The 57472-nt window shown below is 58.7% G+C and carries 56 protein-coding genes (1 of these 56 cut by a window edge); 24 read left to right on the top strand and 32 right to left on the bottom strand.

The window, feature by feature from the left end; all coding sequences use genetic code 11:
• Both VHB22_RS09825 and VHB22_RS09820 read left to right on the top strand, forming a co-directional pair.
• Nucleotides 1–33, top strand: partial view of an Rrf2 family transcriptional regulator gene (locus tag VHB22_RS09825; protein ID WP_325456796.1) — the 3' end only. 405 nt of this gene lie to the left of the window's left edge; 33 of the gene's 438 nt are visible here — the last part of the coding sequence; the start codon falls outside the window, past its left edge; the stop codon is at nucleotides 31–33.
• Nucleotides 34–50: 17 nt separating this feature from the next.
• Nucleotides 51–1034: a nitronate monooxygenase gene (locus VHB22_RS09820; RefSeq protein WP_325457145.1), complete on the top strand. Its 984-nt coding sequence runs from the start codon at nucleotides 51–53 to the stop codon at nucleotides 1032–1034.
• A 100-nt stretch (nucleotides 1035–1134) separates the two neighbouring features.
• Here the strand turns inward: VHB22_RS09820 and VHB22_RS09815 are convergent, their stop codons facing one another.
• From VHB22_RS09815 to VHB22_RS09795, 5 genes are all read right to left on the bottom strand, one after another.
• Nucleotides 1135–1401, bottom strand: a complete 267-nt coding sequence (locus tag VHB22_RS09815; RefSeq protein ID WP_414652730.1) for a GlsB/YeaQ/YmgE family stress response membrane protein — start codon at nucleotides 1399–1401, stop codon at nucleotides 1135–1137.
• A 128-nt stretch (nucleotides 1402–1529) separates the two neighbouring features.
• On the bottom strand, nucleotides 1530–2033 hold the full coding sequence (locus VHB22_RS09810) for a TlpA disulfide reductase family protein (protein ID WP_325456795.1): 504 nt from the start codon (nucleotides 2031–2033) through the stop codon (nucleotides 1530–1532).
• Nucleotides 2030–3256 (bottom strand): sialidase family protein, encoded by a 1227-nt coding sequence (locus VHB22_RS09805; protein WP_325456794.1) that lies wholly within the window; start codon nucleotides 3254–3256, stop codon nucleotides 2030–2032. Before VHB22_RS09805 ends, VHB22_RS09810 begins: the two co-directional genes overlap by 4 nt.
• A 5-nt stretch (nucleotides 3257–3261) precedes the next feature.
• Nucleotides 3262–5745 carry a TonB-dependent receptor gene (locus VHB22_RS09800; protein ID WP_325456793.1) on the bottom strand — a complete coding sequence of 828 codons (2484 nt, stop codon included), beginning with the start codon at nucleotides 5743–5745 and terminating at the stop codon, nucleotides 3262–3264.
• Nucleotides 5746–5831: 86 nt separating this feature from the next.
• Entirely contained in the window at nucleotides 5832–6206 is a 375-nt protein-coding gene (locus VHB22_RS09795; RefSeq protein WP_325456792.1) for a DUF2946 family protein, read from the bottom strand.
• 298 nt (nucleotides 6207–6504) lie between these two features.
• On the opposite strand from VHB22_RS09795, the gene VHB22_RS09790 reads away from it, so the two are divergent.
• Together VHB22_RS09790 and idi are read left to right on the top strand one after the other, a co-directional pair.
• Nucleotides 6505–7041, top strand: coding sequence for a hypothetical protein (locus tag VHB22_RS09790; protein WP_325456791.1), 537 nt, complete (start codon nucleotides 6505–6507; stop codon nucleotides 7039–7041).
• 105 nt (nucleotides 7042–7146) lie between these two features.
• Entirely contained in the window at nucleotides 7147–7680 is a 534-nt protein-coding gene (gene idi, locus VHB22_RS09785; protein ID WP_325456790.1) for an isopentenyl-diphosphate Delta-isomerase, read from the top strand.
• Nucleotides 7681–7964: 284 nt separating this feature from the next.
• Here idi and VHB22_RS09780 read toward each other — a convergent pair whose 3' ends face one another.
• On the bottom strand, nucleotides 7965–8174 hold the full coding sequence (locus VHB22_RS09780; RefSeq protein ID WP_325456789.1) for a DUF6496 domain-containing protein: 210 nt from the start codon (nucleotides 8172–8174) through the stop codon (nucleotides 7965–7967).
• Nucleotides 8175–8377: 203 nt separating this feature from the next.
• On the opposite strand from VHB22_RS09780, the gene VHB22_RS09775 reads away from it, so the two are divergent.
• Together VHB22_RS09775 and VHB22_RS09770 are read left to right on the top strand one after the other, a co-directional pair.
• Entirely contained in the window at nucleotides 8378–9460 is a 1083-nt protein-coding gene (locus tag VHB22_RS09775; RefSeq protein ID WP_325456788.1) for an ROK family protein, read from the top strand.
• Between the two features lie 137 nt (nucleotides 9461–9597).
• A complete protein-coding gene (locus tag VHB22_RS09770; protein WP_325456787.1) occupies nucleotides 9598–9783 on the top strand; it encodes a hypothetical protein in 186 nt (61 codons plus the stop codon).
• A 395-nt stretch (nucleotides 9784–10178) separates the two neighbouring features.
• Here VHB22_RS09770 and VHB22_RS09765 read toward each other — a convergent pair whose 3' ends face one another.
• The 3 genes from VHB22_RS09765 to VHB22_RS09755 form a co-directional block, all read right to left on the bottom strand.
• Nucleotides 10179–10436: a hypothetical protein gene (locus tag VHB22_RS09765; RefSeq protein ID WP_325456786.1), complete on the bottom strand. Its 258-nt coding sequence runs from the start codon at nucleotides 10434–10436 to the stop codon at nucleotides 10179–10181.
• A gap of 271 nt (nucleotides 10437–10707) precedes the next feature.
• Nucleotides 10708–11001, bottom strand: coding sequence for a hypothetical protein (locus tag VHB22_RS09760; RefSeq protein WP_325456785.1), 294 nt, complete (start codon nucleotides 10999–11001; stop codon nucleotides 10708–10710).
• A 443-nt stretch (nucleotides 11002–11444) separates the two neighbouring features.
• Entirely contained in the window at nucleotides 11445–11924 is a 480-nt protein-coding gene (locus VHB22_RS09755) for a hypothetical protein (RefSeq protein WP_325456784.1), read from the bottom strand.
• Nucleotides 11925–12232: 308 nt separating this feature from the next.
• Here VHB22_RS09755 and VHB22_RS09750 point away from each other — a divergent pair, with 308 nt between their 5' ends.
• Nucleotides 12233–12541: a polyhydroxyalkanoic acid system family protein gene (locus VHB22_RS09750; protein WP_325456783.1), complete on the top strand. Its 309-nt coding sequence runs from the start codon at nucleotides 12233–12235 to the stop codon at nucleotides 12539–12541.
• A gap of 22 nt (nucleotides 12542–12563) precedes the next feature.
• Here the strand turns inward: VHB22_RS09750 and VHB22_RS09745 are convergent, their stop codons facing one another.
• A complete protein-coding gene (locus tag VHB22_RS09745; RefSeq protein ID WP_325456782.1) occupies nucleotides 12564–12947 on the bottom strand; it encodes a Rap1a/Tai family immunity protein in 384 nt (127 codons plus the stop codon).
• Between the two features lie 219 nt (nucleotides 12948–13166).
• Between VHB22_RS09745 and VHB22_RS09740 the strand changes: the two genes are divergently transcribed.
• The 7 genes from VHB22_RS09740 (at nucleotide 13167) to solA (ending at nucleotide 20187) form a co-directional block, all read left to right on the top strand.
• A complete protein-coding gene (locus tag VHB22_RS09740) occupies nucleotides 13167–14069 on the top strand; it encodes a DnaJ C-terminal domain-containing protein (RefSeq protein ID WP_325456781.1) in 903 nt (300 codons plus the stop codon).
• A 1-nt stretch (nucleotide 14070) separates the two neighbouring features.
• The gene (locus VHB22_RS09735) at nucleotides 14071–14415 is read left to right on the top strand and encodes a chaperone modulator CbpM (protein ID WP_325456780.1); all 345 of its coding nucleotides are present in this window, start codon (nucleotides 14071–14073) and stop codon (nucleotides 14413–14415) included.
• Between the two features lie 196 nt (nucleotides 14416–14611).
• Nucleotides 14612–14839, top strand: coding sequence for a hypothetical protein (locus VHB22_RS09730; RefSeq protein WP_325456779.1), 228 nt, complete (start codon nucleotides 14612–14614; stop codon nucleotides 14837–14839).
• A 259-nt stretch (nucleotides 14840–15098) separates the two neighbouring features.
• Complete coding sequence (locus tag VHB22_RS09725) at nucleotides 15099–16340, top strand: PQQ-dependent sugar dehydrogenase (RefSeq protein ID WP_325457143.1); 1242 nt, start codon at nucleotides 15099–15101, stop codon at nucleotides 16338–16340.
• 304 nt (nucleotides 16341–16644) lie between these two features.
• The gene (locus VHB22_RS09720; RefSeq protein WP_325456778.1) at nucleotides 16645–18189 is read left to right on the top strand and encodes an amino acid permease; all 1545 of its coding nucleotides are present in this window, start codon (nucleotides 16645–16647) and stop codon (nucleotides 18187–18189) included.
• Between the two features lie 97 nt (nucleotides 18190–18286).
• Nucleotides 18287–19054 carry an SDR family oxidoreductase gene (locus VHB22_RS09715; RefSeq protein WP_325456777.1) on the top strand — a complete coding sequence of 256 codons (768 nt, stop codon included), beginning with the start codon at nucleotides 18287–18289 and terminating at the stop codon, nucleotides 19052–19054.
• 17 nt (nucleotides 19055–19071) lie between these two features.
• Nucleotides 19072–20187 carry an N-methyl-L-tryptophan oxidase gene (gene solA / locus VHB22_RS09710; RefSeq protein ID WP_325456776.1) on the top strand — a complete coding sequence of 372 codons (1116 nt, stop codon included), beginning with the start codon at nucleotides 19072–19074 and terminating at the stop codon, nucleotides 20185–20187.
• A 21-nt stretch (nucleotides 20188–20208) separates the two neighbouring features.
• Here solA and eutC read toward each other — a convergent pair whose 3' ends face one another.
• From eutC to VHB22_RS09695, 3 genes are all read right to left on the bottom strand, one after another.
• Entirely contained in the window at nucleotides 20209–20985 is a 777-nt protein-coding gene (eutC, locus tag VHB22_RS09705; RefSeq protein WP_325456775.1) for an ethanolamine ammonia-lyase subunit EutC, read from the bottom strand.
• Nucleotides 20982–22367 (bottom strand): ethanolamine ammonia-lyase subunit EutB, encoded by a 1386-nt coding sequence (locus tag VHB22_RS09700; RefSeq protein WP_325456774.1) that lies wholly within the window; start codon nucleotides 22365–22367, stop codon nucleotides 20982–20984. The genes eutC and VHB22_RS09700 overlap by 4 nt, the downstream gene beginning before the upstream one ends.
• Before the next feature lie 107 nt (nucleotides 22368–22474).
• On the bottom strand, nucleotides 22475–23164 hold the full coding sequence (locus tag VHB22_RS09695; protein ID WP_325456773.1) for a TetR/AcrR family transcriptional regulator: 690 nt from the start codon (nucleotides 23162–23164) through the stop codon (nucleotides 22475–22477).
• Between the two features lie 328 nt (nucleotides 23165–23492).
• Between VHB22_RS09695 and VHB22_RS09690 the strand changes: the two genes are divergently transcribed.
• From VHB22_RS09690 to VHB22_RS09665, 6 genes are all read left to right on the top strand, one after another.
• On the top strand, nucleotides 23493–24875 hold the full coding sequence (locus VHB22_RS09690) for an aspartate aminotransferase family protein (protein WP_325456772.1): 1383 nt from the start codon (nucleotides 23493–23495) through the stop codon (nucleotides 24873–24875).
• Nucleotides 24872–25624 carry a gamma-glutamyl-gamma-aminobutyrate hydrolase family protein gene (locus VHB22_RS09685; RefSeq protein ID WP_325456771.1) on the top strand — a complete coding sequence of 251 codons (753 nt, stop codon included), beginning with the start codon at nucleotides 24872–24874 and terminating at the stop codon, nucleotides 25622–25624. Before VHB22_RS09690 ends, VHB22_RS09685 begins: the two co-directional genes overlap by 4 nt.
• Nucleotides 25621–26970, top strand: a complete 1350-nt coding sequence (locus tag VHB22_RS09680; protein ID WP_325456770.1) for a glutamine synthetase family protein — start codon at nucleotides 25621–25623, stop codon at nucleotides 26968–26970. The genes VHB22_RS09685 and VHB22_RS09680 overlap by 4 nt, the downstream gene beginning before the upstream one ends.
• Before the next feature lie 12 nt (nucleotides 26971–26982).
• The gene (locus VHB22_RS09675; protein ID WP_325456769.1) at nucleotides 26983–28470 is read left to right on the top strand and encodes an aldehyde dehydrogenase; all 1488 of its coding nucleotides are present in this window, start codon (nucleotides 26983–26985) and stop codon (nucleotides 28468–28470) included.
• An 18-nt stretch (nucleotides 28471–28488) separates the two neighbouring features.
• Nucleotides 28489–29943, top strand: coding sequence for an NAD-dependent succinate-semialdehyde dehydrogenase (locus VHB22_RS09670; protein ID WP_325456768.1), 1455 nt, complete (start codon nucleotides 28489–28491; stop codon nucleotides 29941–29943).
• A 93-nt stretch (nucleotides 29944–30036) separates the two neighbouring features.
• Nucleotides 30037–31359 carry an aspartate aminotransferase family protein gene (locus tag VHB22_RS09665; RefSeq protein ID WP_325456767.1) on the top strand — a complete coding sequence of 441 codons (1323 nt, stop codon included), beginning with the start codon at nucleotides 30037–30039 and terminating at the stop codon, nucleotides 31357–31359.
• 110 nt (nucleotides 31360–31469) lie between these two features.
• Here the strand turns inward: VHB22_RS09665 and VHB22_RS09660 are convergent, their stop codons facing one another.
• The 3 genes from VHB22_RS09660 to ald form a co-directional block, all read right to left on the bottom strand.
• On the bottom strand, nucleotides 31470–31727 hold the full coding sequence (locus VHB22_RS09660; RefSeq protein ID WP_325456766.1) for a cysteine rich repeat-containing protein: 258 nt from the start codon (nucleotides 31725–31727) through the stop codon (nucleotides 31470–31472).
• 166 nt (nucleotides 31728–31893) lie between these two features.
• Nucleotides 31894–32253 (bottom strand): hypothetical protein, encoded by a 360-nt coding sequence (locus VHB22_RS09655; protein WP_325456765.1) that lies wholly within the window; start codon nucleotides 32251–32253, stop codon nucleotides 31894–31896.
• 343 nt (nucleotides 32254–32596) lie between these two features.
• A complete protein-coding gene (gene ald, locus VHB22_RS09650; protein ID WP_325456764.1) occupies nucleotides 32597–33721 on the bottom strand; it encodes an alanine dehydrogenase in 1125 nt (374 codons plus the stop codon).
• 135 nt (nucleotides 33722–33856) lie between these two features.
• On the opposite strand from ald, the gene VHB22_RS09645 reads away from it, so the two are divergent.
• Complete coding sequence (locus VHB22_RS09645; protein ID WP_325456763.1) at nucleotides 33857–34336, top strand: Lrp/AsnC family transcriptional regulator; 480 nt, start codon at nucleotides 33857–33859, stop codon at nucleotides 34334–34336.
• Between the two features lie 30 nt (nucleotides 34337–34366).
• On the opposite strand, the gene VHB22_RS09640 is transcribed toward VHB22_RS09645, so the two are convergent.
• The 13 genes from VHB22_RS09640 to VHB22_RS09580 form a co-directional block, all read right to left on the bottom strand.
• Entirely contained in the window at nucleotides 34367–35722 is a 1356-nt protein-coding gene (locus VHB22_RS09640; RefSeq protein ID WP_325456762.1) for a L,D-transpeptidase family protein, read from the bottom strand.
• 226 nt (nucleotides 35723–35948) lie between these two features.
• Nucleotides 35949–36980, bottom strand: a complete 1032-nt coding sequence (thiL, locus tag VHB22_RS09635; protein WP_325456761.1) for a thiamine-phosphate kinase — start codon at nucleotides 36978–36980, stop codon at nucleotides 35949–35951.
• Nucleotides 36981–37011: 31 nt separating this feature from the next.
• Nucleotides 37012–37518, bottom strand: a complete 507-nt coding sequence (nusB, locus tag VHB22_RS09630) for a transcription antitermination factor NusB (RefSeq protein WP_325456760.1) — start codon at nucleotides 37516–37518, stop codon at nucleotides 37012–37014.
• The gene (ribH, locus tag VHB22_RS09625; RefSeq protein ID WP_325456759.1) at nucleotides 37515–38018 is read right to left on the bottom strand and encodes a 6,7-dimethyl-8-ribityllumazine synthase; all 504 of its coding nucleotides are present in this window, start codon (nucleotides 38016–38018) and stop codon (nucleotides 37515–37517) included. The genes nusB and ribH overlap by 4 nt, the downstream gene beginning before the upstream one ends.
• A 7-nt stretch (nucleotides 38019–38025) precedes the next feature.
• On the bottom strand, nucleotides 38026–39177 hold the full coding sequence (gene ribB, locus VHB22_RS09620; RefSeq protein WP_325456758.1) for a 3,4-dihydroxy-2-butanone-4-phosphate synthase: 1152 nt from the start codon (nucleotides 39175–39177) through the stop codon (nucleotides 38026–38028).
• The gene (locus tag VHB22_RS09615) at nucleotides 39177–39770 is read right to left on the bottom strand and encodes a riboflavin synthase (protein ID WP_325456757.1); all 594 of its coding nucleotides are present in this window, start codon (nucleotides 39768–39770) and stop codon (nucleotides 39177–39179) included. Before VHB22_RS09615 ends, ribB begins: the two co-directional genes overlap by 1 nt.
• A gap of 2 nt (nucleotides 39771–39772) precedes the next feature.
• A complete protein-coding gene (gene ribD / locus VHB22_RS09610; protein ID WP_325456756.1) occupies nucleotides 39773–40897 on the bottom strand; it encodes a bifunctional diaminohydroxyphosphoribosylaminopyrimidine deaminase/5-amino-6-(5-phosphoribosylamino)uracil reductase RibD in 1125 nt (374 codons plus the stop codon).
• Between the two features lie 5 nt (nucleotides 40898–40902).
• Complete coding sequence (nrdR, locus tag VHB22_RS09605) at nucleotides 40903–41427, bottom strand: transcriptional regulator NrdR (RefSeq protein ID WP_325456755.1); 525 nt, start codon at nucleotides 41425–41427, stop codon at nucleotides 40903–40905.
• Nucleotides 41428–41908: 481 nt separating this feature from the next.
• On the bottom strand, nucleotides 41909–43213 hold the full coding sequence (gene glyA, locus VHB22_RS09600) for a serine hydroxymethyltransferase (protein ID WP_325456754.1): 1305 nt from the start codon (nucleotides 43211–43213) through the stop codon (nucleotides 41909–41911).
• Between the two features lie 191 nt (nucleotides 43214–43404).
• Nucleotides 43405–44634, bottom strand: a complete 1230-nt coding sequence (gene hemA, locus VHB22_RS09595; RefSeq protein ID WP_325456753.1) for a 5-aminolevulinate synthase — start codon at nucleotides 44632–44634, stop codon at nucleotides 43405–43407.
• Between the two features lie 215 nt (nucleotides 44635–44849).
• A complete protein-coding gene (locus VHB22_RS09590) occupies nucleotides 44850–46196 on the bottom strand; it encodes a L,D-transpeptidase family protein (RefSeq protein WP_325456752.1) in 1347 nt (448 codons plus the stop codon).
• Between the two features lie 294 nt (nucleotides 46197–46490).
• A complete protein-coding gene (ldtR, locus tag VHB22_RS09585) occupies nucleotides 46491–47000 on the bottom strand; it encodes a transcriptional regulator LdtR (RefSeq protein WP_325456751.1) in 510 nt (169 codons plus the stop codon).
• Between the two features lie 216 nt (nucleotides 47001–47216).
• A complete protein-coding gene (locus VHB22_RS09580; RefSeq protein WP_325456750.1) occupies nucleotides 47217–48335 on the bottom strand; it encodes an enoyl-CoA hydratase/isomerase family protein in 1119 nt (372 codons plus the stop codon).
• A 46-nt stretch (nucleotides 48336–48381) separates the two neighbouring features.
• Between VHB22_RS09580 and VHB22_RS09575 the strand changes: the two genes are divergently transcribed.
• On the top strand, nucleotides 48382–49647 hold the full coding sequence (locus tag VHB22_RS09575; protein ID WP_325456749.1) for an extensin family protein: 1266 nt from the start codon (nucleotides 48382–48384) through the stop codon (nucleotides 49645–49647).
• 91 nt (nucleotides 49648–49738) lie between these two features.
• Nucleotides 49739–50779, top strand: coding sequence for a porphobilinogen synthase (hemB, locus tag VHB22_RS09570; RefSeq protein WP_325456748.1), 1041 nt, complete (start codon nucleotides 49739–49741; stop codon nucleotides 50777–50779).
• Nucleotides 50780–50783: 4 nt separating this feature from the next.
• Here hemB and VHB22_RS09565 read toward each other — a convergent pair whose 3' ends face one another.
• Both VHB22_RS09565 and VHB22_RS09560 read right to left on the bottom strand, forming a co-directional pair.
• Nucleotides 50784–51248 (bottom strand): DUF2155 domain-containing protein, encoded by a 465-nt coding sequence (locus VHB22_RS09565; protein ID WP_325456747.1) that lies wholly within the window; start codon nucleotides 51246–51248, stop codon nucleotides 50784–50786.
• A 185-nt stretch (nucleotides 51249–51433) separates the two neighbouring features.
• Nucleotides 51434–51838, bottom strand: coding sequence for an NADH:ubiquinone oxidoreductase subunit NDUFA12 (locus tag VHB22_RS09560; protein ID WP_325456746.1), 405 nt, complete (start codon nucleotides 51836–51838; stop codon nucleotides 51434–51436).
• Between the two features lie 642 nt (nucleotides 51839–52480).
• Between VHB22_RS09560 and VHB22_RS09555 the strand changes: the two genes are divergently transcribed.
• Nucleotides 52481–56227 (top strand): vitamin B12-dependent ribonucleotide reductase, encoded by a 3747-nt coding sequence (locus tag VHB22_RS09555; protein WP_325456745.1) that lies wholly within the window; start codon nucleotides 52481–52483, stop codon nucleotides 56225–56227.
• A 650-nt stretch (nucleotides 56228–56877) separates the two neighbouring features.
• On the opposite strand, the gene VHB22_RS09550 is transcribed toward VHB22_RS09555, so the two are convergent.
• A partial coding sequence (locus VHB22_RS09550) for a GIY-YIG nuclease family protein (RefSeq protein WP_325456744.1) occupies nucleotides 56878–57472 on the bottom strand: 595 nt, incomplete at its 5' end.

Below are 57472 nucleotides of genomic sequence, written 5' to 3'. Positions count from 1 at the left end.
TTGCTGACAGAACTCCGGCTCTTCGAGAACTGAGCCGCGCTAAGGGGTGTATCGTGCTCAAGACGCGTCTGACGGAAAGTTTCGGTCTTAATCATCCAATCATTTCCGCACCCATGGCGTTTGCCGCGGGCGGGCGTCTTGCAGCAGCAGTTTCAGCGAGCGGTGCACTCGGCCTTATCGGAGGCGGTTACGGCGACGCTGATTGGCTCGCAAAAGAGTTTCGCACTGCGGACAATCAGTCCATCGGGTGCGGCTTCATTACGTGGTCGCTCAGAAAGCAGCCGGCTCTCCTCGACCTCGCACTCGCAAGCAAGCCGAAAGCTATCCTCTTGTCTTTCGGCGATCCCGTTCCTCTCGCCGACCGCATCAAACAGCGCGGCGTCAAGCTCATCTGTCAAATACAAACGCGGCGCGATGCCGAGCGCGCGCTGGCGTGTGAAGCCGACGTCATCGTCGCTCAAGGAACCGAAGCTGGCGGGCACGGCGAAAAGCGTGCAACTTTCACCCTTGTTCCCGAAGTTGCCGATTTGATTGCCAAGGAGCGACCCGAAACCCTTCTTTGCGCCGCCGGGGGTGTAGGCGACGGCCGCGGCCTCGCTGCAGCGCTGATGCTCGGAGCCGACGGCGTACTTGTCGGATCGAGGCTTTGGGCATCGAAAGAAGCCAACGTCAGTGAGCAAATGCATGCTGCGGCACTGCGGTCAACGGGAGACGATACCATCCGCTCACAAACCATGGACCTGGCGAGAAAGCTCGACTGGCCGCGACGTTATACGGCACGCGTCTTGAAAAACGCATTCATCGAGCGATGGCACGGCCACGAGGACGAGTTGGTCACGGTCGCGGATCAGGAAGCGAGCAAATATCGTGCGGCGTGGGCGGCGGGCGATCCGGACGGAAGCAATACCTTCGTCGGCGAGACCGTAGGAATCATCAAGGATATCGAGCCAGCGTCCGAAATCATCGACCGAATGGTTCGCCAAGCCGAGACTTTACTGAAATCCAAAGCGGCCCAGTTCACCGTTACGGCCTGACAGCAATCGGGCCGGCAATGACCGGGCAAAACTATCTTCGACCGAGATCCGGCTGTTGAAACAGCCGGTCTCGCTCGTGGAAGGACTCGCTCGCGACCGGCTAAACCCCTCGTCGAACCAGTCGTAGAATGAAAAGAAGCACGCATGCTCCGATCGCAGCAGCGATGATGGCGCCTATGATGCTGTTGCCGCCGATCGTAAATCCCAAGCGCGGAAACAAAGCGCCCGCTATGAACGCTCCGACGATTCCAACGATGATGTCGCCGACGAGACCGAAACCGCCGCCTTTCATGATTTGTCCGGCCAGCCAGCCGGCGATCGCGCCAATAATCAGCCAGATGATCAGTGATTGGAGATCAATATCCATGTCGCTTCTCCGTATCAGCAACGCGCACGAATCGGATGCGCACGATCATCTGCGGCAAAACGACAGTTGACAAGCGCGACGCGCATGCTCTCGCGGAGCAATATCTTTTGTTGCCCTGCGGCGGACGTCTATTTCCTTGGTGCCGCTGGATGCGCGTCGATCCACTTTGAAAGATCTGAAAAATTCGCGGTGCCAGAGAACGCCGTTTGCACACCGCCGGGCGTGATCAAGCGCGTGAAAGGAAGCTCACCCAACCAATCGTGATCCACTGCAAAACGAAGCTTCTCTTCAAAGCCGTCCGCAAGTGTGAAGCTTTTGACCCTACCTAATCCCATCTTTTCCAACGTTTGCGCAATATGCGCCGGATCGGCGCCGCGGCGATCCCAATTGACGAACACAATCGGTATGTCCGGATGCTGCTGCGCAAACGCACCCCAGTCCTTCAGTTCCACCATGCAGTTGCCGCAAGTGAATCCCCAGAAATGCACGATGAGCGGCTGCCCTCTGTGAGAAGCGAGCAAATTCCGCCAGCCTGTAGCGTCGAAGCGCTGCGGAATCTCGGCGCTTTTCGCCAGACTTATGGTCGATAGCGACACGAACAATGGAAAGATGAAGCGCAAAACCGTCTTCACGACTGCGGCTCCAATGGAATGAGCCGATAACCTTCCTTCGACGTCAGCCACGAAAGATAGGCCGTCGAATGGTTCGCGACCAACAACGGGTGATCCGACGAGTCCGCGGTCGATGCGATCGAGTGCGGTGTGCTCCAGGATTTCCCAGCATCGCGCGAGGTCATCAACTCGATGCTCGTCCGGCTTCCATCGAACGATTTGTAGACGAGATAAACGACGTCACCGGCCGCCAGAACATACGGCCGCGAAATTTGTTTGTCAGGCTCGCCGAGCCGCATCGGTTTGGAAAACGTTTTGCCGCCGTTCTCCGAACGCGCGTAGTAGACGCCTTTTAGTTTGCGTCCCAACGCGAACCACGTCGCGTGATAGGTGCCGTCAGGACCAACGGCAAGGCTCGGTCCTTGATGCGGACAGGCGTCGATCTTCGCATCGTCGTCACTGACGCGATAGAGCGGACCGGCCTTCCCGTCGTTCGAAAACGTGATAACGGCATGATCGCGAATGCCGCCATCGAATATGTTGCGGAACATGACGACCGGCTTGCCGGGTCCGGCAAATGCTACGGCAATGCGGCAACACTCGCAGCTATTGTCACGCGCGATCGCCGCGGCCTGAAGATTGCCGCCAGGTTTATCGTCCCAGGCAAAAGCAAGAGCGGCTCCGGCGTACGGCTTACCGCTGGCCTTGGCAGCTGCGACGTTGCGTTTATCGATCCAAGCCGCAAAAGCTCGGCCGTCCCTATCGAAGGCGACCGTTTCGAAGCGCTGGCTTGGTGATCCAGTGGTCATCGGTTGCGGGACAGAAAACGTTGCCCCGCCATTGGACGAACGAGCGATATAAGCATGCCCCTGATAGTGATCGTCACGCGTCGTATACGTGAGCGCAACGCGGCCGTTCCGGCCGAAGGCGATTTTCGGCCGTGCATCGGGACCATCATCCAGAGGCAACGCCGTCGCCGGAAGCGTCATCGTATCGGAGAACGATTTACCAAGGTCCGGCGAACTTGCGAGGGAAACGCGACCGCCAGCAACCCACGTTACCCATAGCTTACCGTCGGGCGCGAATGCGCCCGTTGCAACCGTCGCGCAAGCGAGCGTGGTCGTTTTACAAGCTGCATGTCGTTCGTGACGGTGCATAGCCTCGTCGTGCGCGTAGGCTGGTCCGGACGCCGTCGCCATGGCAAACGCGATGACAAACGGCCAAAATGTGGAATGGAGACGCATGGAACTCAGAACCTCACTTTCATGCCGCCGTAGTACGTTCGCGGCGCCCCGGCATAGATAGAGCCCGCAATGCCCGCCAAATCGTCGGCTGTGTATCCTGCGCGATCGGAGATGTTGTTTGCCGCAGAGATGTATGTTTCGTCGAAAAGGTTCCGGATCTCAAAATAGGCCATTAACGAACGGACCGGACCCGTGTCAAAATCCTTGGTGTAATGGACGTTGAGATTTACGAGTTGATAGCCGGGAGCCGTCAGCAGGTTGGCGTTCTCCATGTAGAAGCCGTCGTGCCATTCGTATTCGACGTAAGTTCCAAGACCTCTGAACGGTCCGTCCGGCTGATCGTAGCTGAGGCGTGTCGTGACTTCGCCCGGCGAAACACCGGGTATTTTGTTGCCGGCGCGGCTCACCGCTTCGGAAGCACCGGAAACCAATTCGTCATAGTCGGTATAGACCTGATCGTTGAACAAGTATGACGCGGTCCAACGCCACCCCTCCCCGAAAATCACATTTGCGGCAGCTTCGATGCCGCGATGCTCGGACGCAGGCGCATTGAACGTGAAGTTCATCAAACCTGGCCCCGCCGATTGCGAAACGAGTTCGTTATTGAAGAACTCGTAAAAGCCCGTCAGGCTCAGAGTGACACCCGAAACCGGCCTCCAATCGCCGCCGACGTCAAACCCGACGTTGCGCTGTGACTTCAGCTCCGTGTTATTACCAGGCTCTCCGTCCGGCGTGACGAACAGATTTGAAAATTGCGGGGTGCCATAGCCGGTTCCGACACGGGCGCGTAGTTGCCATTCGCGGCTTGGCGTATAGACGACGCCGAGCTCAGGAGCGAAGTTCGTCAGATCGCGATTAGCCGAGACGTTCCTGGTCGTCGCAACGTTGCCGTCGACGTCGTAGGTGAATCCAGTCTGCGAGCCATCGAGCGATGTTCTCTCGACGGTGGCACCGGCGACGACTGCAAACTCGTTTGTCAGCTTGACCTCTTCGCGCACACGCGCGCCGAAGTTCATCGTCGAACCCCTTTGCACGGATTGCAATTTGCCGAGCCTTGCGTTACCGCCAGGCGCAATGAAATAAGTCTGCCCGTCAACCGGAAGGTAGTTCCAGAACGCCCCAAGATAAGCGAGCGTTGGAAGCCCCGCGAATGTCGAACGGTTCGTCAAACCTCCGCTGAAATTATACGACAGGTAGTCACCGATAGAACCTGTCGTTCCTGTCGGCTGATTGATGTTGCGATCGTCGATAACGAACTGCACCTGACTACTGGTGTCGGCGTTGAACACATGATCCCATCGGAACCCGCCAAGCGTCCGGCGATCATTGCGGTTCGCACCGGCTTGCTCTGCGGTCTGCGCCACCGGCGCGCCATAACCGGGCGAGTAGTTCAGCGTCTCGCACCCTTCGGCTGCCGTTGCAGCCGTTTTACATCCCTTCTGATACGGATTGAGCCTGAAATCCCTGAGCGACGTGCGGAACGGCAGCTGCGTGTAAAGATCGTTGTTGATCGCCTTGAGTGTTATCGTGTCCGAGGCGGTCGGCTTGTACGTCAGCAGCGCGTTGATCGTCTGGGTATTGAAGCTTCCATATTCGAAGTAGCCATCGCCTCGGACATCGCTCGTGAAGATCGAGCCTTCCCAATTGCTCCCCTTGGCGCCGCCGATGACGTAATTATTGAGGTAGTTAAAGCTTCCGACGTCGATGCCGTATTCGACACCATCAACGACCCCTCCAGGCCATGTGCGGAAGTTGATCGCGCCGCCGGTCGCGTAATTGCCAAACAATGCCGACGATGGCCCTCTCCAAACATCGATGCCCGCATAAGCATGTGGGTCAATCAAGTCGCTCCGGGAAAGCCCATCAGGCTGCGTGACCGGAAAGCCATCGTCCAGAACGACGATGTTGCGAATGCCGTAACCGTTGCGGGCATTAGATCCGCGGATCGAAATGCCCATATCGCGCGGGCCGTTTCCCTGCTTCAATGATACTCCCGGCACTTCGTGCAGGACATCGCTCACCGAAAATACGGGCGTGTTGTCGAACCGCGTCATGTCGATGCCGGTCGCAGTCTGCGCGCCTGCCCCGGATGCACCCGGGACGCTTGCTACGGCATGCGACGGCGTACCGGGATTGCCGATCAGCGGCGTCGCAGAGAGCGGCGAACTCGGCAACGGCGATGGAGTGACCATTTCGATCGGCCGAACCGAGGGCTTCGGCGGAGCGGTCGGCGGCGCGGTCCTTTTTTCCGCGACCTTCCTTTTTGCTTTGGTCTTCGATTTCCGAGCGATTTTTGGCGCCGATGTCTTTTGATCTTGTTGCACGGTCACGTCAGGCAGCTTTAGTGCGTTCGGCGATCCAGCCTCCTGCGCATGGGCCATTTGAGCAGAGAGCAGCAGAGCCACTCCATGCGTTACGAAGGCAATCGATTTCCGTGTGGGCAGATATGCCCAGTGCACCGCTTCCGGGCGGTTCGACTGAAAAAGCATTTCGATGATCCAACCTGAACTGAGCTGCGAGAGCACGCTGCCAACGGAGGTCCCTCCCCGGCGAACGCGGCGAAAACGCTAAACTTTCAGATCAGAACTGCAGGCGGTCCGCGCGCGGAGTGCGCACGTGGTTGCGGAGTCGCTCGAAAATGCTCCCGCGCGATGCGGTAGGTCAGCGATGCGTAGCTGACAGCGCGGACAAGAAGATGAGGCGTCGCATGATTGACGGCTACTGCCCCAGCCGACGAATAGGGACAAATGTCCTTTGCGGACGTCGGAGACTTTTGAGGCTGTGGGACGCCATTCGCATCGAGAGTCAGGTTTGCGGGACCATGGCCAGTACAAATAACGATTTGGAGTTCGCCAGCGTGGCCCGGCGTCGCTGCCAGCATGAAGCCCACGGGCAACAAACTGCGTAGCGCGAACGCAAGGCCGATCAGCAAATTGAAACAACGGCGCATGAAACCCCTAAGCCGCCAATGATGAGTCGGAGGCCGAAAAACTTTAGCGTCTGCTCGAAGAGAGGGCAACCAATCCGCCTGAGGCCAAATAGCTTTGTTGCCAAAGCGCCGCGAGAACCGCCGGTCCACGCTTCGCAAGATGCTGAAAATATCGGCATAGGAGCTATCAATGCACCATGCGAAGCGCGCATTTGCGCCGCCGCAAACCGAACTACGGATTTCATCCAGGAACATCAGCCAGGTACGCGTGGCGCCCCCCATGGCACATATCTTGATTTAGGGGCTATGAGGGACTGCGATGAAGAGCACGCCTGCATTGGACCAAAAGCATCCGCACGGTTACACGGTAGCCTACGAGCGGGAAGAGATTCAGTTTCCCGTATATGTGGTGGGATTTGTCAGCGCGTGCTTTGCCGTCGCGGGAATTTCACTCGATAATATTTTCCTGATTGCGCTGGCGCTAATCGCATTCGGGTTCGCCTACTATAATTTCCCGCTATTGGAGACTGGAAGACCGCGGATCGGCGCCAGTCAATACGGTATTTTTGCCGATGGGCTTGGCATCATCTCATGGCGCGCCGTCAAACGGCTCGACCTTATCCCGATCGAAATTCGAGGAACAGCATCGAACGAGTTGCGGATCATGCTCCAGGAACCCTTAGACCGGGCGCTTCTTGCCGACTGGCGCAAAAGGCCGTTTTATCGCTTTCTCATGCGTCTCCCCTGGACGAAGCTCGGCGATGACGTCATACGGATACCTCTCGACGTCTTCGATCGGCCCGCAGAGCAAATCCATCAGAACTTCGAGCGCATGATGGCCTTCTACAGGCGCTGAACTTCAGAAGCCGAAACTCCGGCCGCTGACCTTCACGACCTCATTCGGGGCCTATTGGCGTGCTAAGCTTATTCACCGGGGTCTCTCGGGGGGAGACAATTATCTATGCTTCAAGAAGAGATTGTACTTGTCGATCTGGAAGATCGCGAAATTGGCACCGCCGAAAAACTCGAAGCGCACCAGCGAGGAGACTTGCATAGGGCGTTCTCAGTGATGATCTGGGACAGCCACGGTCGCCTGCTTCTGCAACGTCGTCATATAGGCAAGTACCATTCGGGCGGACTTTGGACCAATTCATGCTGCGGACACCCGCGCCCCGGCGAGCCGTCGGGTGATGCCGCTCTGCGCCGGCTAAAAGAAGAAATGGGATTTTCCTGCCAGCTCGCACCCATCGGCACCTTCACCTATCGGGCAGAACTCGGCGGCGGTCTCATTGAACACGAACTCGTCCACATTTTCCGTGGGCACTATGAGGACGCTATCGTTCCGAATCCCAAGGAGTGCGACGGATTTAGCTGGTCGAGCCCGGCGGTCATCCGGCGGCAGATTGCAACGGCCCCGCAATGCTTCAGCGCGTGGTTCCGGAAGTATGTCGACGCCGGCTGGCCGATTTCACCGCCGGTCGAAATCGCACAATAGAATGTACCAAACTGAAAAATCTTTTGCGCCCAACGTCCCGCATGAGGAGGCTCTATTCATACGTCCTAGACGCTTTCCATTTCCGCGCGATATAGAGTAGAGTATTGGTATTGCTCGGGAAAGAGGCGAAAGGAGAGGGCTATGCGTGGAGACCAGGTTACGATCATTGTTCTTGCCATCGTGGTCGCAGCTTTGTGCGTCACCATTTACCACATGGCCGGCGCGACCGTCTAAAGCGACCGCGGTCGTCACAAGCCGGACGATGCAGATTTAAAGTTACCTGCTTAGGATTTCCGGCGCGTTTTCTTCGCAGCTGTCTTTTTGGCCGGCACCTTCTTGCCGGCCTTTCGCGCTTTGGAAAGACCGATCGCGATAGCCTGCTTGCGGCTCGTGACTTTCTTGCCGCTCCGCCCGCTCTTCAAGGTGCCCTTCTTGCGCTCCTTCATCGCCGTGCCGACTTTCTTCGACGCGGCCTTGGAATATCGTGCAGCCATGGGATCCATCTCACAATCATCGGTTAGCGTATTAACCGTCTGACCTCCTGGAAGTTCCTGAATTCGCGTTGTTTGAATGAGCACCAGGCGGGGTCAGAAGCTCCATTGAGCCCTGCGCTGGCGAATAAATTTCGCGCAGCGCTACGAATGGCCGATCTCGTGCGTTTCCATTCCTCGCATGAGGAAATTCGGATCGGACTTGAATGGCAAAGCACGAACAGACGCAGCAGGCTGACCTTCCCGCACACGGGGCAAATGTTCTCCCGAGTGTGATCGTCGACAGCTATAATGTCGAGATTGAAGATGAGGATGGCTTTATCGGCGACAAGGCGAGCAAGGGCGCTTTCTGGGAGTTCGTCGAGAAGTGGCGAAAGCCGCTCAAAGAGATTGGCGAAGATCCATTCGGAGATAAGCCCGGCGAAAAGCTTGGCAAAAAGAAACTCGCAGAGCTCTTGGCGAGCGGCGATCCCGAAGCTGCGAGCCTCGTGCAAAGCGCAATCGAGGATTTCGCACAGCAGCTCGCACTCGTCATCCGCCGCTTTATGCGCCTGAAGGCATGGCGCGACACGGAAACGATCTTCGTCGGCGGCGGCTTTCGCGCAAGCCGCGTCGGTGAACTGGCGGTCGCGCGCACCGAGCTTTTGCTTCGCGCCGAGGAGATCGATATGGATCTCGAACTGATCCACAATGACCCTGATGAAGCCGGGCTCCTTGGCGCCGCGCATCTTCTTCCCGCTTGGATGCTCAAGGGACACGACGGCATTCTCGCAATCGACATTGGCGGCACGAATTTTCGGGCGGGCGTGATAGAGCTCAATCTCAAGAAATCTTCGGAGCTGGCGAAAGCGAAAATCGTCAAGTCGGACCTTTGGCGCCATGGCGATGACGATCCCGATCGCGAGACCGCCACCAAGCGCCTCATCGAAATGCTTGAAGACCTGATCGAATGGGGCCGGAAGAATGAAATGGAACTGGCGCCCGTCGTCGGCATCGGCTGTCCCGGGGTTATCAATAACGACGGATCAATCGAGCGAGGCAGCCAGAACCTGCCTGGAAATTGGGAGAGCAGCCGATTCAATCTCCCGCAGCTCATCCGGGAACGGATCACGCGGATCGGTGACGGAGAAACAATGGTCGTCATGCACAACGATGCCGTCGTCCAGGGCTTGAGCGAGTTGCCGTATATCGAGGATCGCAAACACTGGGGGATCCTCACGATCGGAACCGGACTCGGAAATGCCCGCTTCACGCATCGCTCCACCCCGAAGGCCGCATCCAAATCGTGAGGACCGAATGCAGCGAACGAAAACCAGGCCCACGAGCCGTTGCGCGTTTTCCACAGATGATCTGCGTTCCGGCCGGCGAGAGCGGAACCGCGCAAGCCCCACGCCGTTCTTCGAGCATAACTCGGAGGGCCAACACGATGGACTGGGATATCATGCCCCTTGCGATCATTCTGGCGCTTCAGAGCCTCGCCGTTATCGGCGTCTCTCTCCTTCTGATCGCGGAAAGCTATAAGGAAAAAAACGAGATCCGCGGGCGCAGCGCTTCTCGCCATCCCGGACGAGCCAGCAATTTCGAACGCCCGAAGCGTCGCCCAAGCCTATAAAATAGGCGCCCAACTCTCGATCTGGGGTTGGAACGAACGCAGGACGCGACATGCGAAAAATTTGCCGCCGGAGACGCAACCTTCTACGAGCCGAACAGTTCTCCGGTTGCTTCCTGGTCCGCCTTCCGGAAACGATAAAATGCTGCACCATCACCCGCGACCAAACCGAGTTCCGCGGTTTGCAGTCCGAGACCCCTCCGCCCTAGTTCTCTGGTGCTTGGTCGGCCTGGCCCTGGTCAGCCTCGTCTTCACCACCCGAGAGACAGCCGACCCCATTCAAACGCGAGCCGCCTTGAGCACGACAAGCTCGTCGTCAGCCAATTTGTAGACAGTTCGATTTCCGTCTGAAACGTCCAACAGAGCCAAATGCCCCGAGCACTGAACTCGCAGGCCGCTTAATGCCGCGCTTCGCTTCGTACGGAGCCAGCTTGCCGCCGAGGACGATATTCTAGCCGGACCGTATCGGCCGGTGCGTAGCACAGTTCCCATTCCGCGCAGGCCGACGCGACCAGCCGTTGTATATCGGCAGCGGAATAGCCCGGCCGCTGGGGGTCAATCTGGCGCGAAGTTTCGATGACGAGAACCGTCCGTCCGGTCAGCCGGCCGGATTTGATCTCCCCCTCGATATACAGCAGTTCGATTCCCGCGTGCACGGCTCCCTCCCGCAGCGATCGCGGTCACTCTCCGGCTTCAAACTCAACAAGTGAAGAGGCACACAAAGTTATGCACTGATTGATTTTGCCTTGAGCCCGCGACTACGAACTCCCCATCCGACGGAGTTTGCGCCCTTGAGCGAAAAGTCTGCTTGCCCGTCCCCGGCGAAATGAACCACTGACCAAGCGGCCGCCGGCTCGTCTTCGAAAGGCGCGCGCAAAGAGCGGGACGTCCCGGAAAACGTCCCGCTCTAACCATTGTGCGCGTTTACTACGGCGTATTGGGAGCGGCCGGAGTACTATTGGACGGAGCCGACGGCGTGGTCGCCGTTGGCGACGGTGGTGTTGGATTGACCGGATACGGGGCCGGAGCCGGTTGCGTAACGGCCGAAGAGTTCGTGTTATCAATTGTCGGGCTTGCGCGGCCGTAGAAATACCACGCGGCCAGGGCGACCGCGATGACCAGCACGGCAATCACGCCCCAAGAAGAGCCGTAAGTGGTTGGGCGGACCATGTCATCGACTTCGCGGGTCTCGCCGGTTCGGGGATCGGTATAAATAGCCATTGGCGTCTCCTGAGTTGGTTTCTCAGAAAACGGTCGTCTTCCGACACGGGTTCCACACGAACGTCCGAGGTTAACGGCCGACACCGCCAAAACACCGTTCACAGAATGCATCGGCCCGAAACGAAAAGAGAGCGGCACTTCAGGCCGCTCTCTTTCGAGCTTATCGCTCAGACAGAACCGCTATTGGGGACGGCGTGTGTTCTGCCTCCGCCGATGTAGACTTCGGGGGAGAAGTCATCCCGTAAATCCGGGAGCAACAACTACGCGGCACGACTGCTGCCGTCGGCTCACTGAAACAATCTGATTTGGGTCGGATGCGGCAAGCCGGGCGAACGCCGAATATCTATTTTTCTCCCTCATGTGACGTGACGGCATCAACTTGGAAGTGGATGCTCAGCCCGACTGCAAGTTGCGAGCAACACAGCCGAATTTTCAGTCCAAGATCAAATTTCGGCCTTGAGGCTGCGCTCGATGATTCGCGCGGTGCTTTCCGCAACGTGCTCATCGGGCCGATTCGGCCGAGCCCGTTTTATCCAGCCTGCAACGCGAGGCCTGGGAGTATGGACTTGCGGAACCGGAGGCTGATCATCAACAGGCCGCGTCCGCGCGATGGGAGCGACCGGCGCAGGCAAGGATGCACGTTCGGCGGCATCCATGAGAGCCGCAAGCTGGGGCGCGGACATATCCGGCGAAGAAAGCGCCCGCGCTTCAACTCGATAACGAGCGGGCTGCCAGGCTGCGGCGCGAGCCTGGACTTCGAGTCCGCGCTCTACCCGCGAAATCGGAGCGTCCTCTGCTTCCGCGAAGGTCAACACTGATGCTGCGTGCCGCGCCATCGTTCTGCCGAGATCGGCTATTGCCGCGACAGTTCCGCTGACCATCACGGCATACGACAAACAGATGATGAATGTGCGAAATCTCACTGCGGCCGCCTATGTATCGGACCATGTAACGAACAACGGTGTTTCCTGTTCCCGCCGGTCCTAACCCGAATTCAGCGTGACCTCCGTGCGAAGCGACAACAAAGTAAACGGCTGTTTGTTAATGCCTGTCTCGGGGCGTCCGCACCGCCATTCTTCAATTTTTCTATCCTGCGGCGAATTTTGACGACCGGACGCTCGCACTTTGGCCTAACGTCTCAAGGCTTGCGGCTGGCCATAAAAACCGAACTTCAAAGCGTGGTCCGAAGTTCTCCTTCGTACTAATACCGGCATTCAGGGAGATAGAACTAATGTCACGCCCGGTGATCGTCGATATTCCGCACACGCTCGGCAAGGACGAAGCGATCCAGCGATTGAAAACCGGATTTGCGCGCATCGCCGCCGGCGCTCCGCTGCTCGCGATCGAAGAAGAAGTTTGGAATAGTAATCAACTGACATTCAAGCTCGCGGCATTGGGGCAATCGGCGGCAGGCAAGGCAACCGTCGATGACTCAAATGTCCGGGTCGAGATTATGCTTCCGTGGTTCCTGCAAAAACTCGCGGAAGGCCTTCAGACCGCGATCCGGTCGCGCGGACAAATCCTGCTGGAGAAAAAATAGCAACTGCTGAAGACCAATCGGCTCACTTCGCCAAATCCTCGATGCAGGGATAGGCCGTGATTAATGCCTTGGTCGCAAGGTTGATGAAGGGAAGCGAAAGCTGGTCGGGATGTGCTTTCAAATCGCGAATGATCGTTAGTCGCAAATCGTCCAGACGCAAAACATGGGGCGCGCACCATTTCACGTCGACACCGTTTTCCCTGTCGAGATTGTTTATGTCGAGCAGAGCCTGAAGATAACCGATGCACGCCATGTCCGCTTTTTGGCAGTGGGACAGCCAAAACTTGCCGGCGTGGATATCCTGCTCAGCCCTGAGCGGTAGGGCGTGGAGCATCGATGCACAAAACGCGACGATAAATAAAACTTTGGACAGCGAATTACCCTTCCATAGCAGCCGCAGCTGCATGTCGAGTTAGAAAGCAAAGCCAGCCGGTGAATGCAAGCACGCCGGTATGTCTTGCACTAAAGTATCTTGCGGTTAAGAGACGTTTTCCGAGGTTCGCGCCGCCTCGCATAGGAAAGCCCCAAAAGCGTACGGAGACGACGTATTCTCACGGTTGAGTTTACCTTGCAGCCTTTGCGTAATACCGCCTACCATTGTTGCGGATGAACTGGAGCATGCCCATTGAGCGACGATCCGTACAAAGTTCTCGGCGTCAGCAAAGACGCCTCTCAGGATGACATTCAAAAAGCCTACCGCAAGCTTGCCAAAAAGCTGCACCCTGACCTCAACCCTGGAAATAAAGCCGCCGAAGACGAGTTCAAGAAGGTCTCGGGCGCGTATGACGTGTTGGGCGATGCCGATAAGCGTGCGCGTTACGATCGCGGCGAAATCGATGCATCGGGCGCCGAACGCCCACAACGCGAATACTATCGCAATTATGCCGGCACTCAGGCAGACCCGTACGCGACCAATGAAGGCTTCTCCGATTTCTCCGGCGACGACGATATTTTCTCTAGCATCTTCCGGCGCGGCGCACGCAGCAACGTCCGCATGCGTGGGCAGGACATGCACTACCGGCTGGAGCTCGATTTTCTCGACGCGGTCAACGGTGGGATGAAGCAGCTGACGCTCCCTGACGGATCGGTTCTGGAGGTATCGATCCCGGCCGGCACACGGGATGGACAAACGCTCCGGCTGCGCGGCAAAGGCGGTCCCGGCTTAAATGGCGGCTCACCGGGCGACGCCCTGATCGAAATCGGCATTCGACCGCACCCGGTATTTACGCGGAAAGGTGACGACATTCACGTCGATTTGCAGTTGCCGCTCGCCGATGCCGTGCTCGGAGGCAAGATCAACGTGCCGACGATCGGAGGCTCGGTGACGATGACCGTGCCGAAATGGTCCAATACCGGCCGCGTGCTCCGCCTCAAAGGAAAAGGCATCCGCCGGGCTGACGGCGCCAACGGCGACGAATATGTCACCCTGAAAATCGTATTGCCCGAGAAACCCGATCCCGACCTCGAAAAGCTTATCAGGGATTGGCAGCTCGGCACAGGTACGCCGCATCAGAGCACGGAGGCTTGAGATGCTTTATCATGAGTTCCTCATTCGCGCGCGCGTCGAAGACAACGCCGTGAAAGAGTGGGTCGCCGCCGGCTGGCTGATCCCGGCCAATCAGAACGGCGAAACGGAATTCTCCGACATCGACGTCGCACGGGCGCATTTGATCAATGACCTGAAAGGCGGCATAGGCGTCAACGATGAAGGTATCGGCGTGATCTTGCACCTGCTCGATCAGCTTCACGGAGTGCGGCGGACGCTTAACGAGCTTCTGTCGGCAGTACAGTCAGGTCCGGACGACCTCCGTACCCGGCTCGTCGCGCATCTTGAGGGCACGCTTTCAGACCTGCGCACAGGTTCGCGCGAATAGCGTCGAGAGCCGCAGAATGCCAATTCGAGACGTTTGAGCGGCACTCGGCGGCATTCGAACGATTGCTTTCACAAGATGTTAAGTACACCGCTAAGCCCCTCGCCTCATTAACGGAATCGACGGGCATCTCGCATACAGTCCTCCACAGCCAGGCGTACAGTTCACCCTGGCGATCCGGCAGAGAAAGTATTGCGTTATGTCGCTCAAGTTGATGACCCGTCCGCGTCCCGCACCTTCCCAAGAAATCGACAGCCCGGAGGACATCGCCGAGATGATGGCCGAAGCTGCCCGCGTGGACGCGATGTTTCAGAGCGGCGCAATCTCAACCTTGTTTCCGTACGCTGTTGCATTCGCGGCCGCGGAGCCTGAGCCGTGCCAACACGCCTCGGACTCCGACGTGCATCGTCAGTTGACCCTTTTCTGATCCGGGAGCCAGCGCGGGAAGCGAGTCCAACTTGCGAACCCTTCGTCTCCAGCAACCGGCGACCCTTCCCCTTTTTTCGACCGCGGTAATAACACCCTCCGCCTGTTGCGCCGCGAAGCGCGGCTTATTGCGAGTGTCCTAAGCCGAAAGCCGTCAGAATATTCATTTGGCGGGCTTGCTGGCGCCTTCTTTTCGCATAGTGTCACGCGGCTGAAATTATTCAGTCATCGAACTGTGCTGGAGGCGCAATTTGAACCAAGTGGCATCGGGTTTGCTGGGTCGCTCTGGAATACGGAATGGACTAGCGACGGCACTTTTATCAGGTCTTTCCCTCTTGCTTCCCGCAGACGCGGGAGCCGAGGTATCTGTCGGCGAGCCGCAAACCTCGACAACGGCTGCGCCCCCCGAATATGTCCCCGACAGCGAATTTCCGTTCGAGCTGAAAAAGATCGTTGACGGCAAGCTAAAACTGCCATGGGCCATGGCTTTTCTTCCGGACGGCCGGATGCTGGTCACGGAACGGCCGGGCGGCCTGCGCATCATCGAAGGCGACACGATGTTGTCCGACTCGATCAGCGGTGTGCCTGAGGTCAGCGTTGGGGGCCATTCCGGCCTTCTGGACGTACTCGTCGATCGTAACTTTCCGAATACCCACCGGCTGTTTTTATCCTACATGCACGGCGGCCCCAACGGTTCCACCATCCGAATTCTCCGTGCCCGCCTCGATGGCATGGCGCTGATCGACAAGCAGGTCATTTTCGAAAGCCGGCCGGCGATCAAGAACGCTACCGACCAGATCGGCGGCCGCCTCGCCTTCGGACCGGACGGAATGCTTTATTTGACCATCGGGGACCGTTTCCAGATGGAGCGGGCTCAGAACCTGATGGACGACGGTGGCAAGATCATCCGCATTCGCGACGACGGCAGCATCCCTGACGATAACCCTTTCGTCGGACGGCCGGACGCCCTTCCCGAAATCTATAGCTACGGTCACCGCAATCCGCAGGGCCTCATCGGCAATGCGGGCGATGGCCGGCTGTGGTCGGTCGAGCAAGGGCCGAAGGGCGGTGACGAGCTGAACCTCATCACCTCAGGCGGCAACTACGGGTGGCCGCTCGTGACGTTCGGTACCAACTATGACGACACGATCATTTCCAATCTGACGTCGGCGCCGGGGCTGATCGATTCGGTGCATCACTGGGTGCCCTCGGTCGCAACCGCGAGCCTAGTTTCGTATTCGGGTTCGGTCATGCCCGAAGACTGGCTGGGCAACTTCCTGGTTGGCACGCTTGTCGGACAATGCCTCGTTCGGCTTGAGGTGACGAACGGTGTCGTCACCCGGGAACGTCGTTATCTCCACAACACGATTGGGCGCATTCGCGATGTCGCCGTCTCGGCTGACGGCTATATTTACCTCCTGACCGACGGCACCGCAGCATCGCTCTACCGGTTGGAGCCGACAGAGGATTTGCTGGCCAAGGCCAACAAGCCGCTTCAATAACCCGGCCCGGAAGACCGATTTAAACTCAGGGAGCAGGGCGTATGACGTCTTGCTCCTTTTTCATTAGGAATGGCGCCCAAGCCACGCACCACACCGAGGCTTCCACGCGCCTGTCAGTGCTGGCTCGATCGATCGCCCAATTGTCGTGGCATCTGCCTGATCTTTAATCGTGCATAGAGATTGACACTTTCCCCGGCTTACGCCCAAACTCATTTCGGAAATTGGGACGCCGTCACGCTGAGGTGACGAATAGCGTCACGTCGCCCAGAATTTCCCTATGGGAACTACTTGCTGGGGGACTTCAATGAGTGCACCAGAATCAAAAGTTATCGACGAGGACATCAAAGTCCTCCACTCGATGGGCTATGCGCAGGAACTTGCCCGGCGCATGCATACGTTCTCGAACTTCGCAATTTCATTCTCGATTATCTGTATCCTGTCAGGCGGCATCAATTCGTTGGCGCAGGCAACGTCCGGCTCCGGTGGCATCGGCATAGGAATCGGCTGGCCGCTAGGCTGTTTCATATCCGGCGTCTTCGCTCTCGCGATGGCGCAGATTAGCTCGGCTTATCCAACGGCGGGCGGCCTCTACCATTGGGGCTCGATTCTGGGCAACCGCTTTACCGGCTGGCTAACGGCATGGTTCAACCTACTCGGCCTTGTCACCGTTCTCGGCGCTATCAATGCCGGAACCTGGACCTTCTTCGAGGGCGCCTTTCCGGGGCTTGGCATTGAAAATAATCTGACAAATCAAACCATCTTCCTGGCGATCATCACCGGCACGATGGCTCTGATCAATCACTATGGAATTACGCTTACGGCCAAGCTCACGGACTTCTCAGGTTACCTCATCTTTGCGACCTCGGTCATCCTTGCGATTGTCTGTCTGATTTTTGCACCGAGCTGGGATTTTAGCCGCCTCTTCACCTTCCATAATTACTCCGGTGAAGCCGGCGGCGGCGTGTGGCCCGCGGTATCGGATACCTGGGTGTTCCTGCTCGGCCTCCTGCTGCCGATCTACACCATTACCGGATACGACGCTTCGGCCCACACATCGGAAGAAACGGTCGATGCCGCTCGTTCGGTGCCGAAAGGCATGGTGATGTCGGTCGTCTGGTCGCTGCTCTTCGGCTGGCTCATGCTGTCAGCGTTCGTGCTGATGATTCCGAATATGGATGAAGCTGCCAAACAGGGCTGGAACGTCTTCTTCTGGGCAATGGATCAGCGTGTTCCCGGAGGCATCAAGGAAGCGCTCTACATTGCGATCTTCATCTCGCAATTGCTTTGTGGCCTGGCGACAGTCACGTCGGCATCGCGGATGATCTTTGCGTTCGCCCGTGACGGCGGCTTGCCAGCCTCGAAGGCGCTCTCCAGGGTGTCGCCAAAGTATCGGACGCCGGTGACCGCGATCTGGACCGGCGCCATCGCCGCTTGGCTGTTCGTCTGGGGGGCGTCCGTCGTCTCGATCGCCGGCACGTCCGCCTATACGATCGTCGTCTCGTGTACCGTCATCTTCCTGTTCTTCTCCTTTGCAATCCCGATCACGCTCGGACTTTTTGCTTTCGGGACGGCGAAATGGCCGAAGATGGGACCTTGGAATATGGGATGGCCGCTCTATGCGCTGTTCAGCGTACTTTCGATCATTTCCATCATCCTGATCTTCATCATCGGCATCCAGCCGCCGAACGACTGGGCGTTGAACATTACGATCGGGTTCTTGATATTGACCGGCATCATCTGGCTTGCGTTCGAACGCAACCGCTTCAAAGGCCCGCCCATCGGCGACATGATCGCCAAGCGGCAGGCTGAAATCAAAGCGGCGGAGGCTGCCGTCGGCGAAGGGCACTAAGCCCGTTCAATGTCAACATTTAGGGCGGGCCGGATCAATCGATCCGGCCCGTATCTATGAAATAGTGTGCGTGATTTCTGATTAGGGAGGATGGACGATGGCTAACCGGCTCAAAGGAAAGATCGCGATTATATCTGGCGGAGCAACCGGCATGGGCGGAGCTTCGTCCCGGCTTTTTGCAGCCGAGGGCGCGGCAGTCGGCGTCATCGATCGAAACAAGGACGCTGGAGAAGCCGTCGTCGAGGAAATCAACAAAGCAGGCGGCAAAGCCGTCTTCGCTGCCGCAGACGTCGCGGACGAAGCGCAAGTTAATGCTGCCGTTGAAAGCGCGACTTCCGCGCTCGGTCCGGCAAATGTACTGTTCAATCATGCCGGGACCATCATCATTAAACCGTTCCTAGACATGACGCTTGATGAATGGGAATGGCTGATGGGCATCAACGTCCGAAGCATGTTCCTCATGACGAAGGCCGTGCTGCCGGGCATGCTCGCTCAGGGAAGCGGTTCGATCGTTTGTACGTCGTCGATCTCAGCCGTCGCCGCGACACCGATGGAAACGGCGTACAATACGTCAAAGGGCGCATGCCACATGTTTGCCCGTTCCATCGCCGTCGAATATCGCGATAGGGGAATCCGTTGCAATGCGGTATGTCCCGGCTTCGTCAAAACGCCCCATGGTCTTCGCGAAGTCGCCGAGCTGACGAAGCTCGGGGTCGATGCCTCCGAAGAGGCCCTTGCCGTTCAGCAGGGCCGGCTCTGCGAGCCCGAGGAGGTTGCCCGCGCGGCGCTGTTCCTCGCCAGCGACGAAGCAAGCTTCGTCAACGGTGCGCATCTCTTCGTCGACAATTGCTTTACCGCTGTATGAGCCAAAACTTTTTTGACATGATCGTTGCCGGCGTCGGCGCCATGGGCGCCCAGACCTGCTGGCATCTCGCGCAGCGGGGACAGCGTGTTCTGGGTCTCGATCGCTATGATATCCCGAACAGCATGGGCTCGTCGCATGGCGTGCACCGGATCGTTCGGCTCGCCTATTTCGAGCACCCGCTTTATGTGCCGGTCCTGCGGCGGGCGTATGAGCTTTGGCGACAGACGGAACAGCTTTTCGGGGAGCAACTTCTCTTCATCACCGGCTCGCTGGATATCGGCCCATCGGGCTCCGAGATCCTCAACGGTTCGCTCGAAAGCTGCAATCTGCATCGTCTTTCTCACGAACTGCTCGATGCAACCGCGGTGAACGCGCGCTATCCAGGATATAAAATTCCGGAAGGTTACGCTGCGGTGTATCAGGCCGATGGCGGCTTCGTTGCATCGGAGCGAGCCGTCATCGCAGCTGCGACGTTAGCAATGAACGCTGGCGCGACGCTACGGGCGCGCGAAGCAATCCTGGATTTCGACCGGCTCTCCGGTGGCGGCGTCAAGGTCACAACGACAAGAGGCACGTACGAAACCGGACGTTTAGTGATCTCCACAGGAGCCTGGATCGGCGAGCATATTCCCGCGTTGAAGTCGACGACGGTTCCAGAGCGCCAGGTGCTCGGCTGGTTCCGTCCGAAAAAGCCCGAGCGCTTCCGGCTTGGATGCTTTCCCGTTTCGAACCTCAAGTCCGAAGACGGCCATTTCTATCAGTTCCCCGTGTGGGGCGTGCCCGGATTCAAGATTGGCCGCTACCATCATCTCAAGGAACAAGGGCTGGCCGACGAACTCTCGCGCGAACCGAATGCGGCCGACGAAGCCGCGCTGCGATCAGGTCTGAAACGTTTTTTCCCCGATGCCGACGGCGATCTTCTCGCCATGCGCACATGCATGTTCACGAATACGCCCGACGAGCACTTCGTAATCGATACGATGCCGGGCTTTGAAGAGGTTATCGTTGCATCGCCATGTTCAGGCCATGGCTTCAAGTTTTCGAGTGCGATCGGCGAAATTCTCGCAGACCTCGCGATGAACAGGCCGCCAAAGTTCGATCTCTCGCCGTTTAAGATCACAAGGTTCCGCTAGCTATTTAAAAACCAAGCGCGTCTATTTAAGCAACTCAGGGCCGTTGCGGCCTTCGATCAGGAATTGCGATTCATCTTTCAGATTGACGCCGGAAAGCCCGCGGCGAAGCGCTTCGCGCAATAGCCATGCGGCCTTAAACGCCGCTTCATCGTAAGAGAGCCCGCGCGGCCGGATGTTCGAAATGCAATTGCGGTCGGCATCCTTCAGGCCAACGCGCGGCGCAAACGTGAGATAGGCGCCGAGGCTGTCGGGCGATGACAACCCAGGCCGCTCACCGATCAAAACCAACACGGCTTTCGCGCCCAAAATCTCACCAGCCTCGTCGCCCAGCGCGACGCGAGCGTCATCCGCCAAAAGTACCGGCCCCAGTTGCCATCCGGCGCGGCGCGCATGATCGAGAAAGGCGGACATTGTCGACACGACATTAGCCGCAACACCCATCGACGAAAGGCCGTCTCCGACAAGAACGACGAGATCGAGTTTCGTCAATGCCGTTTCGGAAAGTTGCTGCAACGCCTCGCGCGATTCCGACGATAGTCTGCGACCAAGGTCAGGGCGCCGCAAATATTCCGAGCGGTCATGCGATGCGCTCTTGATGCGAACGGTTTCGAGCCCGAGCGCGTGAAGCCCCTGCTCGATCGGCGCCCAATCGAGGGGCGTCGTCACCGCATCACGCGCCATGGCGTGCGATAGCGCGAAATTCAAAACTTCGCGCGTCGGCATCGCCGCGCCCGAACGTCCGAGACCGATGCGAGCATCCGTAAACTGGCGAAGGTTGGCCCAGGGATCCGTCGTCATGCCGCCATCCCCTGCGCGTGAGTGAGAAGCGGATTACCGGGCCGATGCGGCGCAAGATGGCCTGTCGGATCGGTCACACCAATGCGCGACAGCCATTCCTCGAATTCCGGTGCGCGCTTCAGACCCAACGCCTCACGGACATAAAGTGCGTCGTGAAACGACGTCGATTGATAGTTCAGCATGATGTCATCGGCGCCTGGAATGCCCATGATGAACGTAACGCCTGCCGCGCCGAGCATCATCAGGAGAATGTCCATGTCGTCCTGATCGGCCTCGGCGTGGTTTGTGTAGCAAACATCGCAGCCCATCGGCAGCCCGAGCAGCTTGCCGCAGAAATGATCCTCCAGCCCCGCACGGATGATCTCCTTGCCGTTGTAGAGATATTCCGGCCCGATGAAACCGACGACGGTGTTGACGAGCAGAGGCTTGAATTGACGAGCCACCGCATACGCGCGGGCTTCGAGAGTCTGCTGGTCGGCGCCGTGATGCGCCTCCGCCGAAAGCGCTGAACCCTGCCCCGTCTCGAAATACATGCAGTTGTCGCCGACGGTGCCGCGTTTAATCGAGAGCGCCGCTTCTCGGCCTTCTTTGAGATGCGCGAGAGTTACGCCAAACGAAGCATTGGCCGCCTCGGTGCCCGCAATCGACTGGAATACCAGATCGACGGGCGCCCCTTTCGCGATCGCGTCTATCGTCGTCGTGACGTGGGTCAGCACGCAGCTTTGAGTCGGGATTTCAAAGCGGCGGATGATGTCATCCATCATCTGTAAGAGATCGGTGATCGCCGTAACATTGTCGCTCGCCGGATTGATGCCGATGACGGCATCGCCGCAACCGTACATCAGGCCGTCGACGATGGACGCCGCAATCCCTTTCTTGTCGTCGGTGGGATGATTGGGTTGCAGTCGCACCGACATGTGACCGGGCAATCCGATGGTGTTGCGGAACTTGGTGACGACGTGCGCTTTTTTTGCGCCGAGGACGAGATCCTGATTGCGCATGATCTTCGACACCGCTGCAACCATCTCCGGCGTCAGCCCCGGCGCAAGTGCGGAAACAGTTTCGGCCGTCGCTTTTTCGGAAAGGAGCCAATCGCGGAATTCACCGACCGTCATGTGTGCGACGGGCGAAAAGGCAGCCGCATCGTGCGTGTCGATGATGAGCCGGGTCACGTCGTCGTCCTCATAGGGAACGACCGCTTCCGCTAGAAACGTTTTCAGAGGAACATCGGAGAGCGCCATTTTGGCAGCAACGTTTTCGGCCGCCGATGTTGCGGCAATGCCCGCCAGCACGTCTCCGGAGCGCGGCGGCGTCGCCTTCGCGAGCAATTCCTTCAGTGTCGCAAATGCGTAGGTCGTCCCGCCGGCCTGCACCTTGTACATAAGCGTTCTCCTGGTCCTGAACCGCCAGCCGTCCTCAATAATGTCTCCGAACGGACGGCGCGCAAGCGGGAATTACCGGGCAAATGTTTGTCACGGCTGCATGATCCTTATGCAGTAATTGCCCCCTTCGATTTCGCCGAGGCCTGCGACGCGCCTAATCTGGCTTGCTCCGCCACACCGGCTATGAAGGCATCGATCGATGCGCGAAACGCCGCTCCCGGGTCGAGTGCCTTCAGCGCAGATACCAGAGAGCGCGTGGCTTTGTAGGCCACAGGATCGAGCGCGTTCAGTTCTGCTTCGTCAGCGTCCCCGATAGGCCGCAACAAACCTTCTGCTTCGGCCAGCGCAAACCCCAAAATGAAAGCGTAGAATGCAAGACCCAGTCCCGCCGCTTCTGCATCGGCCAAGCCCGCGCGGCGCATGGCGCAGTAAACGATCTCGCTCGATACGTGGTCGGCAGGCCCGGTCGCATGATAGCGAAAATGAAGGTGAAATATGCGCGGGTAGCGATGCGCGAGCGAGCGATAGGAGTCGGCAACTGCCCTCAGATCACTCCGCCAGCACTTCGTCGCCACCGGCACCTCGACGCCTTGCAAAGCGTGGTCTGCGATCGCCCTCAACAACTCTTCCTTAGAGCGGAAATGATGCAGCACCGTCATCGGATCGACGCCGAGAATGCCCGCGAGCTTGCGGATGGAAAAGCCGCTTTCGCCTTCATTGGCAAAAAGCTCAAACGCGGCTTCCAGAATGGCCTGCTTATCGACCTTGCGACGCGCCCGGGTGTTTAAGGCAACCATTCTTTCCAACCCTCTTGACACTTCTACGGTGTAGACTTTAGTTTTATCAGAAAGCAAGTAAAGCCCGCCCGGTCAATAAAATTAAGTCCTTTTTTCCGGGCTTCGGCATTGGAACTCCGTCGATGGGATCGATGCATCTCTGGCTCATCGCTTTGCGCCTACATTGCGCCGGGCTTCGCCTATTGCCAATGCTGGCCAGAGACGAGCTTCCCCATCCAAAGCGCGAGCTTCTGAAGCTTTGTGCACGCATCGGCTATACGCCGCAATGACGTCTCTCAGCCGTTCTTTCGCCGGTCATCCGAGTGTGCCATTCGCTGGAGACAGTGCCGTGTCCAATCGCATCAAGACTAAGCAATTCCAAGATCTCGACTCGCAGCATCATCTTCACCCCTTCACGACGCATCAATCGCTGCGGACCGAAGGGCCGCGCGTCATCGTCAAGGGCGAAGGTGCTTATCTTTACGATAGCGAAGGCGCGCGCATCCTCGACGGAATGGCCGGGCTTTGGACAACGAACATCGGCTACGGCAACAAGGAGCTAGCCCAGGCAGCCTACGATCAGATCCTAGAGCTGCCATTCTACAATACGTTTTTTAAGACGACGCACCCTCCCGTCGTCGCCCTCGCGCGAAAGCTCGCGGAATTAGCGCCCGCCAACCTCAATCAGGTTTTTTTTGGGTCTTCGGGTTCGGAATCGAATGACACCGCGATCCGCCTTATCCGCCATTACTGGGCGCTAAAGGGAGAGCCGAAACGCCGGATCATCATCAGCCGCAAGAATGCATACCACGGCTCGACCATCGCATCCGGCTCGATGGGCGGCATGAGCCACGTGCATCACCACAGCTATCCCGTGTACGAAGGCTTTCGCCACGTAATGGACCCCTGCTGGTATGACGAATCCTTCGACGGCGAAACACCGGAAGCTTTCGGACTTCGCGCGGCCCGCGCGATCGAAGACGAAATTCTGCGCTTCGGGCCGGAGAATGTCGCCGCCTTCGCTGGAGAACCGGTGCAAGGCGCGGGCGGTGTGAAGATCGCACCTGACAGCTATTGGCCGGAAGTGCAGCGCATCGTCGATAAGTACGGCATCCTGCTGTTAGCTGACGAAGTGATCACCGGCTTCGGCCGTCTCGGATCGTGGTTCGCGTCCGAATACTACGGCATTCGTCCGAACCTGATTACCTTCGCAAAAGCGGCAACCTCCGGCTACATTCCCCTTTCCGGTGTGCTCGTTGACGACAAGATCGTCGATGCGCTGATGGCCGAGAACGATGACTTCAATCACGGCTACACGTTCTCAGGCCACCCCGTCGCCTGCGCCGTCGCTTTGAAGAATTTAGAGATCATGGAGCGCGAACGTCTCGTACCGCGCGTGAAGGATGAGACTGGCCCGGCGCTCGCGAGACTGTTGTCGCGCTTCAAGGACCATCCGATCGTCGGAGAGGTTCGCTCCGTCGGCATGATGGGCGCCATCGAACTCGTCGCTGACAAGAAGACACGCCGCCGCTTTGCCGATCCCGGTCGCGTTGGACTGATCTGCCGCGATCATTTCTTCCGCGGCGGCTTCATCATGCGCGCGGTTTTCGACACCATGGTATGCGCCCCTCCCTTGATCTGGACGGAAGCGCAATTCGATGAAGCGGGCACGGCCATCCAAAAAGCGCTCGATCAAACGCTCGCCGATGTCAAAGGAGAAGTGACGGCATGAGCCGCCCCATCGTTGTGATTCCAAGCTGCACGAAGGACATTGGAGGTCTGACGTTCGATGTAGTCGGACGAAAGTACTCGGCTGCCGTCGCCGAAGTCTCCGAATGCCAACCGCTGCTGATACCGCTTGGCAAGAGCATGGCAGACATCGGCTCCGTGCTGGAGGTTGCCGATGGTATTTTGCTCTCGGGAAGTCTCTCGAACGTCGAGCCGCTGCATTACGGCGACGAGCAGCCGTTAGATCCCAAAAGCGTCGATCGCGACCGGGATGCGTTGACGCTGCCTTTGATCCGAACTGCCGTTGAACGCAAGATCCCGCTATTCGCGATCTGTCGCGGATTTCAGGAATTCAACGTCGCGCTCGGCGGCACTTTGCACCAGGCGGTGCACACCGTCGATGGACATCACGATCATCGCGAACCGGCGGATGAGGATTACGAGATCAAGTTCGGGCCGAAGCATCAGGTTCGTCTTGCGGGCGAGCTAAAAAATTGGCTCGGCAAAGAACAGCTGACAGTGAATTCGCTGCATTGGCAGGGCATCAAAAAACTGGCGGCGCCTCTGGTCGCCGAAGCTTTCGCGGAAGACGGCCTTATCGAAGCTATTCGAGCACCTGATGGAAATGCGTTTTCTCTCGGCGTGCAGTGGCATCCGGAGTGGCACCCCGACACCAATCCCGCGTCGGTTGTCCTCTTCCGCCGCTTCGGCGACGCAGCCCGCAGCAGAATTGCGAAGGGCCGCGCAGCATGAGCGACACGTTCATTACCATCGACGAAACCGAGGCGTTTCTTAACGCCAACCCCGACGTAAGGTGGATCGATCTCATCCTGTTCGACATGAACGGCATTCCGCGGGGAAAGCGATTCCGGCGCGACGATCTCCTTGGCGTCGCGAAGAACGGCTTGCTCATTCCATCGACGGTATTTGTCATGGATGCGCGCGGCAATTGCATCGAGGAAACAGGCAGGCTTTGGGAGACGGGCGACCCTGACGTTCAGTTCCGCATGCTGGAAGGCACCCTACGGCCCATCCCCGTTGGCGAAGGTAGACACGCGCAGGCCGTCATCTCCGTCTCCGAGCCGGACGATCTTTGTCCGCGCGGCGTCCTAGCAAAACAAGTCTCGGAGTTCGACGCTTTGGGACAAACGCCGGTCGTTGCGGTCGAGCTCGAATTCTATGTGACCAAGCCGCAAACGAACGGGGCTTTCAAGCTGGAAACGCCGGACGGCCTGTCGGACGACCCCGAGCGTCCGATGACATTTCAGTTCGACGAGATCGACGTCCTGTCGCCTTTCATCGATACAATTTACAAGATTGCTGACTCACAAGGTCTCCCGGTCGACGCAATCATGCAGGAATCGGGGCCGGGACAGTTCGAAATCAATCTCAAACATAAAGCCGATGCGGTCGGCGCCGCGACCGATGGGTTATTGTTGAAGCGTTGCGTCAAGGCTGCCGCAAAGGCCCACGGGCTTGAGGCGACATTCATGGCGAAACCGCACCATGAGTGGCCGGGCTCCGGAATGCACCTGCACGCGAGCTTATTCGATCGCGACGGTCACAACGTCTTTTCAGGTGATCCGATGTCGCCGCTGTTCCGCCACGCCATTGGGGGACTGCAGGCGACAATGTGCGATTTCATGGCGGTTTGGGCGCAATCGGCAAATTCCTATCGCCGGTATGTTCCAAAGAATTATGTCTCGATGGCCGCGCATTGGGGATTCAACAATCGCAACGTCGCGCTCCGTATTCCGCGCGCCTCCGGTCCGGCCACGCGTGTCGAGCATCGCGTTGCCGGAGCCGATGCCAATCCCTTTCTCGTTCTCGCCGCCATACTCACCGGAATTCGGCACGGCATGGCAAACAAGATCGAGCCTGGGCCCGTAGCCGAAGGCGATCCAGATGGTTGCGACGCTCCGCAGCTGCCGACAATCTGGTTTAACGCTCTTGAAGGCTTCCATAAATCGAGAGTCGTTAGAGACGCATTCGGACCGGCGTTCCAGGACGTCTATTATCGCTTGAAACAGACGGAACGAGCGAATTTCGAACGCATCGTCACGTCGCTCGATCACGCGTGGTACGCCCAAGTTGCATAAGGCATTTACGTCATGACATCGCTCGCGCATTTCGAAGCGCTCGCCGGTTCATTGAAGCTCCCAGGCGAAGCCGTCATCGACGGCAAGCATGTGCCCAGCGCATCCGGAAAGACCTTCGCGAATGTTGGCCCCCGGAACGGACGCATTCTCAATCACATCGCGCAATGCGACGAAACCGAGATCGATGCTGCCGTAAAAAGTGCGCGCCGCGCGTTCGAGGACGGGCGATGGCGAAAGCTTCACTATCGCGACAAGAAGCGCATTCTTTTCAAGCTCGCGGAATTGATGGAGCGCGAAGCGGAAAATCTTGCCGTTCTTGAAAGCCTCGATGTCGGAAAGCCGATCACGAACGCGCTGCAAGGCGACATTCCAAATGCAATCCGATCATTGCGCTATTACGCCGAAGCACTCGACAAGGTTTACGGTGAGGTTGGCCCCGAAGCGCCTGATCGGTTCTCGTTCGCCGTCCACGAACCGCTTGGCGTCGTCGGTGCCATCGTCCCGTGGAATTTTCCATTGCATATGGCGATGTGGAAAGTCGCGCCCGCACTCGCGATGGGAAACTCAGTCATCCTGAAGCCTGCAGAGCAATCGCCGCTGACCGCACTGAAACTCGGCGAACTAGCGCTTGAAGCAGGCGTCCCCGCTGGCGTTTTAAACATTGTGCCAGGTCTCGGCGCGGAGGCCGGCAAGGCGCTGGCCTTGCATAACGACGTCGACATGATCGCCTTCACAGGCTCCGGTGCGGTCGGTAAACTACTGATGCAATATTCCGGACAAAGCAATCTGAAGCGCGTTAGCCTCGAACTCGGCGGCAAATCTCCGCATATCATATTTGCGGATTGTCCCGATCTCGACCGCGCCGCAGCCGAAGCCGCGTGGGGCATCTTTTACAATGCCGGGCAGGTTTGCACCGCGGGCTCGCGCCTTCTCGTGTCAGAAGCAATCGCGGATGATTTTCTCGACCGGCTGCTCGGCGTCGCGCGCAAGATCGTTTCTGGCGATCCGCTTGAGCCCGCGACGACATCCGGCGCGATGGTAAGCGAAGAGCAGATGAAAACAGCCTTGCGCTACATCGAAACGGCTAAGAACGAGGGAGCCCGACTTGCGCTCGGTGGCAAACGCACACGCGTGGACAGCGGCGGTTTCTACATCGAGCCAACTGTCTTCGACGACGTAAACCCCGAAGCCACGCTGGCGCGGCAGGAAGTCTTCGGTCCGGTTCTTGCGGTGACAAAATTCAAGTCGCCGGACGACGCCATCCGCATTGCAAACGACACCACTTATGGACTCGCTGCCGGTCTCTGGACCAAGGACATTTCACTCGCACACCGTGCTGCCCGCGAAATCCGCGCCGGCCTCGTCTGGATTAACGGCTGGGACAGCTGCGACATCACGATGCCGTTCGGAGGCTTTAAACAGTCCGGTTTCGGTCGCGATCGCTCGCTGCACGCCTTACATAAGTATGCGGACCTGAAATCCGTTTCGATTACGCTCTGAGCCCCCGGAGTTGCGCCCATGAACGCCAAAACGACCTCAACATTTCCGACGGCCGCCCTGATCGGCGGCGATTGGGTGACTTCATCCAAGACATTTCCCGTCTACGATCCAGCGACCGGCGACAAGCTTGCCGACGTCCCCGATATGGGCGCCGAGGACGCATGTCGCGCTATCGACGCAGCATCCAAAGCATTTCCCGAGTGGGCGGCAAAACCTTCGAAGGAACGCGCGCAAATTCTTCGCCGGTGGCATGAGCTCCTTCTGTCCGAGAACGAAGCTCTGGCGCAATTGATGACAGCCGAGCAAGGCAAGCCGCTGACGGAAGCGCGCAACGAGGTCGCGTATGGCGCTTCTTTCGTCGAGTGGTTCGCCGAGGAAGGCAAACGCGCCTACGGCCATACCATTCCGACGACGGCGTCGGCGCGGCGCTTTATCACGATCAAGCAGCCTATCGGCGTCTGCGCAGCGATCACACCGTGGAATTTTCCGCTTGCGATGATCACCCGCAAAGTTAGCAGCGCACTGGCCGCTGGATGCACGATCATCGTCAAGCCGTCGGAGGAAACGCCGCTATGTGCGCTTGCCGTCGCCAAGCTCGCAGTAGACGCCGGTGTGCCTCCGGGCGTGTTTAACGTCATTACCACCCTCGACGCCGCCGGAGTCGGAAAGGCACTGACTGCGGATGCCCGCGTGCGCAAGCTCACATTTACCGGATCGACGGAAGTCGGCAGAATTCTTTATCGCCAGTCGGCCGATACGATCAAAAAACTGACGCTTGAACTCGGAGGCAATGCGCCACTGATTGTCTTCGACGACGCGGATCTGGATCGCGCCATCTCAGGCACAATGGCGTCGAAGTTCCGCAATGCAGGACAAACGTGCGTCTGCGCCAACCGCATTCTCGTGCAGGCCGGGATTTACGACCGCTTTGTCACCGCTTTGAAAAAGGAGGTTGCAAAGCTGACGGTCGCGCCGGGACGCGATCCGAAATCGACGGTTGGACCACTGATCAACGCCGATGCCGTCGCAAAGGTAAAATCGCGGCTTGCCGATGCGACCGCACGCGGCGCGAAAATCGAGGTCGGAGGCACGCCGGACTCTCATGGCGCGCTCTTCTTCACACCAACGATTTTGACCGGCGTCAAACCGGAGATGCAGATCGCGAGCGAAGAAATCTTCGGCCCTGTCGCTTCGATTATTCGTTTCGAGACCGAAGCCGACGCCATCCGTATCGCAAACGACACGCCATATGGGCTGGCCGCTTATTTGTTCAGTCGGGACATCGGGCGCGCCTGGCGTGTCGCCGAGGCGCTTGAATCTGGAATGGTCGGTATTAACGAGGGCCTGTTCTCGAATGAGGTCGCACCGTTCGGAGGCGTCAAGCAGTCCGGCCTCGGCCGCGAAGGCGCTCAGGAAGGCCTTGAGGAATATCTTGAGACAAAATTCCTCTGCCTTGGCGGCATCACCGATTAGCGGTCAAGTTGCGCAACGCGGAATGCTTTAACGTCCGCGTCGCGCCCCCATGAAAGCCCTTTACCACTGGCACGTTTCTAAAGGACCGCCGCAATGAACGTACAAAGCAAGCCCAACGATCTTGCGGCTTTCTGGATGCCGTTTTCGGCAAATCGCCAATTCAAGAAGGCACCTCGCCTGTTCGTCGGCGCGGAAGGCACCCACTACATCACCAACGATGGCCGCCGCGTTCTCGACGGCACGTCGGGGCTGTGGTGCGTCAACGCTGGCCACTGCCGTCCCAAAATCGTCGAAGCCATCAAGCGACAAGCCGAGACGCTCGATTTCGCTGGGACGTTCCAGATGGGACATACCCGCGCTTTCGAGGCCGCGAACCGGCTGATCTCGATAGCGCCAAAAGGTTTCGAGCACGTCTTTTTCACGAACTCTGGTTCCGAGTCGGTCGAAACCGCACTGAAAATGGCAATCGCTTACCATCGTGCCAAAGGCAACGGCACGAAAGTTCGATTGATCGGCCGCGAGCGCGGCTATCACGGCGTCAATTTCGGTGGCATGTCCGTCGGCGGAATCGGCGGCAACCGGAAGATGTTCGGTTCACTTCTCGCAGGTGTCGATCATCTCCGGCATACACACGATCTGTCGCGCAACGCCTTCGTGCGCGGAGAGCCGGAGCATGGCGCAGAACTTGCCGACGATCTCGAACGTCTCGTTGCTCTGCACGATGCTTCGACCATTGCCGCCGTGATCGTCGAGCCCGTCGCCTGCTCAACGGGCGTTCTCATTCCTCCAAAGGGCTACTTAACGCGCCTCGAAGCGATCTGTAAAAAGCACGATATTCTTCTGATTGCCGACGAAGTCATCACGGCATTTGGCCGGCTCGGTACGCCATTCGGTTCAGACTACTTCGGCATATCGCCCGACATCATTACGACCGCAAAAGCGATCAGCAACGGCACGATTCCGATGGGCGCCGTATTTGTCAAATCGCATATCCATGACGCGTTCATGAACGGTCCGGAATGGATGATCGACTTCTTCCACGGATACACCTACTCGGGCCATCCGATGGCGTGCGCGGCGGCTCTCGGCACACTCGACACGTTCGAAGACGAAGGATTGCTGACACGCGCGAGCGAGCTTGCGCCCTATTGGGAAGAGCGCGTGCACGCGCTCAAGGGCTTGCCGCACGTCATCGATCTTCGCAACATCGGCTTAATTGGCGCGGTCGAGTTTGAACCCGATCCGGCACAACCCGCCAAACGCGCCTACGAACTTTTCGTTAAATGCTTTGAGAACGGACTTCTTGTTCGTCAAACCGGCGACATCATCGCGCTATCGCCGCCGCTTATCATTTCAAAGGATGAGATCGATCAGCTGTTCGACACATTTGCGAAGGTTTTAAAAAGCGCAACGTAACGCGGCCACTCTGCGATCTCACTGCGCTTGAAAATCAAATACGCCAAATCGAGAACGCTGCCGAAGGCCGCTCCCGATCATCCAAACCGGCGGCGGCCGTAACGAGAGCGTTACTTTGCTTTTTTTACGTGCCGCTCGATCCGAGTTTTGCACTCGGGAGCGAGACCACTCAGATGTTGTGACAGGCAATCGCGAATCTTGTGCTTGCCGTGCTCCACATCGGCGCAAAACTTTTGGATGTCGGCCGAGCACACGCCGTGCCTGGTGCCGACCACATGAGCGGGCGCGCCATTGGCTCTATCGTCCGCAGCGTACGCGTTAAGCGCGCCGGCAGCCATGAACGCAGCCGCCACGAGATAAAATTTCATCGTCCCCCCCCTTACGTACAAAGTCCCGGCCGCCGACTCGTAAATACTCCTTTACCTCGCGAGGCCTTCTCTTTGCCGATGTTTCCGCTCTGCTTCCCAATGAAAATGCGCCGCCACTTACGCAGCGGCGCAATCCAGTGCGCCTTCTTTTTTCAAGAGTACGGCGTCAACGCAAGTATGGGCAAACTCGCTCGTTGCCACGACGATCGATATACGTGCCCGTACGGTAGCTGAAGTCCGGGAAATCCCGCGCGCAGCGATCCATGTCTCGCGGAGCCGCACGATGCTCGGAAATCGCCGAAGCGATCAATGCGCCGCCGATGATGCCTCCGAACAGAGCGCCCGGTCCCCAACCCCAGCCGCCATGTCGGCGCCAGTAGACTTTGTTAACTGTCGCATCCGGCTTTGCGTGAGCGATAGCGCCAGAGACGAATGGCGCAGCCGAAGCTTGCCCGGTCACGGCAACGTTTGCAACGATGCTCGCCGCAGCAACAGCTGCGGCAATCGATTTGCGAAATTTGGTCATGTGTAGAAACCCTCATCCAAATGGGATGCCTGTGCATAAAACGCGATTCGCATCGCATTCCGTCGCCGCCCCGAAAATTCCTTATTCGGTTTTGAGCCTATCGCGACCGATTTGCGACTGACGCCGAGTTGGCTGTCAAATACGTCGAAATTACGCTGGCGGAGGGAATTTACACGAGTTCAGCAACCGTCGTCGCTGTTCCGACAACGCCAGCCTGAGTTGCTGCCACAAACCAATTGCACTCGAAACATCGAAAAGAAAACCGGCCGCTCCTTGGGGGGAAAGGAGCGGCCGGCGCGTCGTCCGCCGTTGAGGGATACGGCGGCACGGGGGTTTCTGATTTCTACTCCGCAGCGACCTGAAAAGATCGGGCACCATCGAGAGTGTCGAAGCCGAGCGACCGAGCGACAGCCTGATGCGCGATGCGCCCATCTTTGACGTTCAATCCGGCAGCCAAGTGCGGGTTGTGATCCAAGGCTGCGAGCCCCTTGTCCGCAAGTTGGATCACGAAAGGCAGCGTTGCGTTGTTCAACGCCTGGGCCGACGTCACGGGCACGGCTCCGGGCATGTTCGCCACGCAATAGTGCACAACACCATCGATCTCGAACGTCGGATGCGCATGCGTCGTCGGTTTCGATGTTTCGAAGCAGCCGCCCTGATCGATCGCGACATCGACGAGAACCGCCCCTTTCTTCATGTGTTTGAGCATCGCCCGCGTTACGAGCTTCGGCGCACTTGCACCTGGAACCAGCGCCGCTCCGATAACGACGCCTGACGCAAGCACCTCGTGTTCGATAATATCCATTGTCGACGCAAGCGTCGTCACCCGGCCTTGGAACAATTCGTCGAGATGACGGAGGCGCGGAAGCGACTTGTCGATGATCGTCACGTCTGCGCCGAGCCCGACCGCCATTCGCGCCGCATGCGCCCCGACGACCCCGCCGCCGAGCACAACAACTTTTGCTGGTTTTACGCCAGGCACACCGCCGAGCAGAACGCCCCGTCCGCCGGCCGGACGCCGTAGAGCCATTGCCGCTGCTTCGATCGAAAGGCGACCTGCGACTTCGCTCATCGGTGCGAGCAATGGCAGGCCGCCGTTCGTGTCCGTTACTGTCTCATAGGCGATGGCGGCGACACCCGATTGCATCAAGCCGATGGCCTGCGCTGGATCGGGAGCCAAATGCAGATAGGTGAAAAGGATTTGATTGGGTCGGAACCGCTCGCATTCGATGGGCTGCGGCTCCTTTACTTTCACGATCATATCGGCGTAGCGAAAGACGTCCTCGGCGCTGGCGGCGATCCGCGCACCGGCCTCCTGGTACGCCGCGTTGTCGGCGAAGATGCCATTGCCCGCGCCGGATTGGATGACAACCTCATGCCCGCGTGACGTCAGCTCGCGCACCGAGCTTGGTACCAGCCCTACACGAAACTCATCGCTCTTGATCTCTGTCGGAATGCCAATCCGCATGGCACGCTCCACGCGAAGAATCGATTTCTACGGCGTAGAATGACGCACTTTGTGTGCAGATACAGCGCAATTTACCTTGTAGGCGGCCCTTCCTGCGCAGATAATCTGCGGAATAATGACAATTCGCGCTGGAAAATGACGACACCTCCACTCGACGCGCTTGATAAAGCCATCCTGGCTGCTCTCGTTTCGGACGGGCGACAATCCCAAGTCGAACTGGCTGACCGCGTGCCATTGTCACCCACGGCGATCGCTCGGCGTATCCGGGCTCTCGAAGAAAACGGCGTCATCGACGGCTACCATGCGCAAATCAGCCGGAAGGCGCTCGATCTGACGATGATGGCCATCGTGCAGATCAGTCTGAAAAGCCAAAATGAGGAATTGCTCGCAGCGTTCGAAAAGGCCGCCGACGCGGCGCCTTCGATCGTCTCTTGCTACATGATGTCGGGAGAGGACGATTACATCATCACCGTCCTCGCGCACGACCTCGCCGACTTCGAGCGTATTCACAAGGAACAGCTTTCGCGGCTGCCCGGAGTCTCGCGGTTGCGATCGAGTTTCGTGCTGCGCGAAGTCGTAAGCCGGCCGCTACCGCTGACATGCCTCTCGCAATAGCCGATTTGCGCGGCGATCCGCCGTTCGGCCTCAGGGCGCCAACGCAGCCGCCGCCGTCGGCGGAGGCGCGTCGTCGTTATCGCGTTGATAAGCCGTGCGCACGGCGGCACTGTCACGGCCGTAGATATCCGGGCGGAATTCGACGAGACCGCTCGACGGCTCGGCCCACGCAGTGATGTAAGCGAAATAAACCGGTATCGGATGCGTGAGTTTCAATTCCATCGGCTGTCCGCCCGCCAGCGTCGCGCGTACGCGGCCCGGTTGCTCCCAGCCCGGCTCGTAATGCGCGATCCAATCTCCGAGATCGAAGACATTCTGCACGCGGACGCAACCGGCGCTAAACGGACGGCTCTGCTGGTCAAAGAGATTCTTCATCGGCGTGTCGTGCATATAGACGCCATACTGGTTCGACATATCGATACGAAGCAACCCGAGTGCATTCTTTTCGCCGGGATCCTGCTTGAATTTATAGCTCGCGACTTGAGGTGAATTCCAATCGATCGTCTTCGGATCGAGCTCGGGTCCATTGTAGCCGTTATAAACGCGTATCCCTTCTTGTTCGAGATAACCCGGCTCATGCTTCAGGCGCGGAATGAGGTCGAGCGTCGCCACACTCTCGGGCACCCGCCAATAAGGGAAAAAGTTGAGTGCCTTGATCATGGCGCGCACTTCGGGTGTCTGACGCTCGGGGCGGCCGACGATCACGCGATGGCGCAATTGCACTTCGTACTTGTTGACAGCTTCGAGCTGAAACGCGGGGATATTGACGAGCACGTACCGGTCTTCGACACCGTGCATCAGATTCTGCAGCCGCTGTAGGTTGAGCTTCAATTGAGCCAACCGTTCTTGTGCGCTTACGTTCAAAACAGGATAAACCGACTGCTCGACACGCCCCGTGACGCGAATACCGTTCCGCCGCTGGAAGTTCTTCATACCCTCTTCCAACGCATCGTCGAACGTTTCGGAACTGAAATAGGATCCGCCACCACCGCGAAGGTCGCCCGTGATCCGCAGGCGCTTTCTAAGAATCGGGACGCGCGGATCATCGTCGCCGACACGCATCATGCGCCCCGGAGGTACTGTCGGCCATCCGCCATTATCGACGATCTTTTGGTACCGATCGATGGCCGCAAAGAGCGCGTTGAGCATGACGTCGCTGCGCCAGGGCGTTGAATCGGGACGGAGGTCGTCGAGGGGCGCAGGCTTGACGACGCGAGGCGATGCGGAGTCGCCGTAAGATCCTTGAAGCTGATCCCAGATGCTAAGTTGAGCATGCCCCACGGACGCAAACTGCGGGCAGACTTGAAAGGAAAGAGCCGTCGCCAATACGGCGACCCCCTTCAGGAAAGAACCCGAAAGTCGCGCTGTCGAACGTGAAAGCTTCATTCCGCCGGCCCCGCCTCTATTGGCTCGTGTCGATGTCTTTGGTGAACGTTTCGGAGGCCCAATTCCAGTGCCTCGCGCTGATCGGCGAATACACCGCGTGCCATTTCAGCCACTTGTAGGTGGCACGAGCCATATGGCCAAAGCGTGACATCTTACCAAGCTCTGCACATCGCCGCGCCTTCAAGAAAGCAAACCTGTGTTGCAATCCCGCCGCCCGTCATGCCCCTCACGACGAAAAGTGATCGTAGCCGAATTCCCGAGGCCCGATTTTTGTTCCGTCGGCATCAAGAACGTGAATATCCGCTCCGTCCACCATGCCGATGTTGTGGATATCGATCCCGGCTTCTCGCGCACCTTCGGCAAAGGCGGAACTCCGATCCGGGGAAACGGCAGCCAGAAGCTCATAGTCCCCACCGCCCCCAAGAATTGCGTCGCACACCCGTTGATCGGCGGCCAAGACTTTGCGAGCGGCGCGGGAGAGCGGTATCGCCGGAAACCGCAGCACCAGTCCCGCGTTTCCCGCAAGCCGCGTCAGATCTTTCAACAGTCCGTCCGAGATATCGAGCGCCGCTGTCGCGTAAGTTCTGAGTACAGGGGCGAGCGCATACCGCGGTCGCGGCCGTAGATAGCGGTCGATCAGAAACCTTCTGTCGTCAGCCGACAGCGCATCAGAAAAAAGCGCAGGATTGCGCCGGAGCGCAAGACCCAGCGCGGCATCTCCGATTGTGCCCGTGACAAAGACATGATCGCCAGATCGAGCCCCGTGCCGCTTCACAAATGTGCCGGACGGTAATGTGCCAATCATCGTAACGCCGATCGATAACGGTCCGGTCATACGATCGGTGTCGCCGCCGATGAGGCGGCACCCGAACTCGGTCTGTGCTTCGGCGAGCCCATGCGCAAACTCCGCCATCCAGGATCGGAGCGGCGCTTCGGGAAATGCGAGCGTCATAAGATAAGCGGTCGGCCGCGCGCCCTTGGCCGCGATGTCGGAGACGTTCACGGCAAGCGCCTTCCAGGCAATGTCGCGCGGATGGTCGTCGGGAAAGAAATGGACGCCTGCGATAATCGGATCGGTGCTGAAAACCAAATCCGTTCCTGGATCCGAGGAAACAAGTGCGGCGTCGTCTGCAAGACCGAAAGCCCCTGGCATGCCATCCGCCAACGGGGCAAGATAGGTCTGCACCAGGTCGGTTTCACTCGTGACGCGGCTCAGATCTTCGCGTTTTGCGCCTTCCTGGATCGGCTTCGTCGGCATCTTTGTTTGTCCTGCCGTACGCCGAATGCTGTCACGATGACGATGGCGTAGCGGGCTTCCGTTCGAATTCGCTTGTCCGTAGGCGGCGCGCAAGCTTATCGAGCACGCCGTTGACGACGCGGGGCTCATCATCATCGAAGAAGACCCGCGCGACGTTGACGTATTCGCTGATCGCAACACGCGCCGGGACGTCGAAGCGATCGAGAAGCTCGGCAACCCCGCCCCTTAGGATCGCACGAAGGATTGAGTCCACGCGAACCAATCTCCAGCCGATCGCGAGTTGTTCGTCGATGATGGGATCGATCTCGCGCTGGCGGCGCACAACGGCGCGAAGAATGTCGGCAAAGAACACGCGGTCGGCTCCCGCGAGCCTTTCATCGCGATTGTCACCCGACAGGCGCTCGTTCAGAAACTCCGCGATGACGTCGTTGAGGTCGGTTCCCGCAAGGTCCATCTGATAGAGTGCTTGAACCGCCGCAATGCGCGCCGCGGTGCGCGCCGTGATGTCGTTCGGCTTTGGCTTTTCCTCGGCCGTCATGCCGACGCTCCCCAGAAGGCGCGTTTCGTTTCGATAAGCCGCGCACAGGCGCGGACCGCATCGCCGCCCTTGCCTTTGACACCGCCCTGCGCGCGAGACACGGCTTGTGCATGCGTATCGACAGTCAAAATAGCGTTGCCGACCGGCACTTCGTTGTGGATCGCGATCTCCATCAGCCAGTGGTTAGCGTTGTCGCAGACGACGTCATAGTGAGCCGTTTCGCCCCTGATGACGCATCCGAGGGCGACCGCTCCGTCGAAGGTCGTGCGGCCTGCCGCCCGTGCAGCCGCCGCGGCGGCGAGGGCCTGTGGGATTTCGAGCGCACCCGGTACGACGATGCGCTCGTAAGTCATGCCGCGCTGCCCGCATTCCGCGATCGCGCCTTCGACCAGAAGATCGGAAATATCCTCGTAATATCGCGCTTCGATCATCAGGATGTGCGCACGAAGATGATGCGCGCTCTTCTCTTGCTGAGGCGCGCTCTGCGGTTTCTGAACCATGTTGGTGCTACTCGATCTTTCGTGTGCCTGTGACGCGTAATCCGAACGCCTCCAGACCGACATACACGTGCTGTGGCGAGGTCGTCAGAAGCTCCATGTCCTTCACGCCGAGATCGGAAAGGATTTGCGAGCCAATGCCGATTTCGACCTGACGGCGCTCTTTGCTGAGCTCTCTCTTTGCATTAGGCAGCTCCCGATGCGCAACCCATTCCGATACGGATTTTGGCCGCAGGTCGCGAATGAGAACGAGGACGCCGCGACCCTCCGCATCGATGGCGCGCATCGCCTGATCGATCGCCGATCCGGAATCGCCGTGCCCGCCGACACCGAGGACATCGTGGAGAACATTGATTGCGTGTACGCGCACGAGGACGGGCCCGCCCTTCGCAATGTTACCTTTTACAAGGGCCAGGTGCTCGGCCGGCTCTGAGGTCGTCTCGTAGACATAGAGGTCGAAGCTGCCGGCAGATGCCGTCTCGACCTCGGTCCGGGCGACGCGTTTGACGATACGATCGTTCTTCAGCCGGTATGCAATCAAGTCTTCGATCGCGCCGATCTTCAGACCGTGAACCTTGGCGAAGCGCGCAAGGTCCGCCATGCGCGCCATCGTGCCGTCGTCGTTCATAACCTCGCAAATGACGGCCGCGGGGTTGAGACCGGCGAGCTTCGCAAGGTCGATCGATGCTTCGGTGTGACCCGCGCGAACAAGCACACCGCCCTCACGGGCGATAAGCGGAAAGACGTGACCAGGCGAAACGATGTCGTTCGCACCCTTTGTCGGATCGATGGCGGTCGCGATCGTTCGCGCCCGGTCGAAGGCCGAAATCCCGGTGGAGATGCCTTCACGCGCCTCGATCGATTGAGTGAATGCGGTACGATTGCGCGAACCGTTCGTACGGACCATGAAATCGAGGTTCAACTCATGGGCGCGTGCTTGCGTCAACGACAGGCAGATGAGCCCTCTGCCAAATTTGGCCATGAAGTTGACGGCGTCCGGCGTTGCCATCTGCGCAGGGATGATCAGGTCGCCTTCGTTCTCGCGATCCTCCGCGTCGACGAGAATGACCATCCGGCCATTCTGCATCTCTTCGACAATCTCCTCGATCGGCGAAAGGACGGTGCCGCTCGGCACGGCTTCCAGGTGGGTCGAGCCCGACATCAGATACGAAACTCCATAAGGCGAGCGACGTAGCGGGCAAAAACGTCCACTTCGAGGTTCACCTGATCGCCGGCGTTTTTCGCGCCCCAGGTCGTGACCGTCAAGCTGTGCGGAATGAGGTTGACGCCGAAGCGCGTTTCCGAAACCTCATTTACGGTCAGCGACGTGCCGTCGAGCGCCACCGATCCCTTGGGCGCAATATATCGTGAAAGATGCTCCGGCGCCTCGAAAAGAAAGCGCTTGCTGGCGCCATCGGGGGTAATGCTGACGATTGTGGCGATGCCATCGACATGCCCTGAGACGATATGGCCGCCAAGCTCGTCCCCGACCTTGAGCGATCGCTCCAGATTGACACGGCTGCCCGGCTTCCAGTGTGCAAGCGTCGTCTTTCCGGCCGTCTCATTGGAGACATCGACGGAAAATTCCGCACCCTGGGCGAGCGGCTTGATTGAGGTGGCCGTCAGGCATACCCCATTGCAGCAGATCGACAGGCCCGCGTCTTCGGGGCGAAGCGCATAAGCCGTCCGAAGCCTAAACGTCCCGTCGGATTTACCGATGACCTCGCCGACGTCGGTGATCAATCCGGTGAACATCTCTAATGTCCTTCCTTTGGCGTGACGCGATGCAGCCGCCACATCGTATCAGTTCCCATGACCTGCCGGTCGACAAGCGAAAGCGCCACAGGACCGTGCTGCCGCGCCACCGCTGCCAAAGCTTCATCATCCGGGGCGGCACCGGCCATATAAAGGATCACTTCATCGACGAGTGCAGCATCCGCAAAGGCGCGCCATATCCTCGGTCCGCCCTCGACCAGAAGCCGCGTGATCCCGCGCGAGACAAGCGTTTCCATGATCGAAGGTAACCAAAGTGTGCCGCCCACCGCGGCGACGTCGTGAATTTCAACGCCGTGGGATGTCAGCTGCGTTCGTTTTTGCGGATCGCTTTCCGAAACCGTCATAATCCACGTCGGGACGTTCGCAGCGTTTCGGACGAGTTTCGCACCCGTCGGAATGTCGAGCGAACGCGACAGCACAATACGAACGGGCGAGCGATCCAGGAGGCCCGGCAGGCGGCACGTCAGCTCCGGATCGTCATCGCAAACCGTTGCGCCTCCGACGAGGATCGCATCGTGACGCGCGCGCAGCAGCATGCCGTGCGCACGAGACATCTCTCCTGTGACCCAGACGGGAGACACGCCGTTGCCGCGTGCGATTTCCCCAGACGGATCGAGCGCAAGCTTCAGCGTCGTGAACGGACGACGCTCGGTAATACGGACGATGTGCCCGCGCGTGATCCGGCGTGCCTCGGAGGCTCCGACGCCGCGCACGACCTCGATACCCGCATCGCGCAAACGGTCGAGGCCGCGCCCCGAAACGCGCGGGTCCGGATCTTCGATTGCGACGACTGCGCGTTTCAGCCCCGCCGCAATGATCGCCTCCGCGCACGGTCCCGTCTTTCCGTAGTGGGAGCACGGTTCGAGCGTTACGTATATCGTGGCGCCGCGCACGCGTTCACCTGCAGCGGCAATCGCGACCGTCTCAGCATGCGGACGGCCACCTCTCGCCGTGACACCGCGAGACAAAACCTCTCCCGTCGCCTCATCGGCGATGACCGCGCCGACGGACGGATTGGGCATCGTCGCGCCAAGACCACGGTCCGCCATGCGCAGCGCGATCGCCATCATTTCGGCGTCGAAGGCGCTGCTTTTAGTCTCCGGCATCGGCTTTAATGCTTCTTCTGGATCGCTGCCTCGTCGCGATCAGAACTAAACCGCTCGACGATGTCGAGAGGGTCGCGCGTGTCGGCGGCCAACTCGCGGAGCACAGCGTGGAAATCGGCGGCATCGCGGAAATCGCGATAAACGGACGCAAAGCGGACGTAGGCCACGGGGTCAAGCTCTCGAAGAGCCGCCATGACAAGTTCGCCGATTTCGGCCGAGGTGATTTCGGTTTCGCCAGAGCTTTCGAGTTGACGCACGAGACCGGAAACAAGCCTGTCAATCCGCTCGGGCTCGATCGGGCGTTTGCGCAAGGCGACAGAAATGGATTTCGAAAGCTTGTCGCGGTCGAACAAAACCTTGCGGCCGGACCGTTTGACGACGGTCAGCTCTCGAAGCTGAACGCGTTCGAATGTCGTGAACCGCCCGCCACAATCGGCACAGACGCGGCGTCTCCTGATGGCCGCATTCTCGTCCGACGGCCGACTGTCTTTGACTTGGCTATCCTCGCTTCCGCAAAACGGACAGCGCATCCTTCAACTCCTCGCAATCGCCGGCTTCATGCCGGGACGGTCCATCCCTGTTTCCGGCGGGACAGCTTTTTTCTTAACCACAAGCCAGATTCCGGCCGCAACGCACATCGCCGACATGACCTATCGGACGGTTTTCAACAATAGGAAAGTTTCAGGATGAAAACGTTTTCCTTTTTTTGTCACGCGCGCGATCGTGAGCTTTTTCGCTGCCGCGTCGGATGTCCAAGGCTTCAAGCATTGGATCGCGCAGCAGACGTCGACTTTGGCGGCGATGGCCAGCGGAAACGGGTAGTTTTGCCGCCCAAGGGCCGTCATGCCGACGGGAGGTCGGCACCTAGACAAGCGTCATCATCTCGTCTGCCGAGGGTTGACTGGATTCCGGCCTGCGCCGGGATGACGTTAGGATTTGTGAGAGGGCCAAAAGCAAAAGAGCGCCGAACTATGTCCGGCGCTCCTGGATCCATCAAACTCGGCGTTCGGTTCAAGCGTAAATCGGGAAGCGGTTGCAGAGCGCTGTCGCCTTGGCTTTGACCGCGGCCTCGACCTCGGCGTTGCCTTCCTCGCCGTTCTTCGCCAAACCGTCGAGAACTTCCGAGATGAGACGACCGATCTCCTGGAACTCGGCAACACCGAAGCCGCGCGTCGTTCCGGCCGGAGAACCCAGGCGAATACCCGACGTTACCATCGGCTTTTCTGGGTCGAACGGAATGCCGTTCTTGTTGCAGGTGATGTGCGCCCGGCCCAAAGACTTCTCGGCCTTATTGCCCGTAATCTTCTTCGGACGGAGGTCGACCAGGATCAGGTGCGTATCGGTGCCGCCGGAAACGAGCGCGAAGCCGTTCTGCACCATGACTTCGCCAAGCGCCCTGGCGTTGTCCATGACGTTCTTGATGTAGACCTTGTAGTCGGGACGCAGCGCTTCACCGAAGGCGACAGCCTTCGCAGCGATGACATGCATCAGCGGGCCGCCCTGAATACCCGGGAAGATCGCGGAGTTGACCTTCTTCGCGATGTCTTCATCGTTGGTCAGAATCATGCCGCCGCGCGGACCGCGCAGCGTCTTATGCGTCGTCGTCGTAACAACGTGAGCGTGCGGGAACGGGCTCGGAATGAGACCTGCAGCAACCAGGCCCGCGAAATGCGCCATGTCGACGAGGAAGACCGCGCCGACTTCGTCAGCAATCGCGCGGAATGCAGCGAAGTCGATCTTGCGCGGATAGGCCGAACCGCCGGCAATGATGATGCGCGGCTTGTGCTCGTGCGCGAGTTTCTTCACCTCGTCCATATCGATGAGGTGCGTATCAGGCTTCACCATGTAGTGAACGGCATTGAACCATTTTCCCGACTGGTTGACGGGCGCGCCGTGCGTCAGGTGCCCGCCTGCCGCGAGCGACAAGCCTAGGATCGTATCGCCGGGCTTAGCAAGCGCGTTGAAAACACCCTGGTTGGCCTGCGATCCGGAATTAGGCTGAACGTTAGCGAAGCCGCAATTGAACAGCTTCTTGGCACGGTCGATGGCGATCTCTTCGGCGATATCGACATACTGGCAGCCGCCGTAATAGCGCTTCCCAGGATAGCCTTCCGCATACTTATTTGTCAGCACCGATCCAGCGGCATCGAGCACCGCCTGGGAAACGATATTTTCCGACGCGATCAGCTCGATTTCATGCTGTTGGCGGCCAAACTCTTTCTGGATGGCGCTGAAAATCTCGGGATCGGTCTCTGAAACGTGCGCCTTGAAAAAGCGCGACGTCTGCGAAGTTCCAGCGGCCGGTGCGGTCGACATAGGCTTTCCTCTGAAAAGGGATGATTTTTAGAACCGGGGCATACGGCTTCAGCGCCGGCTGCCACTTTCAACCATAGTACGAGCCGAGACGCCAGGACTCAACTCCCCCTCAATCGCGTCAAACCCGCGTAATATAGGCGCGGCATGCCCTTGCTTGGCGATCGGGCTCGGGTAGGTAATCCCACGCCCCACTACTCGGCGGCGGCGAGGCTTTCCATCAACGCCATCGGGCACTGCGACCAGAGCTCTTTGAGAGCCCCGACGAGATGCTCCATATCGGCGTCCGTATGCTGCGGTGAGGGCGTCAGCCGCAGCCGCTCCGTCCCGCGCGGCACCGTCGGATAGTTGATCGGCTGCACATAGATCCCATAGCGGTCGAGCAGCACGTCGGTCAGCGCCTTGCAGCGGATAGGATCGGCCACAAGAACCGGCACGATGTGGCTCGGACCGGACATCACCGGAATATCGGCGACAGTCAGGCGGGTTTTCAGGGCACGGGCACGTTCCTGGTGACGCTCGCGCAGAAGCGCATTGGTCTTAAGATGCCGGATCGACGCGAGGGCGCCAGCGGCGATAGCCGGGGCCAGCGACGTCGTGAAGATGAAACCCGGAGCATAGGACCGGATGGCATCGCAGATCGTACGCGAGGCGGCGATATAACCGCCCATAACGCCGAAGCCTTTGGCCAGCGTGCCGTTGATAATGTCGATGCGGTGCATGACACCGTCGCGCTCGGCGACGCCGCCGCCGCGCGGACCATAAAGACCGACAGCGTGGACTTCGTCGAGATAGGTCAGGGCATTGTATTTTTCAGCAAGATCGCAAATACCGCCAATCGGAGCGATGTGGCCGTCCATCGAATAGACGCTCTCGAATGCGATGATCTTCGGCGTCTCGCGCGGAATCTTTTTAAGCTTGGTCTCCAGGTCGGCGAGATCGTTGTGCTGGAAGATGTGCTTCGGGCCGCGGCCGTTGCGGATACCCGCGATCATCGACGCGTGATTCTTTTCGTCCGAGATGATTTCGCAGCCCGGAAGAAGCTGAGCGAGAGTTGAGAGCGCCGCCTCATTGGCGACGAAGGCGGACGTAAAGACGAGTGCGCCTTCCTTCTGGTGAAGATCGGCAAGCTCGTGCTCTAGCTCGACGTGATAGTGGGTTGTGCCAGAGATATTGCGAGTACCACCCGAGCCCGCGCCTACGCTGTCTATGGCTTCGTGCATCGCCGCGAGAACGTCGGGATGCTGGCCCATGCCGAGATAATCGTTTGAGCACCAGACCGTAATCGGTTTGACAGCGACACCCTTTACGACGTCGGCTTTGGGAAATGCGCCCCGGCGACGCTTTACGTCCGCGAAAGTGCGGTAACGGCCCTCACGTTTTACGGCATCGAGGGCATCTGCGAGCTTCTGCTCATAAGTCATCAGACGGTTCCGCTCCCACTGCACGACGTTCGTTATTTTAGAACCCTTATGGCTTGGCTCGGAGCAAAGAGCCAGTGCTCATTCGTCGCGCATCTACGTGAAATTTTCGTCAGATAGAAAGCTCGGCGGCTGCTTTCTCTAAAATTACCTGATTTTAGGTTCGATTTTCGCCGGAAGCCCCCCGGATTACGATCAAACTTTCCCGATGCGCTGCATCAATAGTTCGACGCGACCTCTCCTACGCCGTCTTTCTCGTAAATGTCGCGGCGAAACTGTACGACGCCATCCGCAGTCGCCCAGGCGCTAATATAAACGAAGAGAAGCTGCACCGACCTTTTCAAGCGCAGGTCGAGGCGCTCTCCCGTCGTTTTCATCGATGCGATTCGTTCGGCGTCCCAGCCTCTCTGCCCCTCGAGAAGCCACGCTGCCAGATTTTCGATGTTGTGGACACGAATGCAGCCGGAGCTTTCCGAGCGGAAGTTGCGGCCGAAAATCCGATCCGACGGCGTATCGTGCATATAGACCGAATGCGCGCTATTGAAGTTGATTTTTAGAAATCCGAGCGGGTTTTCCTTGCCCGGCTGTTGACTGTACGAATAGGTGCCCGGCTTCACCTTTTCCCAGTTGATCTTCGTCGGATCGACCTTCTTGCCGTTGGCATAGGCATCGATCCCGAACTTTAATAGAACATTCTGCCCCTTTGCCTGCATCTCGCGACCACGCGGAATAAGGTCTTGCGAGATCACCGTCGGAGGTAAACGCCAGACTGGATTAAAGCTCAGATCCGTTATTGGCGTGCGCAGCAGCGGTGTCGGACGATCCGGCTTGCCCACGACCCCGGCATAGCGCGCCACGATGCGCCCGTTCTGCACGGCCTCGATTTGCGCCGCCGGAATGTTGACGACCACGTATTTTTTGGACGTCTTAGGGACTTCCTGTTCCAGGCGCGTGAGATTGACCTTCAACTGTTTCAGGCGGACGTCGGCTGGCACGTTCAACGCCATGATAGTCCGTTTATCGGCAAGCCCGGTCGGGCTCAGCCCGTTCGACGTTTGGAACCGCTGCAAAGCCTTCTCGACGCTATAATCGAAGTAGGTCGACGAGGTATTGCCGTCAGTCAGATCGCCGGATACTGCGAGCCGTTTCCGGAGCAGCGCGACAGAAGCATCCGTAATTCCGTACTGCAGGAGACTGCTCCGCGGCGTCCTGTTCGGCGGAACAGGAAGCTGCGGCCAACCGCCCTGGGCGACAATCTCGGTGTAACGCTTCACCGCCGACTTGGTCGCGGCGATGTTCGCCTTCGAAAGCGTGGCGAAGCCCTTTGGCGGGTTTGCCTCCCAATCGCGAACGAAACTGTTGTCGTAGCCACCCGTCGCGGTGCCCGGCCCTGGTCCAACGGGTCCGAATTGGATCGACGCGGTATCTTGCGCTGCAGCGCGTCCGAAGCCGAGACATCCGGCACCCGATGCAATGATGAAGCCCAACGCAAGCATGGTCGCCAGGAGTGCGCGTGCGGCACGCTGCGCAAAGTCGATTGCCGGGGTCGATCCACGTGCCGTCATTTCCCTACCCTATGCCCGCATCTGCTCTGTCGGTCCGGCTGCGCCGGTGCGATGGCCGGCGCATGGTTAATGAATTGCCCGGACCACTCGCGCCTACTCTAGGATTGCGCAACACGCGGCACGAGCCTTTTCACACCGATTTTGGCCTGTTTTTGAGATTCGCGCGCCCCGCCTGCAACATTTTCCGGTCGAAATCGGCTGAGCGCATGAAAAAGGCCACTCCCACGCATTAGTGGAGCGGCCCTTTAATTCACGAATCACATCGTCCTGGCCGGGGGCCAGTTCGGCAACCGATCAGAGACGGTAGCGAATCTGATCCGACCAGAAGCGCTCAAGGCGAACGAGCGCTTTATTCAGGCCTTTGACATCATCGCTCGAAACTTCACCGACCGTCTGCACCGAACCGAGCTGGCGCAAATACAGCTTGCTGACGATATCCCGGGCCTCATGGCCTTTCTCCGTCAGACTGACACGCACCGAGCGGCGATCCGTATCGGAACGCTTATAGTGGATATAGCCCATATCGACGAGCTTCTTGAGATTGTAGGAGACGTTCGAGCCGAGATAATAGCCGCGCGTCTTCAACTCACCGGCCGTCAATTCGCTTTCGCCGATATTGTAAAGCAACAACGCTTGAACGCTATTGAGCTCGGCACCGCCCTGACGATCGAACTCGTCCTTGATGACGTCGAGAAGGAGACGGTGGAGTCGTTCGATCAGACGCAACGCCTGCAAATAGTCGCCGCGAAAGCCTTCTTCCTGCACCGGCGCGCGCTGACGCGCCACTTCATACGCTAGGTTCATAACGCTGCCTCACACTGTTTGACGCCACCCGGTTTGCCCCGGGTTTTGACAAATAGATAACGCGAAGCCCTGAATTTCGCCTAAATAGATATAGTAAAAGAATAGTACCGGGGTGACTTTGGAACGATATATTAACTAGAGCCCAGCCTTGATTGCCAACATGGTCAAGATTGCGATAACGCGCACAATAAAATTGTCGATAAGCAATATTCGAAATCAGACGCGCGCGGCCTGCATTTCCACCCGGCTCGCGAGCGTCAATTCGCTTTTACCGAGAGGCGCGAAATAGCTCTCGACGGTTTCAGTCGTGACAGCTTCGAATTGCACAGGCGACCATTTCGGCGCGCCATCTTTATCGCGCAGAGCAGAGCGCACGCCCTCGAAGAAATCCGGATTCTCAAGACATCGAACAGCCAATCGATAATCCTCGATCAGCGTCTCACGGATATCGAGAGTTCGTGCATTTCGGATATGTCGGTCCGTAATGGCGAGAGAAACAGGCGAACTTTTGCGAAGGCCCGTCAGCGTATCGCGCGCCCACTCTGAACCGGCCGCCTCGGCTTTTATGAGAGAACGAAAGATCTCGGATAATGTTTCATGCGAGAAATGATCGCGAATAAGCCCGACGTCCTTTTGCAACGGGCCTTCGCCTTGAATTTCATTCAAGCCATCGAGCAAAGGATCTACAGGCTCTGCATCTGCGAGTTTCGCGAGGATTCCCGGAAAATGCGATGATGCGATGCAGTGGGTTATAAGACCTAGCCATTGCGCATCGTCACGCCTGATCGTTCTGCCCGTCAGGCCGAGGTAAAGCCCGATCGGCCAGGGCAAGCGAGCCAGAACGTTTGCGATTCCGACATCCGGGAACAGGCCGATTTTCACTTCGGGCATCGCCCACTTGTAGTTCTCTCCGGCAACGCGATGCGTGTTGTAAGCTGTCAGCCCGGCTCCCGATCCCATGCAGATGCCGTCGATAAATGACACGGTTGGCTTGGAAAAACATTCGAGCAGCCAATCGAGCTCGTACTCGGCACGCATGATGGCCTTCGCGCTTTCGATGTCGCGCTCGGCCTCAGCTGTCAGCGCGAGAACGTCGCCGCCGGCACAGAACGCCTTCGGACTGCTCGACAGCAGTGTCACGATGTAAATATCGGGATTGCGCGCGATGCGCGGAATCTCATCGGCCACGATCTTGCACATCTCGCGATCAAGCGCATTCAATGTTCGTGGACGATTGAGCGTGATCGTACGAACCGCGCGCGAACGATCGAGAACGATCTTCGGCTGCGGATCATCCGACACCGGCGTCGTAGTTTGAGCGTTATGTTCGTTCACTGCGTTCCCAATCGCTTTTCGTCTGACACAGAGCGGCCTGGTCCATGTGGCTTTGGATTGTATCACCACGCATTATGGCGATCCGGCGCTCGAATGTCCGATGATGCCGATACCGCCATCTCGATTGTTGTGCCGCTTGTCCCTTCGTCGCGGATTCGTCAAGTATGTGCGCAATGCTCCGGTCTATCGATGCTGGGAGGACAAGCCTGTGCGCGACTTTGGCCGGAGAGCGGCAATCCTCATAGCCCTGGCGATGGCTCCTCTTGTCGCAAGCAACGCCGCCGAGGCAAAAAGGAAGAAACATAAGCCTGCGCCATCTGCATCGGCTCACGCAACATCGAAACATCGCAAAATTCTAGCCGCCCCCGGCAAGGACGGTCCATCGGATCCGAAGATGCCGCCCTCGAAACCTGCGGACAAGACCAAAGCAGACGCTCCTAAACCGCATCCGAACACCTGGACGGATGCAGAAATCGCCGAAGCCAAGACGCATTGCGACGAGATTTTGAAACGCATCCATGCCGTCGCCATCGCGCATGCACCGATCAAACATGGCGCATGTGGAGCACCTGCTCCTGTCGAGCTCTTGAGCATCGGAGAAAATCCGCCTGTGTCGCTCTCGCCCGCACCCATCGTCCGCTGTGATCTCGCCGAAGCGCTGGTGACCTGGCTTGAACTGGATGTGCAGCCCTCGGCGCGCAAACATCTTGGCGGGCCGATCGTCAAGATCGAAACGATGAGCGATTATTCGTGCCGCAACGCCTATCGACGAAAATCGACACGGCTCAGCGAACATGGCCTGGCCAATGCGGTCGACATCGGCACCTTCATTACCGCGTCGGCGAAAACGGCTTCAGTCCTAGACGATTGGGGAAAATCTCAACGCGAGATCGTCGCCGAAGCGGCGGCGGAGAAAAAGGCGGCGGAAATGGCCGCTGCCGAGAAGGCCGCTCAAGCTAAACGAGCGCATGGTCCGGCGCCGAAAACTCCGCCTCCCGTAGCAACAGCCTCGAAGCTTGGTGCGCCCGCGACTGGGCTCGCCCACGCGGAGAGCGAAAACCACACCTCGAAGATTACCGTCACGCTGCCCGGCGCAGAATCTGCGGACTTAACCGCCCCTGAAACGCATCCCGCCGCACCGAAACAAACCAAACCTCCGCCCGACCCCGAGGTCGAAGCCTTCTTGCATGAGGCGCATGAAGCCGCATGCCATATCTTCGGAACGACACTCGGGCCCGAAGCAAATGCCGACCATCGCAATCATTTTCATGTCGATATGGCCGTCCGGAAGTACAAGAAAATCTGCGATTAACTGTGCGCATCACTGCGATGCGTCGCATGGCTTGCGCTCTGCCAGCGAGCGTGCGCAATGTCGCAAAACTCTTTGAGGCTCAGAGTCTTCGATGTCGATCCGTTCACGTCCACCCATTTCCGAAAATCAAGTGGCCGCTCCGGCTGCCGGCCGGTTTCCAGCGATCCGCATGCGCCGAAACCGCAAATCGCCGTGGTCGCGCGAACTTGTCGCCGAGCACCGATTGTCCACGAGCGACCTGATCTGGCCAATGTTCGTCGTCGAAGGCAAAGGCAAGCGCGTGCCGGTCGCATCGATGCCGGGTGTCGAACGGCTGAGCGTCGATCTCATCGTCGAAGCGGCCAAGGAAGCGGTTGCTCTCGGCATTCCGGCGATCGCGCTCTTTCCGTTCACCGATCCGGCGAAACGCTCGGAAGATGCCCGCGAAGCTTTCAATGCCGACAACTTGGTCTGCCGCGCAACCCGCGCGATCAAGACGGCGAACCTCGATCTCGGCGTGATCCTCGACGTCGCGCTCGATCCTTACACGAGCCACGGGCACGACGGGCTTCTGGTCGGAGACGAAATTGTCAACGACGAAACGAATGCCGCGCTGATCAAGCAGGCGCTCGTTCAAGCCGAGGCAGGCGCCGACGTGCTGGCGCCGTCCGACATGATGGACGGACGCATCGGGGCGATCCGCACCGCGCTCGAAGCGGCAGGGCATCGCAACACGCAGATCATGTCCTATGCTGCCAAATACGCGAGCGCCTTTTACGGGCCATTCCGCGATGCCGTCGGCTCGTCGGGATTTCTCAAGGGCGATAAACGCACATATCAGATGGACCCGGGAAACACGGACGAAGCATTGCGCGAGGTCGCGCTCGATCTCGCCGAGGGCGCCGATATGGTGATGGTGAAGCCGGGGCTGCCCTATCTCGATCTCGTGCAACGCGTGTCGGAAACGTTCAAAGTGCCGACGTTCGCCTATCAGGTATCTGGCGAATACGCGATGCTCGCCGCCGCATTCGAAAAAGGCTGGCTGGACGCCGACAAGACGATGCTCGAAAGCCTGCTGGCATTCAAGCGGGCCGGCGCATCGGGAGTACTGACGTATTTCGCGCCCAAAGCGGCTCAGTTGCTCCGACGGTAGGTCGCTAGCGCCTCACGCGGCGGCGGAAGTCCTGTTCGGAAGGGATCCGCTCAGCCGGGAGATTGGCGCCGGCGGCGGCCGCGCGACTTGGATTGTCAGACGGGGCTACGGTGGTCGCGTTTGGATTATCCTCGGCAACCGTTCGGCTCGGCTTCTCGCATTTCGTCAGCCAGACATCGTAGGTCGGATGCTCAAGGCCGTAGATGCCGGGGCTTTCGGCAAACATCCATCCTGTGAAGATACGCTTCTCCGAGCCATCGAGCTGTGTCTCATCAATTTCGACAAAGGTATCCGTCTTCGGTTCTTCGGTCGGCGGACGCGAGTAGCACGCCCGAGGCGTGATCCGGAGCGCACCGAACGTAACTGTCTTATTGAGTTCGACTTCGAATTTGGAAATTCGGGCTGTAACCTTATCGAGCGCCGAAAAAACCGCGACCTCGTTTTCGATGCGATCCGCCTGCGCAGGCATCGCAGCGCTCGCAATAAAGAACGCGCAGAGGATCAGCCCGCCTCGTTTCCACCGCGAAACAGGTTTGGGCGGTCGCGAAGCGCGATCTGATCGTGAAGGCGAAGATCGTTTCAAAATCGGGTCCAATTGGCGGATCGTTCCGTTTCGCCAGCTAGTTGATACAGAAAACAGGCAATTTTCTGATTTCACGATCCGTGCGGACGCCATGCTTTGTAATCGGTGGTTGATTTTGCGCGCGGGCCGTTGCCGAGGATCGAGCCTTTCGGGTGGTATGCCTCAGGCGTGCCGGTCAGATTCATTTGGTGGCGCTTTTGCCAGTGCTTCGGCTTATAGCGCTCCTCGCTCGGCGGCGTATCGACGGTATAATGCAGCCAACCGTGCCATTCGGGCGGCACCTGACTCGGTTCCGACAGTTTTGCATATGTGACCCAGCGCGCGGGGACGCCGAGCGGTCCGACTCCGCTCCTCTGAATATAGTAGCGATTGCCGAACTCATCGTCGCCGACGAAGCGGCCCTTGCGCCACGTGAAGAAGCGCGTCCCCCAGGTGTTGCCGCCCCACCAGGAGAAGATCTCACTGAATAAGCTCATGCCTGGCCATCCTTTTCCCGCCGCTCGTGCTTGAACGCATTAGAGGCAGTCTGGCTCTGATGTCCAGACGCCAGAGCGCCGATGCAGACGCGCAACAGACGCAGGGCGGAATCGCACTAAGCTGAGGTCGAGCACGGGCGCCAAAATGGCGAAATCCAGCTTCGTCCACACCGGTTCGATCTGTCGGCACCCCCAAAATCCCGAATATTCTACGGCAATACGATCATCCGGCTGGAAGTTGTTCACACCACTAGATCTAGTGTTTGTTGTCGCTGCCACCCCAACATCTATTTAATTTCCCTTGTCCGTCGCTCGTCGAATCTCTTAGCCTTACGGGCGTTGCGACATTCGTAAGACGACCCATCCGAGATCGGTTGAAGACGTCATCGCAGCTGTTCCGTAGCGTTCATGCGTAAGCGCGAAAGTCTTCGTCGCAATCACCGAGTTTGGCCGGCAGGAGCCGGCGAAGGGGCCTCTTGGCTTGCTTCGCCGCCGCGGGAAACTGTGGCCTGAGTAGCGGTTTCATCGTCAAGCGTTTCGATCCACGGATGTGCCGGGTGCAGGGACCGGTGCTGACGCGAACACATCACATACGGCTGGCGGATGATTCCGCTTGCCGCGCAATTTCGGGGGCACTTTCACATGAAGATCACACGGCGTTTCACGAAAGCCGGCCTTTCTCCTTATGCCTCTATCCCGTTCCGGCGTGCGACGTCTGAGATCAAGAATCCAGACGGTTCTGTCGTCTTTAGTCTCAAAGGCTTCGATGTCCCCGAGCATTTCAGTCAGGTTGCAGCGGATATCCTGGCGCAGAAATATTTCCGTAAGGCCGGCGTTGCGCGACGCCTAAAGCGCTGCGAAGAAACACAGGTACCCTCGTGGCTGTGGCGCTCCACGCCGGATGACGCCGCTCTTGCCGAACTACCGGAAAACGAGCGTTTCGGCGGCGAGACCGATGCCCGTCAGGTCTTCGATCGCCTCGCCGGCACTTGGACGTATTGGGGCTGGAAGGGCGGCTACTTCTCGTCGGAAGACGATGCGCAAGCATTCTTCGACGAACTTCGCTACATGCTCGCGATGCAGATGGCGGCGCCGAACTCGCCGCAGTGGTTCAACACCGGTCTGCACTGGGCGTATGGCATCGACGGACCCGGCCAGGGACATATGTACGTCGACTACCAGACGGGCGAGCTCGTGCAGTCGTCGTCGGCTTACGAGCACCCGCAACCCCATGCCTGCTTCATCCAGTCGGTTGGCGACGATCTCGTCAACGAGGGGGGCATCATGGACCTTTGGGTCCGCGAGGCGCGTCTCTTCAAGTACGGCTCCGGCACCGGCTCGAATTTCTCATCTCTCCGCGGCGCGAATGAAAAGCTCTCCGGCGGCGGCCGTTCGTCGGGACTGATGAGCTTCCTGAAGATCGGCGATCGTGCCGCCGGCGCGATCAAATCGGGTGGCACGACACGGCGGGCGGCAAAAATGGTCGTCGTCGATGTCGATCATCCGGACATCGAGGAATACATCACCTGGAAGGTGAAGGAAGAGCAGAAGGTTGCGGCGCTCGTCACAGGATCGAAGATCTGCCAGAAGCGGCTGAAAACGGTGATGAAGGCCTGCGTCAACTGCGAAGCGGAAGGCGACGCGTGCTTCGATCCCCTGAAGAATCCCAAGCTCAAGCAGGCGATCCGCGAAGCCAAGCGCGACGGAGTCCCCCAAAATTACATCCTGCGCGTCATTCAGTTTGCGCGGCAGGGTTACAAGGACATTGCGTTCGATACCTATGACACCGATTGGGACAGCGAAGCTTATCTGACGGTTGCGGGGCAGAATTCGAACAACTCCGTGCGCGTAACCGACGAATTTCTCAATGCCGTCTCGGAAGACAGAGACTGGAATCTAACGTCGCGGATCGGCAACAAGATCACGAAGACGATCAAAGCTCGCGACCTTTGGGAGCAGATCGGCTACGCAGCGTGGGCTTCCGCCGATCCCGGCATCCAGTTCCACACGACGATCAACGATTGGCATACGTGCCCGCAGTCGGGACCGATCCGCGCATCGAACCCCTGCTCCGAATACATGTTCCTTGACGACACGGCGTGCAATCTCGCTTCGCTCAACCTCTTGCGCTTCCGGCGCGACGACAAATCCTTTGATATTGAATCTTACGAGCACGGCTGCCGCTTGTGGACGATCGTGCTCGAAATCTCAGTGCTGATGGCGCAGTTCCCATCGCGTAGGATCGCGGAGCTTTCTTACCGCTACCGGACGCTGGGTCTTGGCTTTGCGAACATCGGCGGCCTGTTGATGTCGGCCGGAATTCCCTACGACTCCGCCGAAGGGCGCGCGATCTGCGGTGCGATCTCGGCCATCATGACAGGCGTTTCTTACGCGACGAGCGCCGAGATGGCATCTGAGCTTGGCCCCTTCCCCGGCTATGAGCCGAATGCTCAGGATATGTTGCGTGTGATGCGCAATCATCGCCGCGCTGCAATGGGCGAAGCCAGCGGTTATGAGAAAATTGCAACCGCACCGGTGCCACTCGACCACGCCTCGCTGAAAGACCCGCGGCTTGGCGAAGCCGCCAAGCGTGCCTGGGATCGCGCACTCGATCTCGGTGAAAATCACGGCTACCGCAACGCGCAGGCCACCGTCGTCGCGCCGACCGGCACAATCGGCCTCGTCATGGACTGCGATACGACCGGCATCGAGCCCGACTTCGCACTCGTGAAGTTCAAGAAGCTGGCAGGCGGTGGTTATTTCAAGATCATCAACCAGTCGGTACCCGAAGCTCTTCGCGCCCTCGGCTATCGCGAGAGCGAGATCGCGGAAATCGAAGCCTACGCGGTCGGACATGGGTCGCTTGCGCAAGCTCCGGCAATCAACACGGCGACGCTCAAGGCCAAGGGCTTCACGGACGACGCACTTGCCAAGATCGAGAAAGGTCTCGCGACCGCGTTCGACATCAAGTTCGTCTTCAATCGCTGGACACTTGGCGATGACTTCCTGACCGGCAAGCTCGGCGTGCCCGCAGACAAGCTTTCCGATCCGGCGTTTGATCTGTTCGCACACCTTGGCTTCTCGAAGCGCGACGTCGAAACAGCCAACGAGCACGTCTGCGGAGCGATGACGCTTGAGGGCGCCCCACACCTCAAGACTGAGCATCTGCCGGTCTTCGATTGTGCCAACCCGTGCGGGCGCAAGGGCAAGCGTTATCTTTCGGTCGAGAGCCACATCCGCATGATGGCGGCGTCGCAGCCGTTTATCTCGGGAGCGATCTCCAAGACGATCAACATGCCGAACGACGCGACGGTCGAGGACTGCAAGCAGTCCTATATGCTGTCGTGGAAGTTGGCGCTGAAAGCCAACGCCCTCTACCGGGACGGCTCGAAGCTATCGCAACCGCTGAACAGCCAAGTCCTGGGTGAGGACGACGACGAGGCCACCGACGCCGCTGAGACGCTCATGGCGCAATCGATGGCGGCGCGCACTGCCACAGTGTCCGAAAAAATCGTCGAGAAGATCGTCGAGCGCGTCGTGTACGTCGAGAAAGAGAAAGCGCGCGGCCGGGACAAACTGCCGGGCCGTCGCAAAGGCTACACACAGAAAGCCGCTGTCGGCGGACACAAGGTATACCTCCGCACGGGGGAATACGACGACGGCCGCGTCGGCGAGATCTTCATCGACATGCACAAGGAAGGCGCCGCCTTCCGCTCGCTGATGAACAACTTCGCCATCGCAATTTCGCTTGGCCTGCAGTATGGCGTACCGCTTGAAGAATACGTGGAGGCATTCACCTTTACGCGCTTCGAACCGGCGGGCCTGGTGCAGGGTAACGAGACGATCAAGAATGCGACCTCGATCCTCGACTACATCTTCCGCGAACTCGCCGTGTCGTATCTCGGCCGTCACGACCTTGCGCACGTCGATCCGCGCGAGATCGTCGGGGAAACGGGACTCGGCTCCAGCGATGACGATACGGATGAGCAGCTTTCGCTCAACCTGCCGGAGAGCGTGACGAAGATGGTGTCGAAGGGCCTCGTGCGCGGCGCCGATGTCGTCCGCCTCGCAAGCCGCACGACAAGCCATCATTCGCGCGGATCGTCGGCAAGCGCGGGAGACGTTCGAAGCGAAACAAATTTCGACGTCAGCGCCCGCTATGTCGACTCGACGCTGACGCATGGCGCGAATGCGCTTGCGGTCACCGCCGATGAGATGCGGGAAACCATGGCATTATCGAAGTCGGAGCTCTTCAAACAGAGGGCCTCGGAAGCCAAACTCCGCGGCTACGAGGGTGTCGCCTGCAGCGAGTGCCAGAACTTCACAATGGTCCGCAACGGCACCTGCCTAAAGTGCGACACCTGCGGAAGCACGAGCGGATGCAGTTGAGGGCCGAGAGCCGGAAAGGAAAGGAATTGAATGTCTATAACAGAACGGCAGCTTTTACTTCCGGCTCTGATTTGCGCCGCATCGAGGCCTGGAGGTGCGATTAGTACGGGCGACCTCATTCCCGAATTAGAACGAACTTTGCGACCAACTGGAAATGACCTTCGGCTGCTTCGAAATAGAACTGATACGCGTTTCTCTCAGAAGGTAAGAAACCTAATTTCACATGAGAAGAATAAGAACGAGTATGTTTCGACGGGGGCTTGCAATCAGAGTCGACGGCGGGTTTTGCATAACAGAGCTTGGGCGTCGATTTCTCCGAGACGAGGGTCATTGAGCGCATTGTCATCGTCATCCTCGAATGCCTGAGCGCAGCGATGCGCGTTCGGAGATCCAGCGGGAAACTCGTCTAAACACTACGGCATTTCTTCAAGGCGCCATGGCTCGTGGCGCCTTGATTGCATTTGGCTTGCTTGGATCCCGGCCTTCGCCGGGATGACGGTGGTGGATGTCGCGCGGCGTTTCAACGTGCGCCCGGATGACGTGAAGTTGTTGGCTTACTTACGCCGGATCGAAACAGGTAGCGGAGATCATGATCTCACAATACCGTCATGCCGACGAAGGTCGGCACCCAGGCAGCCTGAAACACGTGATCAGCCGGAAAAGTGTTCCGACTTGTCAAATGGACCGGAGCTGATTTCGCCCGTCTGGGGATCAAAAAGATTGCGCCACTCGGGATTCATCTGCTCGATCAAACGCAATTCCCAAAGGCGCCGCCATTCTTTCAATTGCTTTTCACGCGCGATGGCCCGGTCGAGCGTTTCGTGCATCTCGTAGTAGACAAGCTGCGTCACATTATATTGCGAGGTGAAGCCGGGGATCAGCTTTTGCGCATGCTGGGCCATGCGCGCGTAGAGGTTACTCGTCACGCCAATGTAAAGCGTACCGTTTGGGTGGCTCGCCAGAACATAGACGCATGGTGATTTGCTCCGCATGTGGGATATCCCTTCCATCGGCCGACCATGCACGATTGGAGGGAAACCTATCAAGTCGTCCTGGTTTGAACTGACCGGATCCCGGCCTGCGCCGGGATGACGGTAGGTGTAGGAGCTGCCAAGTGGCCACTTCCCACTTCCCACTTCCCACTTCCCACTTCCCACTTCCCACTTCCCACTTCCCACTTCCCACTTCCCACTTCCCACTTCCCACTTCCCACTTCCCACTTCCCACTTCCCACTTCCCACTTCC

The organism is Hyphomicrobium sp., assembly GCF_035548195.1.
Taxonomy (GTDB): Bacteria; Pseudomonadota; Alphaproteobacteria; order Rhizobiales; family Hyphomicrobiaceae; genus Hyphomicrobium_B.
The sequence above is the reverse complement of the archived record's forward strand: the minus strand, read 5'-3'. Positions and strand labels throughout refer to the sequence as shown.

Coding starts and splice junctions, on each gene's coding strand:
- VHB22_RS09815 (WP_414652730.1), bottom strand. CDS start 1,401: ATGGATATTGATCTCCAATCACTGATCATCTGGCTGATTATTGGCGCG.
- VHB22_RS09805 (WP_325456794.1), bottom strand. CDS start 3,256: ATGCGTCTCCATTCCACATTTTGGCCGTTTGTCATCGCGTTTGCCATG.
- VHB22_RS09800 (WP_325456793.1), bottom strand. CDS start 5,745: ATGCTTTTTCAGTCGAACCGCCCGGAAGCGGTGCACTGGGCATATCTG.
- VHB22_RS09795 (WP_325456792.1), bottom strand. CDS start 6,206: ATGCGCCGTTGTTTCAATTTGCTGATCGGCCTTGCGTTCGCGCTACGC.
- VHB22_RS09790 (WP_325456791.1), top strand. CDS start 6,505: ATGAAGAGCACGCCTGCATTGGACCAAAAGCATCCGCACGGTTACACG.
- idi (WP_325456790.1), top strand. CDS start 7,147: ATGCTTCAAGAAGAGATTGTACTTGTCGATCTGGAAGATCGCGAAATT.
- VHB22_RS09780 (WP_325456789.1), bottom strand. CDS start 8,174: ATGGCTGCACGATATTCCAAGGCCGCGTCGAAGAAAGTCGGCACGGCG.
- VHB22_RS09775 (WP_325456788.1), top strand. CDS start 8,378: ATGGCAAAGCACGAACAGACGCAGCAGGCTGACCTTCCCGCACACGGG.
- VHB22_RS09770 (WP_325456787.1), top strand. CDS start 9,598: ATGGACTGGGATATCATGCCCCTTGCGATCATTCTGGCGCTTCAGAGC.
- VHB22_RS09760 (WP_325456785.1), bottom strand. CDS start 11,001: ATGGCTATTTATACCGATCCCCGAACCGGCGAGACCCGCGAAGTCGAT.
- VHB22_RS09750 (WP_325456783.1), top strand. CDS start 12,233: ATGTCACGCCCGGTGATCGTCGATATTCCGCACACGCTCGGCAAGGAC.
- VHB22_RS09745 (WP_325456782.1), bottom strand. CDS start 12,947: ATGCAGCTGCGGCTGCTATGGAAGGGTAATTCGCTGTCCAAAGTTTTA.
- VHB22_RS09735 (WP_325456780.1), top strand. CDS start 14,071: ATGCTTTATCATGAGTTCCTCATTCGCGCGCGCGTCGAAGACAACGCC.
- VHB22_RS09730 (WP_325456779.1), top strand. CDS start 14,612: ATGTCGCTCAAGTTGATGACCCGTCCGCGTCCCGCACCTTCCCAAGAA.
- VHB22_RS09720 (WP_325456778.1), top strand. CDS start 16,645: ATGAGTGCACCAGAATCAAAAGTTATCGACGAGGACATCAAAGTCCTC.
- VHB22_RS09715 (WP_325456777.1), top strand. CDS start 18,287: ATGGCTAACCGGCTCAAAGGAAAGATCGCGATTATATCTGGCGGAGCA.
- solA (WP_325456776.1), top strand. CDS start 19,072: ATGATCGTTGCCGGCGTCGGCGCCATGGGCGCCCAGACCTGCTGGCAT.
- eutC (WP_325456775.1), bottom strand. CDS start 20,985: ATGACGACGGATCCCTGGGCCAACCTTCGCCAGTTTACGGATGCTCGC.
- VHB22_RS09700 (WP_325456774.1), bottom strand. CDS start 22,367: ATGTACAAGGTGCAGGCCGGCGGGACGACCTACGCATTTGCGACACTG.
- VHB22_RS09695 (WP_325456773.1), bottom strand. CDS start 23,164: ATGGTTGCCTTAAACACCCGGGCGCGTCGCAAGGTCGATAAGCAGGCC.
- VHB22_RS09685 (WP_325456771.1), top strand. CDS start 24,872: ATGAGCCGCCCCATCGTTGTGATTCCAAGCTGCACGAAGGACATTGGA.
- VHB22_RS09680 (WP_325456770.1), top strand. CDS start 25,621: ATGAGCGACACGTTCATTACCATCGACGAAACCGAGGCGTTTCTTAAC.
- VHB22_RS09675 (WP_325456769.1), top strand. CDS start 26,983: ATGACATCGCTCGCGCATTTCGAAGCGCTCGCCGGTTCATTGAAGCTC.
- VHB22_RS09670 (WP_325456768.1), top strand. CDS start 28,489: ATGAACGCCAAAACGACCTCAACATTTCCGACGGCCGCCCTGATCGGC.
- VHB22_RS09665 (WP_325456767.1), top strand. CDS start 30,037: ATGAACGTACAAAGCAAGCCCAACGATCTTGCGGCTTTCTGGATGCCG.
- VHB22_RS09660 (WP_325456766.1), bottom strand. CDS start 31,727: ATGAAATTTTATCTCGTGGCGGCTGCGTTCATGGCTGCCGGCGCGCTT.
- VHB22_RS09655 (WP_325456765.1), bottom strand. CDS start 32,253: ATGACCAAATTTCGCAAATCGATTGCCGCAGCTGTTGCTGCGGCGAGC.
- ald (WP_325456764.1), bottom strand. CDS start 33,721: ATGCGGATTGGCATTCCGACAGAGATCAAGAGCGATGAGTTTCGTGTA.
- VHB22_RS09645 (WP_325456763.1), top strand. CDS start 33,857: ATGACGACACCTCCACTCGACGCGCTTGATAAAGCCATCCTGGCTGCT.
- VHB22_RS09640 (WP_325456762.1), bottom strand. CDS start 35,722: ATGAAGCTTTCACGTTCGACAGCGCGACTTTCGGGTTCTTTCCTGAAG.
- thiL (WP_325456761.1), bottom strand. CDS start 36,980: ATGCCGACGAAGCCGATCCAGGAAGGCGCAAAACGCGAAGATCTGAGC.
- nusB (WP_325456760.1), bottom strand. CDS start 37,518: ATGACGGCCGAGGAAAAGCCAAAGCCGAACGACATCACGGCGCGCACC.
- ribH (WP_325456759.1), bottom strand. CDS start 38,018: ATGGTTCAGAAACCGCAGAGCGCGCCTCAGCAAGAGAAGAGCGCGCAT.
- ribB (WP_325456758.1), bottom strand. CDS start 39,177: ATGTCGGGCTCGACCCACCTGGAAGCCGTGCCGAGCGGCACCGTCCTT.
- VHB22_RS09615 (WP_325456757.1), bottom strand. CDS start 39,770: ATGTTCACCGGATTGATCACCGACGTCGGCGAGGTCATCGGTAAATCC.
- ribD (WP_325456756.1), bottom strand. CDS start 40,897: ATGCCGGAGACTAAAAGCAGCGCCTTCGACGCCGAAATGATGGCGATC.
- nrdR (WP_325456755.1), bottom strand. CDS start 41,427: ATGCGCTGTCCGTTTTGCGGAAGCGAGGATAGCCAAGTCAAAGACAGT.
- glyA (WP_325456754.1), bottom strand. CDS start 43,213: ATGTCGACCGCACCGGCCGCTGGAACTTCGCAGACGTCGCGCTTTTTC.
- hemA (WP_325456753.1), bottom strand. CDS start 44,634: ATGACTTATGAGCAGAAGCTCGCAGATGCCCTCGATGCCGTAAAACGT.
- VHB22_RS09590 (WP_325456752.1), bottom strand. CDS start 46,196: ATGACGGCACGTGGATCGACCCCGGCAATCGACTTTGCGCAGCGTGCC.
- ldtR (WP_325456751.1), bottom strand. CDS start 47,000: ATGAACCTAGCGTATGAAGTGGCGCGTCAGCGCGCGCCGGTGCAGGAA.
- hemB (WP_325456748.1), top strand. CDS start 49,739: ATGTCGATCCGTTCACGTCCACCCATTTCCGAAAATCAAGTGGCCGCT.
- VHB22_RS09565 (WP_325456747.1), bottom strand. CDS start 51,248: ATGCCTGCGCAGGCGGATCGCATCGAAAACGAGGTCGCGGTTTTTTCG.
- VHB22_RS09560 (WP_325456746.1), bottom strand. CDS start 51,838: ATGAGCTTATTCAGTGAGATCTTCTCCTGGTGGGGCGGCAACACCTGG.
- VHB22_RS09555 (WP_325456745.1), top strand. CDS start 52,481: ATGAAGATCACACGGCGTTTCACGAAAGCCGGCCTTTCTCCTTATGCC.